Source organism: Candidatus Poriferisodalis multihospitum (assembly GCF_028283155.1).
GTDB classification, from domain to species: Bacteria; Actinomycetota; Acidimicrobiia; order Acidimicrobiales; family Poriferisodalaceae; genus Poriferisodalis; species Poriferisodalis multihospitum.
This window is the reverse complement of sequence record NZ_JAPYOK010000109.1, coordinates 57,475-115,145: the sequence shown is the minus strand read 5'-3', so window position 1 is coordinate 115,145 and position 57,671 is coordinate 57,475. Positions and strand designations below refer to the sequence as shown.

The 57,671-nt window shown below is 66.7% G+C and carries 47 protein-coding genes and 3 pseudogenes (2 of these 50 only partly in view); 23 read left to right on the top strand and 27 right to left on the bottom strand.

Annotated elements, in window-relative coordinates:
• On the top strand, positions 1 to 557 hold the 3' end of the coding sequence (locus VI480_RS12865) for a DNA topoisomerase (ATP-hydrolyzing) (protein WP_323673253.1). Its footprint begins 1,930 nt before the window's first position; only the last 557 of its 2,487 coding nucleotides appear in the window; its start codon lies off the left edge, out of view; the stop codon is at positions 555 to 557.
• Positions 554 to 2,641, top strand: coding sequence for a DNA topoisomerase IV subunit B (locus VI480_RS12860; RefSeq protein WP_323673252.1), 2,088 nt, complete (start codon positions 554 to 556; stop codon positions 2,639 to 2,641). The genes VI480_RS12865 and VI480_RS12860 overlap by 4 nt, the downstream gene beginning before the upstream one ends.
• Positions 2,642 to 2,789: 148 nt before the next feature.
• On the opposite strand, the gene VI480_RS12855 is transcribed toward VI480_RS12860, so the two are convergent.
• Complete coding sequence (locus VI480_RS12855; protein WP_323673251.1) at positions 2,790 to 3,518, bottom strand: hypothetical protein; 729 nt, start codon at positions 3,516 to 3,518, stop codon at positions 2,790 to 2,792.
• Positions 3,519 to 3,820: 302 nt separating this feature from the next.
• On the opposite strand from VI480_RS12855, the gene VI480_RS12850 reads away from it, so the two are divergent.
• The 3 genes from VI480_RS12850 to VI480_RS12840 are packed head-to-tail and all read left to right on the top strand — an operon-like array spanning position 3,821 to position 7,899.
• On the top strand, positions 3,821 to 5,557 hold the full coding sequence (locus tag VI480_RS12850) for an N-acyl-D-amino-acid deacylase family protein (protein WP_323673250.1): 1,737 nt from the start codon (positions 3,821 to 3,823) through the stop codon (positions 5,555 to 5,557).
• 11 nt (positions 5,558 to 5,568) lie between these two features.
• Complete coding sequence (locus tag VI480_RS12845; protein ID WP_323673249.1) at positions 5,569 to 6,282, top strand: DsbA family protein; 714 nt, start codon at positions 5,569 to 5,571, stop codon at positions 6,280 to 6,282.
• 3 nt (positions 6,283 to 6,285) lie between these two features.
• A complete protein-coding gene (locus VI480_RS12840; RefSeq protein WP_323673248.1) occupies positions 6,286 to 7,899 on the top strand; it encodes an NAD(P)/FAD-dependent oxidoreductase in 1,614 nt (537 codons plus the stop codon).
• Positions 7,900 to 7,954: 55 nt separating this feature from the next.
• Here VI480_RS12840 and VI480_RS12835 read toward each other — a convergent pair whose 3' ends face one another.
• Together VI480_RS12835 and VI480_RS12830 are read right to left on the bottom strand one after the other, a co-directional pair.
• Positions 7,955 to 8,368 carry a hypothetical protein gene (locus VI480_RS12835; protein ID WP_323673247.1) on the bottom strand — a complete coding sequence of 138 codons (414 nt, stop codon included), beginning with the start codon at positions 8,366 to 8,368 and terminating at the stop codon, positions 7,955 to 7,957.
• Complete coding sequence (locus tag VI480_RS12830; protein ID WP_323673246.1) at positions 8,365 to 11,973, bottom strand: DEAD/DEAH box helicase; 3,609 nt, start codon at positions 11,971 to 11,973, stop codon at positions 8,365 to 8,367. Before VI480_RS12830 ends, VI480_RS12835 begins: the two co-directional genes overlap by 4 nt.
• Positions 11,974 to 12,220: 247 nt before the next feature.
• Here VI480_RS12830 and VI480_RS12825 point away from each other — a divergent pair, with 247 nt between their 5' ends.
• The 6 genes from VI480_RS12825 to VI480_RS12800 all read left to right on the top strand — a co-directional run bounded on the left by VI480_RS12825 (position 12,221) and on the right by VI480_RS12800 (position 20,326).
• Positions 12,221 to 13,933, top strand: a complete 1,713-nt coding sequence (locus tag VI480_RS12825) for a proline--tRNA ligase (protein ID WP_323673245.1) — start codon at positions 12,221 to 12,223, stop codon at positions 13,931 to 13,933.
• A 240-nt stretch (positions 13,934 to 14,173) separates the two neighbouring features.
• Complete coding sequence (locus tag VI480_RS12820; protein ID WP_323673244.1) at positions 14,174 to 14,896, top strand: corrinoid protein; 723 nt, start codon at positions 14,174 to 14,176, stop codon at positions 14,894 to 14,896.
• 151 nt (positions 14,897 to 15,047) lie between these two features.
• Positions 15,048 to 15,746 carry a DUF1638 domain-containing protein gene (locus tag VI480_RS12815; protein WP_323673243.1) on the top strand — a complete coding sequence of 233 codons (699 nt, stop codon included), beginning with the start codon at positions 15,048 to 15,050 and terminating at the stop codon, positions 15,744 to 15,746.
• Positions 15,743 to 16,672: a dihydropteroate synthase gene (locus VI480_RS12810; protein WP_323673242.1), complete on the top strand. Its 930-nt coding sequence runs from the start codon at positions 15,743 to 15,745 to the stop codon at positions 16,670 to 16,672. Before VI480_RS12815 ends, VI480_RS12810 begins: the two co-directional genes overlap by 4 nt.
• 10 nt (positions 16,673 to 16,682) lie before the next feature.
• A complete protein-coding gene (locus VI480_RS12805) occupies positions 16,683 to 18,797 on the top strand; it encodes an ASKHA domain-containing protein (RefSeq protein ID WP_323673241.1) in 2,115 nt (704 codons plus the stop codon).
• The gene (locus VI480_RS12800; protein ID WP_323673240.1) at positions 18,794 to 20,326 is read left to right on the top strand and encodes a trimethylamine methyltransferase family protein; all 1,533 of its coding nucleotides are present in this window, start codon (positions 18,794 to 18,796) and stop codon (positions 20,324 to 20,326) included. Before VI480_RS12805 ends, VI480_RS12800 begins: the two co-directional genes overlap by 4 nt.
• A gap of 19 nt (positions 20,327 to 20,345) precedes the next feature.
• On the opposite strand, the gene VI480_RS12795 is transcribed toward VI480_RS12800, so the two are convergent.
• From VI480_RS12795 to VI480_RS12770, 5 genes and pseudogenes are all read right to left on the bottom strand, one after another.
• Positions 20,346 to 21,170 carry an EamA family transporter gene (locus VI480_RS12795; protein WP_323673239.1) on the bottom strand — a complete coding sequence of 275 codons (825 nt, stop codon included), beginning with the start codon at positions 21,168 to 21,170 and terminating at the stop codon, positions 20,346 to 20,348.
• 22 nt (positions 21,171 to 21,192) lie between these two features.
• Positions 21,193 to 22,482 (bottom strand): MFS transporter, encoded by a 1,290-nt coding sequence (locus tag VI480_RS12790; RefSeq protein ID WP_323673238.1) that lies wholly within the window; start codon positions 22,480 to 22,482, stop codon positions 21,193 to 21,195.
• Positions 22,483 to 22,578: 96 nt separating this feature from the next.
• Complete coding sequence (locus tag VI480_RS12785) at positions 22,579 to 23,505, bottom strand: 2Fe-2S iron-sulfur cluster-binding protein (protein WP_323673237.1); 927 nt, start codon at positions 23,503 to 23,505, stop codon at positions 22,579 to 22,581.
• Positions 23,502 to 25,266, bottom strand: a pseudogene (locus tag VI480_RS12775) (NADH-ubiquinone oxidoreductase-F iron-sulfur binding region domain-containing protein). The gene VI480_RS12785 and the pseudogene VI480_RS12775 overlap by 4 nt, the downstream one beginning before the upstream one ends.
• Positions 25,259 to 27,304, bottom strand: coding sequence for a molybdopterin oxidoreductase family protein (locus VI480_RS12770; protein ID WP_416246692.1), 2,046 nt, complete (start codon positions 27,302 to 27,304; stop codon positions 25,259 to 25,261). Before VI480_RS12770 ends, VI480_RS12775 begins: the two are co-directional and overlap by 8 nt.
• A gap of 211 nt (positions 27,305 to 27,515) precedes the next feature.
• Here VI480_RS12770 and VI480_RS12765 point away from each other — a divergent pair, with 211 nt between their 5' ends.
• Entirely contained in the window at positions 27,516 to 28,271 is a 756-nt protein-coding gene (locus VI480_RS12765) for an IclR family transcriptional regulator (RefSeq protein ID WP_323673234.1), read from the top strand.
• On the opposite strand, the gene VI480_RS12760 is transcribed toward VI480_RS12765, so the two are convergent.
• Genes VI480_RS12760 through VI480_RS12750 form a run of 3 tightly spaced genes read right to left on the bottom strand, consistent with a single transcriptional unit; the run spans position 28,268 to position 32,626 of the window.
• Positions 28,268 to 29,314 (bottom strand): electron transfer flavoprotein subunit alpha/FixB family protein, encoded by a 1,047-nt coding sequence (locus VI480_RS12760; RefSeq protein WP_323673233.1) that lies wholly within the window; start codon positions 29,312 to 29,314, stop codon positions 28,268 to 28,270. The two genes, VI480_RS12765 and VI480_RS12760, sit on opposite strands and share 4 nt — an antisense overlap.
• Positions 29,311 to 30,075: an electron transfer flavoprotein subunit beta/FixA family protein gene (locus VI480_RS12755; protein ID WP_323673232.1), complete on the bottom strand. Its 765-nt coding sequence runs from the start codon at positions 30,073 to 30,075 to the stop codon at positions 29,311 to 29,313. Before VI480_RS12755 ends, VI480_RS12760 begins: the two co-directional genes overlap by 4 nt.
• A 28-nt stretch (positions 30,076 to 30,103) precedes the next feature.
• Positions 30,104 to 32,626 (bottom strand): FAD-dependent oxidoreductase, encoded by a 2,523-nt coding sequence (locus tag VI480_RS12750; RefSeq protein WP_323673231.1) that lies wholly within the window; start codon positions 32,624 to 32,626, stop codon positions 30,104 to 30,106.
• Positions 32,627 to 32,859: 233 nt separating this feature from the next.
• On the opposite strand from VI480_RS12750, the gene VI480_RS12745 reads away from it, so the two are divergent.
• From VI480_RS12745 to VI480_RS12735, 3 genes are read left to right on the top strand one after another with little or no spacing between them, the layout of a single operon-like run.
• Entirely contained in the window at positions 32,860 to 34,569 is a 1,710-nt protein-coding gene (locus tag VI480_RS12745; RefSeq protein ID WP_323673230.1) for a formate--tetrahydrofolate ligase, read from the top strand.
• A 12-nt stretch (positions 34,570 to 34,581) separates the two neighbouring features.
• The gene (locus VI480_RS12740) at positions 34,582 to 35,442 is read left to right on the top strand and encodes a methylenetetrahydrofolate reductase (RefSeq protein ID WP_323673229.1); all 861 of its coding nucleotides are present in this window, start codon (positions 34,582 to 34,584) and stop codon (positions 35,440 to 35,442) included.
• The gene (locus VI480_RS12735; protein WP_323673228.1) at positions 35,439 to 36,131 is read left to right on the top strand and encodes a hypothetical protein; all 693 of its coding nucleotides are present in this window, start codon (positions 35,439 to 35,441) and stop codon (positions 36,129 to 36,131) included. The genes VI480_RS12740 and VI480_RS12735 overlap by 4 nt, the downstream gene beginning before the upstream one ends.
• On the opposite strand, the gene VI480_RS12730 is transcribed toward VI480_RS12735, so the two are convergent.
• From VI480_RS12730 to VI480_RS12715, 4 genes are all read right to left on the bottom strand, one after another.
• Positions 36,093 to 37,367, bottom strand: a complete 1,275-nt coding sequence (locus VI480_RS12730) for an MFS transporter (RefSeq protein WP_323673227.1) — start codon at positions 37,365 to 37,367, stop codon at positions 36,093 to 36,095. The genes VI480_RS12735 and VI480_RS12730 overlap by 39 nt on opposite strands.
• Positions 37,368 to 37,400: 33 nt before the next feature.
• Entirely contained in the window at positions 37,401 to 38,615 is a 1,215-nt protein-coding gene (locus VI480_RS12725; RefSeq protein WP_323673226.1) for an NAD(P)-dependent oxidoreductase, read from the bottom strand.
• A 163-nt stretch (positions 38,616 to 38,778) separates the two neighbouring features.
• Positions 38,779 to 39,738, bottom strand: a complete 960-nt coding sequence (gene denD, locus VI480_RS12720) for a D-erythronate dehydrogenase (protein WP_323673225.1) — start codon at positions 39,736 to 39,738, stop codon at positions 38,779 to 38,781.
• A gap of 60 nt (positions 39,739 to 39,798) precedes the next feature.
• The gene (locus tag VI480_RS12715; protein ID WP_323673224.1) at positions 39,799 to 40,122 is read right to left on the bottom strand and encodes a hypothetical protein; all 324 of its coding nucleotides are present in this window, start codon (positions 40,120 to 40,122) and stop codon (positions 39,799 to 39,801) included.
• 80 nt (positions 40,123 to 40,202) lie between these two features.
• Here VI480_RS12715 and VI480_RS12710 point away from each other — a divergent pair, with 80 nt between their 5' ends.
• Entirely contained in the window at positions 40,203 to 41,393 is a 1,191-nt protein-coding gene (locus VI480_RS12710; protein WP_323673223.1) for a CoA transferase, read from the top strand.
• 42 nt (positions 41,394 to 41,435) lie between these two features.
• On the opposite strand, the gene VI480_RS12705 is transcribed toward VI480_RS12710, so the two are convergent.
• Positions 41,436 to 42,737, bottom strand: coding sequence for a dihydroorotase (locus VI480_RS12705; protein WP_323673222.1), 1,302 nt, complete (start codon positions 42,735 to 42,737; stop codon positions 41,436 to 41,438).
• Positions 42,738 to 42,838: 101 nt separating this feature from the next.
• Here VI480_RS12705 and VI480_RS12700 point away from each other — a divergent pair, with 101 nt between their 5' ends.
• Positions 42,839 to 43,744: a phytanoyl-CoA dioxygenase family protein gene (locus VI480_RS12700; protein ID WP_323673221.1), complete on the top strand. Its 906-nt coding sequence runs from the start codon at positions 42,839 to 42,841 to the stop codon at positions 43,742 to 43,744.
• Positions 43,745 to 43,789: 45 nt separating this feature from the next.
• Entirely contained in the window at positions 43,790 to 45,361 is a 1,572-nt protein-coding gene (locus VI480_RS12695; protein WP_323673220.1) for a phosphotransferase family protein, read from the top strand.
• Positions 45,362 to 45,407: 46 nt separating this feature from the next.
• Here VI480_RS12695 and VI480_RS12690 read toward each other — a convergent pair whose 3' ends face one another.
• Both VI480_RS12690 and VI480_RS12685 read right to left on the bottom strand, forming a co-directional pair.
• Positions 45,408 to 45,833: a DUF1761 domain-containing protein gene (locus VI480_RS12690; protein WP_323673219.1), complete on the bottom strand. Its 426-nt coding sequence runs from the start codon at positions 45,831 to 45,833 to the stop codon at positions 45,408 to 45,410.
• A gap of 27 nt (positions 45,834 to 45,860) precedes the next feature.
• On the bottom strand, positions 45,861 to 46,331 hold the full coding sequence (locus tag VI480_RS12685; RefSeq protein ID WP_323673218.1) for an SRPBCC family protein: 471 nt from the start codon (positions 46,329 to 46,331) through the stop codon (positions 45,861 to 45,863).
• 163 nt (positions 46,332 to 46,494) lie between these two features.
• On the opposite strand from VI480_RS12685, the gene VI480_RS12680 reads away from it, so the two are divergent.
• From VI480_RS12680 to VI480_RS12665, 4 genes are all read left to right on the top strand, one after another.
• Complete coding sequence (locus VI480_RS12680) at positions 46,495 to 47,277, top strand: SCO6745 family protein (RefSeq protein ID WP_323673217.1); 783 nt, start codon at positions 46,495 to 46,497, stop codon at positions 47,275 to 47,277.
• A 6-nt stretch (positions 47,278 to 47,283) separates the two neighbouring features.
• Positions 47,284 to 49,059 (top strand): glutamine--tRNA ligase/YqeY domain fusion protein, encoded by a 1,776-nt coding sequence (locus VI480_RS12675; protein ID WP_323673216.1) that lies wholly within the window; start codon positions 47,284 to 47,286, stop codon positions 49,057 to 49,059.
• Positions 49,056 to 49,799, top strand: a complete 744-nt coding sequence (locus VI480_RS12670) for an SDR family oxidoreductase (protein ID WP_323673215.1) — start codon at positions 49,056 to 49,058, stop codon at positions 49,797 to 49,799. The genes VI480_RS12675 and VI480_RS12670 overlap by 4 nt, the downstream gene beginning before the upstream one ends.
• Before the next feature lie 114 nt (positions 49,800 to 49,913).
• Positions 49,914 to 50,801: a TIGR03619 family F420-dependent LLM class oxidoreductase gene (locus VI480_RS12665; protein ID WP_323673214.1), complete on the top strand. Its 888-nt coding sequence runs from the start codon at positions 49,914 to 49,916 to the stop codon at positions 50,799 to 50,801.
• 7 nt (positions 50,802 to 50,808) lie between these two features.
• Here the strand turns inward: VI480_RS12665 and VI480_RS15695 are convergent.
• From VI480_RS15695 to VI480_RS12630, 6 genes and pseudogenes are all read right to left on the bottom strand, one after another.
• Positions 50,809 to 51,863: pseudogene (locus tag VI480_RS15695) on the bottom strand (thiolase family protein).
• A gap of 122 nt (positions 51,864 to 51,985) precedes the next feature.
• The gene (locus VI480_RS12650) at positions 51,986 to 52,375 is read right to left on the bottom strand and encodes a Zn-ribbon domain-containing OB-fold protein (RefSeq protein ID WP_416246695.1); all 390 of its coding nucleotides are present in this window, start codon (positions 52,373 to 52,375) and stop codon (positions 51,986 to 51,988) included.
• A 51-nt stretch (positions 52,376 to 52,426) separates the two neighbouring features.
• Entirely contained in the window at positions 52,427 to 53,089 is a 663-nt protein-coding gene (locus VI480_RS12645) for a nitroreductase family protein (protein WP_323673210.1), read from the bottom strand.
• Between the two features lie 46 nt (positions 53,090 to 53,135).
• A complete protein-coding gene (locus VI480_RS12640; RefSeq protein WP_323673209.1) occupies positions 53,136 to 53,801 on the bottom strand; it encodes a hypothetical protein in 666 nt (221 codons plus the stop codon).
• Between the two features lie 84 nt (positions 53,802 to 53,885).
• Positions 53,886 to 54,380, bottom strand: coding sequence for a proteasome activator (locus tag VI480_RS12635; RefSeq protein ID WP_323673208.1), 495 nt, complete (start codon positions 54,378 to 54,380; stop codon positions 53,886 to 53,888).
• A gap of 33 nt (positions 54,381 to 54,413) precedes the next feature.
• Complete coding sequence (locus VI480_RS12630) at positions 54,414 to 55,550, bottom strand: alkaline phosphatase family protein (RefSeq protein WP_323673207.1); 1,137 nt, start codon at positions 55,548 to 55,550, stop codon at positions 54,414 to 54,416.
• On the opposite strand from VI480_RS12630, the pseudogene VI480_RS15690 reads away from it, so the two are divergent.
• Positions 55,462 to 55,950: pseudogene (locus tag VI480_RS15690) on the top strand (RrF2 family transcriptional regulator); the annotation flags it as partial. The gene VI480_RS12630 and the pseudogene VI480_RS15690 sit on opposite strands and share 89 nt — an antisense overlap.
• Here the strand turns inward: VI480_RS15690 and VI480_RS15685 are convergent.
• The 3 genes in view from VI480_RS15685 to VI480_RS12610 are tightly spaced (at most 49 nt apart) and all read right to left on the bottom strand, a layout consistent with a single transcriptional unit that may run on beyond the window.
• The gene (locus VI480_RS15685; RefSeq protein ID WP_416246691.1) at positions 55,847 to 56,863 is read right to left on the bottom strand and encodes an RluA family pseudouridine synthase; all 1,017 of its coding nucleotides are present in this window, start codon (positions 56,861 to 56,863) and stop codon (positions 55,847 to 55,849) included. The pseudogene VI480_RS15690 and the gene VI480_RS15685 overlap by 104 nt on opposite strands.
• Positions 56,860 to 57,345: a signal peptidase II gene (gene lspA / locus VI480_RS12615; protein WP_323673204.1), complete on the bottom strand. Its 486-nt coding sequence runs from the start codon at positions 57,343 to 57,345 to the stop codon at positions 56,860 to 56,862. Before lspA ends, VI480_RS15685 begins: the two co-directional genes overlap by 4 nt.
• Positions 57,346 to 57,394: 49 nt before the next feature.
• A protein-coding gene (locus VI480_RS12610) for a TraR/DksA family transcriptional regulator (protein WP_323673203.1) crosses the window boundary here: on the bottom strand, positions 57,395 to 57,671 show its 3' portion. It continues 65 nt past the right edge of the window; 277 of the gene's 342 nt are visible here — the last part of the coding sequence; its start codon lies off the right edge, out of view; the stop codon is at positions 57,395 to 57,397.

The following is a 57,671-nucleotide window of genomic DNA, read 5'->3' as shown; positions in this document are numbered from 1 at the left end:
AGCGCGTCGATGCAGCCGAGCTGCTGGCGCGCCGCGACGGAGCTTCAGCCATGACGCTGCGCGACCGCGACCGGCTCGTGGCCGCGTTCGAGGCACCTGACGGGTCCGAGCTGGCGGTGGTGTCCTCCACCGGTCACGTGCTGCGCACGGCGTGCGACGCGTTCGCTCCCAAGGGACCGAACGCCGGGGGAGTGAACGCCATGAAGCTCGCTGCAGGAGCCACGGTGCTGACCGCGGCGCAGGTCGCGTTCGGTTCGCTGGTGGCTGCGGTCACTGATGAAGGCACGCTCAAAGTGACCGACATGTCCGAGGTGCCCGCTCAGGGCCGAGGCACGGCAGGTTCGCCAACCGTGCGCTTCGGCGGTTTCGAGACATGCGTTGCCTACGCGTGGGTCGGCGTGGATCGCCAGATCGCCGCCATCGTGGCTGCCGACGGCGATCCGAAGCGGCCCGACCCCACGCCAGTGCGCCCAGAGTTGGTGCCCACCAAGCGGAACCTGCGGGCCCGGCGGGCAGGCCCCAGAATCGTCGCTCTCGGTCAGGATCGGTTCGCATGAGCATGACCACCATCGATCCCACAGCCGACGACGGGCCCAGCCGACCGAGAGCGCCGTCCGCAGCGGCGGGAACGGGCGTGTACGACGCAGACGCCATCGAGGTGCTGGAAGGTCTCGAAGCGGTCCGCAAGCGACCCGGCATGTACATCGGCGGTACCGGTTCTGGCGGGCTCACCCATCTGCTGTGGGAGATCATCGACAACGCCGTGGACGAGGCGGCTGCGGGGCACGGCAAGCTGATCGAGGTCACCTTCCACGGTGATGGTTCCTACGAGGTCGCCGACCGGGGCCGCGGCATTCCCGTCGACGTCAAAGAAGGCGACGTGACGGCGCTGGAAGTGGTGTTCACCGAGCTGCATGCCGGGGGCAAGTTCGGCAACGGCGCGTACGGCGCGTCGGGAGGCTTGCACGGCGTGGGCGCTTCGGTGGTCAACGCGCTGTCATCGCGCATGGAGGTCGAAGTCGACCGCAATGGCCGCACCCACCGGCTGGAGTTTCGGGATCGTGAGGCAGGCAACACCGACGCTGCTCGGCGCTTCCGGCGAGGTCACTCGCTCAAGGTCGTGGGCAAGGTGTCACCGAAGCGAACCGGCACGAGAGTGCGCTTCTGGCCCGATGCCAATGTGTTCGACGCTGACGCATCGATCAGCTACGCCGAGGTGCGCGAGCGCGTGAAGCAGACGTGCTTTCTCGTGCCCAAGGTCAAGTTCTCCCTGACCGACCGCCGTCAGGAGCCGATCGAGTCCGAGGAGTTGATGTCGTCGGGTGGCTTGGCCGATTTCGTCGAGCAGTTGCGGGACGATGCCGAGCCGGTTGGCGGCCTCATCGATTTACGCGGCACCGACGAGTTCACCGAGCAGGTGCCGGTGGACGGTCAGCTCACCGAGGTCACCCGTCATTGCGAGGTGGATGTGGCGATGCGCTGGTGTGCTTCGTTCGACGCCCGCATCGTGAGCTTCGTCAACACCATTCCCACGCCCGACGGAGGTACTCATGTGGCGGGTTTCGAACGGGCGCTCACGACTGCTGTGAACGGGGCGCTCGCTGACGCCGATCTGCGCAAACTGCGGCGCCTGCGAGATGACGCCCGCGCCCAGCGCGAGGATGCGCAGGAGGGCCTCGTGGCGGTGGTCCGGGTGACGTTCCCCGAACCCCAGTTTCGGGGTCAGACCAAGCGCGAGCTCGGGACGCCCCCGGTGCAGCGCATCGTCAACAACATCGTTCGCGACGGCTTGCGCGACTGGTTCTCCGGCACTTCGGCATCGAGCAAGCGGATCCACGTGAAGGCGGTGCTCGACAAGATCTCCAACGCCGTGGTGAACCGGGTGACCACTCGCCGCGCTCTTGACGAACGGCGCAAGGCAGCAGCGCTGGGATCGGGAGGCATGCCGGCCAAGCTGGCCGATTGCCGGCTGCATCCTGGGGGCGAATTGCTGATCGTGGAGGGCGATTCCGCGGCCGGGCCGGCCAAGCGGGCGCGTGACAGCGCATGGCAGGCGGTGCTGCCATTGCGCGGCAAGGTGGTCAACGCGGGCAAGGGAACAGCGAAGGCGGTGCTGGACAACGCTGAGGCAGCGGCGCTGTTCACTGCAGTGGGCGGCGGCTCCGGGCTCGAGTTCGATGCGGACCAGATCCGCTACAGCCGCGTCGTGATGCTGGCCGACGCCGATGTCGACGGCAGCCACATTCGCTGCTTGGTGCTCACGCTCGTGTACCACTACATGCGCCCGCTGCTCGATGCAGGACGAGTGTTCGCAGCCCAGCCGCCGACACACGCCTTCACGATCGGGCAGGAGAAGCGATTCGTGTACTCAGAGGCAGAGCGGGACGCGCTCATCGCCGAGTTGGACAGCGCCGGCCGGCGTTACCGGCTGACTCGATTCAAGGGCCTCGGCGAGATGGACGACGACGAGCTGTTCGAGACCACGCTCAACCCCGAGACGCGAGTGCTGCGCCAGATCACCGTCGGTGATGCGCGAGCAGCGCAGGAGGCATTCGAAGTGATGATGGGCGCGGCGGTCGACCCACGCAGGACCTTCATCGTCGCACACAGCAGCAGCTACGGCCACGCCCTCGACATCTAAAGCACCCTGCCGTGGCCGTCGCCGAAGGCTGAATCATTATCGGCGCCAAGAACGCCGATAATAGAGATTATGTCAAGTCGAATCGATTCGACGGTATTGCGTACCGTGCGGCCCGGCTCCGACCCCGTTGTCTGGATGCCTGCTGCGGCTAGCCCGTGACCGGTGGCGGACCAGGTGCATCGGCGGCGGCTTCGCAGGCTGGTGAAGCCCGGCTCCTGTCATCGAAGCACCAGGGCTGCCATCCTCGGATGAGCCATATGTCGTACGCGACCTGGAGGTTGGTGTCCGGTTGCAGCCATGGATCGCATGGAGAAGACGGTCGACGTCCTGTGCGTCTTCCTTCTTCCTTGGCATGAAAGCACCATTGTGCCGCCGGGGTGGCTGTTGTGATCCCGTCGCAGCGCAGTTCTGGCGCAGTGATGTTGTCGGGCAAACGGCCGATGTCGGGAAGCCGGTCGATGCCCTTGCCCGCCCAGCAGGTTGCGTTGAGTTGCAGGAGCCCCCAGTCGTTGGTCACCGACACCAGGTGTTCAGTACAGCGTGACTCTCGCCACATCAACGCGAGGACGACGTCGGGATCCCAGTCCCCTACCTTCTGCACCTGAGATCTGTAGCGATCGCAGGCCAATGACACTCCCGGAGCCACCGTGCGACGGAACTGCTGACCCGGTTCGACGAGTTTGTCGGCAGTCGCAACGGGCGAGGCCGGCAGGTTGGGATGCTCGCCGACCACATTGGTTTCGACTCCCTCCCTGCGAGGTGACGCCGGCTCGGTTCCGGTGGTGATGATGACCGGCGGCGCTGTCAGCGGGCTGCGGAGAGCAGTCGGGCTTCCGGTCGTCGACGACTGGGCGGCGGCGGGCGCGGATGGGCTCACCTGGGGCGACCAGGTGCCGGTGTCCGGCGCGCGGCCGACGCCCAGCATCAGCGCGAGAAGGAGACCCGTGACGGCGCACGCCGTGACGAGAGTGACGAGCTTGAGATGTCTGGAGAGAAGTCGCATTGCCTTGGGGGGGTCGGCAAACGAGGCGGGAGCCTATGGCTTGGCACACGCTGAGAGCTGTCAGCGTCCCGGCAGGCCTGGAGCGGGACGGGTAGCGTGAAGAGACGGTTGCACGGGCGCTGGGCTCAGTTGCAACCGGCGCGGTCAGATCACGCCGAGCAGTACGGGGGCATGCCATGAGCGCTGAGTTCGACATTCACATCAAGGACGGGACGGTCGTCGACGGCACCCGGGTGCCTCGCTACAAGGGCGACGTCTGGATCCGCGACGGCAAGGTGGCCCAGCTCGGCGGCCGGCCGCAGGGAGCCTCGAAACGGGTGATCGACGCCGCCGGCAAGATCGTGGCACCCGGCTTTGTCGACCTGCACACCCACTACGACGCCCAGATTCGCTGGGATCCGTGGTGCACCATCTCGGGCTACCACGGGGTGACCTCGGTGGTGCTCGGCAATTGCGGGTTCGGCTTCGCCCCGGTCAAGCCCGAGTTTCGCGACCGTTCCATGCTCACCATGACTCGTACCGAGGCGATCCCCTATGAGTCGATGAGACTGGGTATGGACTGGGACTGGGAGACCATCCCCGAGTACTTGGACTCGCTGGACCGTGCCCCCAAAGGCGTCAACGTCATCCAGTACATGCCCACGGCATCGCTGATGACCTACGTCATGGGCCTCGACAAGGCCAAGGCGGGCGAGCCGGCTTCCGAAGCCGAGCGCAAGGAGATGGCCCGCCTCCTGCACGAGGGCATGGATGCGGGGCTCTGCGGCTTCTCCATCCAGCGCCTCGGCCCAGACAGCGTGCAGGCCGACTTCGACGGCTCCCCCATGGTCACCGACATCATGTGCGACGAGGACATCCTGAACCTGGCGCGCGTGCTGGCCGAGCGGGACGAGGGCTTCATCCAGATCACCCAGGGCACCGGCGATATCCGGGCCGACATCAAGTTCCTCGAGGTGCTCGCGGGCGCCGCCCAGCGGCCGATCCTGCACAACGTGGTAGCGCCCGCCCGCAAGGATCCCGAGGTGCATCGCCGGCCGCTGCGCTGGATCGACAAGTGCTGGAACCAAGACCTGCCGATCTACGCACAGTGCGGCACCGGGCGCGCAGGTTTCGCCTTCACGCTCGAGCACTGGAACCTCTACGACGCCTCCCCCGCCTGGCGAGCGGTCACCACGGGCTCCAAGGAGGAGAAGATCGAAAAGATGTCCGATCCGGAGCTGCGCAAGGCGCTGGTGGACGAGGCTGAGGAAGCCGACCGCCGGCTGCAGGTGATCCAGGCAGGCGTGGGCGGCAACCCCAAGGGCCTAGTCGTCCAGGGCGTCAATCGCCAGGCTGATATGCAGCAGTACGTGGGCCGCTCCGTCGGTGATCTCGCCGAAGAACAAGGCAAGCACCCCGTCGAGGTCATGCTGGACCTGTCCCTGCAGGGCGATCTCAACGTGGAGTTCCTGGGGCCCGACAAGGGCTCGAACGCTGAGTTCATGGGCGAGATGATGCAGTCGCCGTATGCCATCCCCGGTGTCTCCGATGGCGGCGCGCACACCAAGTTCTTCAGCGGCGGCTCCTATACCACCGACTTCCTGACGTGGCTGGTGCGCGACGAAGGCACCGTGACACTGGAGGAAGCGCACTACCGTCTCTCGGCGCTGGCCGCCCATGCTGCCGGCTTCAAGGATCGGGGCACGCTGCGCGAGGGCGCCGCCGCCGACGTGGTGGTCTACGACATGGAAGAGCTCGAGATCGACCCGCCGTGGATCGGCAACGTCGAGCACGACCTGCCGGGCGGCGAATGGCGCCGGGTGCAGCGTGCCAAGGGCTACGACCAGATCATCGTCAACGGCGAGGTCACCTTCGAATCCGGCGAATGCACCGGCGCAACCCCGGGCCGCCTGCTGCGCCACGGCCGCGGCTGAGCGGTGATCTCATGACCATCACTCCTGAGACCTACGACGGCCCCACCGAGGTTGACTTTCACTTCGACGTGATGTGCCCGTGGGCGTACCAGACCTCCATCTGGATGCGTGACGTGCGCGACCAGCTCGGGCTGACCGTGAACTGGAAGTTCTTCAGTCTCGAAGAGGTGAACCTGCGCGAGGGCAAGAAACATCCCTGGGAGCGCGACTGGAGCTACGGCTGGTCGATGATGCGCATCGGCGCGATCCTGCGGCGCGAATCGATGGACCTGCTCGACCAGTGGTACGCGGTGTCGGGCGAGGCCCTCCATGTGGACGGCAACCGTCCCCACAATCCCGACGTGGCCCGGCACCTGCTCGAACAGATCGGTGCCGATCCTGGCATCGTCGAGCTTTCCATCGACGACCAGAGCACCCACGACGAGATCAAGGCCGAGCACCAACGGGTCATCGATTCGGGCGGCTTCGGCGTGCCCACCCTGTACTTCGGCGACACGGCGATCTTCGGACCCGTGCTGCTCGACCCGCCAGCTGGCGAAGCAGCGCTGCGCATGTGGGAACTCGTCATCGGCTGGCTGGAATTCCCGCACCTGTACGAGATCCAGCACATGCCGCGCGACGAGAAGAAGATCTTCGACACCTTCAGGCCGTACCTCGAGGCACGCGATTGGGTGAGCATCAACCGCGGCAAGGAAGTCGGCTTCGAGCCTGCGGCAGCGGACTGATCAATGAACCGTGCGCGGCACAGCGATGTCGTGGTGCTGGGCGCCGGCGTGTCCGGCATCTACCAGATCAAGCGGCTGGTCGATCTCGGCATCGACGCTGTCGTCATCGAGGGCGAAGATGACCTCGGCGGCACGTGGTACCGCAATCGCTACCCGGGCTGCCGGTTCGACTCCGAGAGCTACACGTACGGGTACTCCTTCTCGAAGGAGGTGCTCGACGAGTGGCACTGGAAGGAGCGCTTCTCGTCTCAGCCGGAGAATCTGCGCTATCTGAATTTCGTGGTCGACAAGTTCGACCTTCGTCGCCATATGCGCTTCGGTTCGAGGGTCGAGCGGATGGCGTGGGACGACAGCGCCCGGCACTGGCATCTGCGGCTCAGCGACGGCAGTTCGCATACGGCGCGCTTCGTCATCACCAGCCTCGGCCCCCTGTCGGCACCGACGCTGCCGAGCTACGAAGGCATGGACGCATTCGAGGGCGACGCATTCCACACCTTCTTCTGGCCTGCCGAGCCGGTCGCGCTGGAGGGGCGGCGGGTCGGCGTCATCGGCACCGGGGCGACGGGCATCCAGGTGATCGCCGAGATCGCTGAGGTGGTTGCGGAGCTCAAGGTGTTCCAGCGCCGGCCCAACTGGAGCACCCCGCTCAACAACTCGCCGATCAACGACGACGAGATGGACGAGATCCGGGGGCGCTACGACGAGATCTTCGCCAACTGCGCGGCCTCGCCCGGCGGCTTCGAGCATGTGCCACGGTGGGGATTCTGGGACATGAGCGCGGCCGAGCGCCGCGCCTTCTGGGATGAGCTCTACTCGCAGTCTGGCTTCGCCATCCTGGCCGCGAACTTCGCGGAGATCTTCTTCGATGAGTCTGCAAATCGGGAATTGTCCGACTACATCGCCGACCGTGTTCGCGGCCGGGTCGACGATCCCGCCGTGGCTGAGAAGCTGATCCCGACAGACCATGGCTTCGGGCTCCAGCGCCTGCCGTTGGAAACCCACTACTTCGAGGCCTACAACCGTCCCAACGTGGAGTTGGTCGATCTGCGCGAGACGCCGATCGAGCACTTCACACGGTCTGGCATCCAGACCAGCGGCGCTCACTACGACCTCGATCTGATCGTCTATGCCACCGGGTTCGACGCCATCACCGGAGCGTATGACCGCGTGGAGATTCTCGGGGTCGACGGTGCCTCGCTCGGCGAGCGCTGGCGGGACGGACCCAGCACGTACCTCGGCGTGCTGTCGCACGGGTTCCCCAACCTGTTCATGGTGGCCGGACCCCAGAGCGTGTCCGGGTCGACGAACTTCCCCAGGGCGATCGAGACCGGAGTGGATTGGGTCACCGACTTGGTGACCTATGCACTCGAGAACGGCTACAGCAGGGTCGAGGCGAAACTCGAGGCCGAGCAGGAGTGGGTGAACGAGGTCATCCGTGCCCATGAGCGAATGCTGTTCCGACGCAGCAAGGGCTGGTTCACCGGCTACAACTCCAACGTTGCCGGCCACCAAGAGGGCAGCGTGCGCTACCAGGCCTATTTCGGCGGAGCGCCCCGCTACCGGGCCAAGGTCGACGCGATCGCCGCTGGCGGCTACGAGGGCATCAAGCTCGGGTGACGTCGACTGGGTCCGTGCATGTCGAGGCACAGCGGACCGGCTGTCTGAACAGCGCTCAGGACGTTGTGAACTCCTCGTCGACTGAAGCGAACAGATCCCCTGCTGCCGCCAGTGCGCCGGCCATTGCGACGGCACGCTGGTAGACGGCTTCGAAGTAGTGCTCGGCGGCTGCCTCGCGTCCCGCCAGAGGCGGTTTGCCGAGCGAGCGCACGGTCGACGTCGGATCGGTCGTGACCGAGATGCGGCGCGCCTCAGTGAGAATGTCGGGCAGTTGTCCCGGTCCAGCGTCGGCGATCGCCGATCCGTCTGCCGTTCCATTGGCGGCGGCATCAGGTTGTTCTGGCGACGGCGTCACGCCAGCGGCTCCATGCCAGAACGCTGCACTCGCCTCAGCGGCCTGCCGTTGCTGGACCTCGGCACCGTCGATGCGGCGGGTACGCGACGTCTTGCGTCGACGGCGATTGCTCATGACCCACCTGCGCTTGTCGGAACCGGCTCTGCCACCGGGGGCGTGCTGGTGTCAATCCCGTTGGAATCGTCGGCGAGGAGGGCATCAGGATCGATGCCCAAGGCGTGCCGGAGTTGCTCAGTGTCGAGATCGCCGATCGAGCTGGACTTCGGCAGCACCATGTCGGCGATGCGCCGTTTGCCGGCCACGACCTCCTCCACCCGCTCGTCCACCGTGCCTGGACAGACCAGGCGGTGGCAGATGACCGTGCGTGTCTGACCGATGCGCCATGCCCGGTCGCGAGCCTGGTCCTCGACAGCGGGGTTCCACCAGCGGTCGTAGAGCACCACATGACTCGCCGCGGTCAGGTTCAAGCCCGTGCCGCCTGCCTTGAGCGAGAGCACCATCGCCCCGGGCCCGTCCTCGGACTGGAAGCGTCGCACCATGCGATCGCGGGCAGAGCGACCGAGCCCGCCGTGGTAGCAGTCGATTTGCAGGCCGGTCCGCCGTGTCAGATGAGCGGCCAGCCGCTCGCCCCAGGTGGCGAAGTGCGTGAACACCAGCGCCCGCTCCCCCGCTGCGAATACCGCCTCGAGAATCTCGTGCAGCCGGTCGAGTTTGCCGCTGCGCCCCTCGATCTGCTCGTCGATGTCGTCGGGCCGGTAGTTGAGCGGATGGTTACAGATCTGCTTGAGGGCCGTAATGGCGGCCAGCACCGCCCCCTTGCGCCTCTCGCCCGCTTGCTCGCTCTCCGCCGTGTCGACGATCAGCTGGTCGAGCACTGCTTGGTACAGGCCGATCTGCTCTGGTGTCATTGCGCAGTGCGCGAGCTCGTCAATGCGGTCGGGCAGCTCGGCCGCGATCTGCGGCTCTGCCTTGGTCCGACGGAAAACCAGCACGCCATTGAGCGCATGCAAGGCCGATTCGGCGGCGCCGCGTGCGTCGCCGGGACGCTGCAACTGTGCGATGAAGGGTGTTCTGGAGCCGACCAGGCCTGGATTGCAGAAGTCCATGATCGCCCAGAGGTCGCCGAGGCCGTTCTCGATGGGGGTACCGGTCAAGGCAAGGCGGATCCGGGCTGACAGCCGGCGCAGCTGCTTGGCGGTCTCGCTGGTGTGGTTCTTGATGACCTGCGCCTCATCAACCACGATCCGGTCCCAGTGCACCTCCTGGAGGGCGTCGATATCGCGCACGGCAGTGCCATAGGTGGTGATCACCACATCGATCTGCCCGTTCTCGGCCGCATCATGGTCATCAGCGCCGGCGCTCTCGCGCAGCGCCTCGACCAGCTCTGCGGGCTCACGCCGGGCGGGGCCGTGATGAATGATCGTCGACAGCCCCGGTGTGAAGCGCGCCGCTTCGGCTGCCCAGTTGCTGACGACGGCTGGCGGCGCGATGACCAGAGCCGGGCCCTGTTGCTGGTCTGCAGCAATACGAGCGAGCACCGTGGGGGTTTTCCCCAGACCCATGTCCAAGGCGAGACAGCCCCCGAGGCCGGCTCCGTCCAGGAATTCCAGCCAGGCAACCGCCTCGGCCTGGTAGTTGCGCAGCTCGCCTACGAAACCCTCGGGGCTGGCCCGGGGCGCGGACGAGATCTCCGACGCGGAGCGCAGCAGATCGGCCGCCCAGCCGCTGCCGGAGATGGTGATGCCGCCGCGCACCGACGGGCCCTCGAGGCCCAGTACCTGGCGCAGCATCTGCGATCCGGTGAGGGCAGTGACCTCTGCGCGCTCGGCGAGCGCGGCGGCCGCCTCGGCGAGGTCGGCGTGATCCAGCGCGATCCACTGGCCCCGGTCGCGTACAAGCGGCCGTGCTTGGGAGGCCAGTTCATGAATCTGATCTGCGGTCAGCTCCACGTCTCCGAAGACCGCTGTCCAGCTCACGGCGGTGAGCTGCTGTGCCCCCAGGGCGCTGTCGGCGTCCTCGGCGGCGGTGAGTCGGAGCGAGGGGGCCGGGCGCTCGCGGGAGAGGTTCGGCACCTCGACCTTGAAGCCCGCGGACTGCAGCGCCGGCCCCGTCACCGACATCAGCTCCCATGCCTCGTCCTGACTGAGGATCACTTCGCCGCGCCGTTTGCCGCCGGGCCGCATCAGCACCGGCAGCAGCCGTTCGAGGCGGGTGAGCTGATCGCGCACTTCGGTGCGATGCGAGCTGACGCCGCTCACCATCGCGACCTCGACGGGCTCGGTCACTCCTTCTGGGCTGGTGGCGAGCACCTCCATGTGCCACGCCCCGACGTCGTCAGGCTCGTCCAACCGGACGACCAGCGATTGCCGGGCGGCACCAGTCACCGGCCTGGCCCACAGCTCGATGCGCCGGGCCAGATCGGAACCCTGAGTTGCCGAGCCGACAAAGCGGGTGCCGTCGAGATACGCCAGGAAGGCCTCGGCCATCTCCGCCCGGCTCCGAGGCTCGGGCGATGCCGCAGGAACATCGAGCCGCTTCGCGGCACTTGTCACAATCGCGTCGACCATGCCGGACAGGGCCGACTGCACCGTGGTGCGCGCCTCTGACTTGGGTTCGGGTGCGGCCACTGCACCTGGCAGGCAGTCGATGAGCGCCGCCAGTCGATCTGCTGGCGGCGAGGCCGGCTGCCACTGCACTGAGAATTCCGCGGTGTCGGGCCGCTTGCGGTTGCGGCGCTTGCGGACTCGGTGGAGCCGGGGCACCGTTCGCCCTCCCGCCACCAGTTCCACCGCCGTCCTGGCCGCGGTTCGCAGCCAGAGTGCGCTGGCACCGAGCAGAAGGTCGCCGTTCGGGCTGCTCTCGGCAGCATCGATCTGCTCGTTGCCGTGCAGGGATTCGTCGTCGCTGGCTGGATCGCTGCCGGCCAGCTCAGCGGGAGAGCTCCCGGATGTGGGCGATGAGCCGGCCGAGCTGCTGGCCGCCGGACCGTTGAGGCCGACCAGCCAGCCCAGGACGTCGCCGACATCAGCCACCAGTGCCTCGGCGCTCATCCCGCCCGGCAGCTTGATGTTCGGATGGGGGCGCCAGACGCTGTCTGGGGCTCCGGTGGCCACCAGGCGGTCCATGATCCGATCTGTGGGGTCGGGCTCGGTGCCGGCGCCTGCGGCCCACGCAACGATCCGGCCCGGTTGCCACGACAGCTGCAGTGCGGCCGGTTCGGGCAGCGGACCTGCTGCGGCATCGCCGGTGCCTGGATCCGAGGCTGCGTCATCGGGCGACTCGGTGGCATCGAGGCCCGTCAGGCGCTCGTAGGCGGCGGCAAGCTCGGAGAAATCGGTTTCGAAGTCTCGCACGACTTGCCGGCGGATCGGCCGGGGCAGCCGTCGGGCCCCCGACAGCGAGGATTCCGTCTGGTCGAGCAGATCCAGAAGAACTCGTTCCCAGCGCAGCCGGTCGGTCTCCAGCGCGGCGACGTCGTCGTTCCCGGCGATGCCTTGCGCCTCGGCCCAGACAAGACGCGCTATCTGGGACCAGCGCATCGTTGCGAGCGCAGAGACCCCTGTGCCGATGAGCCCGGGGCCATTGCGCCCTGTGCCGTTGGACCCTGTGGCGGAATCCGAGATGTCGCCGTTGCGAGCGATGTCATCGGCAGGCGCGAGCTGCTGAAGCGCCGGCGCGCCCCGGTTCGGAGTATGGGTCGGTGAGTCTTCGTCGCTCATCGCGTCATGCAGGGGCACGGGCAGGTGCGCTGCAGCGCCTGTCCGGACTGCGCTTGGGGCATGGCCCGAACTGTTGATGCAGGACCTGTTGCGGACACAGTCACCGTGGTCGGCACTGTGGCCCTGGTCCGCTGCCGAGACCGCACGACCGATGCATGGTCGCCGGTGCGCAGTCGCCGGCTACGCAGATTGAGGGTACTGGACACGCATTGCATCGCAACGCGGTTGCTCGCTTACGCTGCGTCGGATGCGATGGTCTGATTCGTTCATCCCGACGCTGCGTGATGCGCCTGGCGACGCCACCGCCGTGAGTCATCAGCTGCTCGTGCGGGCTGGGTTCATCCGGCAGCTGCATTCGGGGCACTACAGCTTGCTGCCGCTCGGGCTGCGGGTGCACAACAAAGTGGCCGATGTCGTCAGAGCGGAAATGGATGCCATCGGCGCGCAGGAGTTCCTGCTGCCTGCGATGCACCCGGCTGATCTGTGGCATCGCAGCGGTCGGTGGAACGTGATGGGTTCAGAGATGTTCCGCCTGCGCGACCGCAACGATGCAGACGTCGTGCTGGGCATGACGCACGAAGAGGTCTTCGCGGCGCTGGCGGCGGAGATGAGTTCGTACCGGGAGCTGCCTCAAACCTGGTACCAGATCCAGACCAAATTCCGTGACGAGCCCCGCCCGCGCAGCGGCCTGCTGAGGGTGCGCGAGTTCATGATGAAGGACTCGTACAGCTTCGACATGGACGAAGCAGGTCTCGATGTGTCCTTCGAGGCGCACCGCGAGGCATACGAGAAGATCTTCAAGCGGCTCGACCTCGATGCCATGGCCGTACAGGCTTCTTCGGGCGCCATGGGCGGCGATGCCAGCGTCGAGTTCATGGTGGAGTCGCCGGCAGGTGAGGACGACGTGGCGCGGTGTGCGGGCTGCGGGTACCGGGCCAACATCGAGCGGGCCCGTGCGTCAGTGCCACCCATCGATGATCCGTCCTCCGGCGACGCACCTGAGCGCTTCGCGACACCAGGCGTCCGCACCATCGATGCGCTCGCTTCCTTCGAAGGCGGCGCACCGGCCGACCGGCAGCTCAAGACGATGGTCATGGTTCTCGACGATCAGCTCACGTTGGTGGTTCTGCGAGGCGACCACCAGCTCAACCTGCAGAAGTTGGCCGATTTCAGCGGCGCGACCGATGTGCGTCCTGCCACCGAGTCCGAGACGGTGGCTCAGCTCGGAGCCAGTCCCGGAAGCCTGGGGGCGGTCGGCGTCGAGGGCCTGCCGATCTGCATAGATGAGGCCTTGCGGGGCCGCAGATCTATGACCACCGGCGCCAATGAGGACGACTGGCACCTGCGTCACGTGGACGTGGAGCGCGACATCATCGATCCGCAGTGGGCTGATCTGCGCGAGGTCACAGCAGGCGAGGCCTGCATCGTGTGCGGCAAGCCGCTGGAGATCGTGCGCTGCATTGAGGCGGGCCACATCTTCAAGCTGGGCCGCAAGTACTGCGAGGCGATGGGCGTGTCGGTGCTGGATGCGGACGGCATTGCCCAGACTCCGATCATGGGCAGCTACGGCATCGGCATCGGGCGGGCGATGGCTGCGGTGGCCGAGACCCATTACGACGAGCGGGGCCTGTGCTGGCCGGTCGGTGTCGCGCCGTTCGAGGCGGTCATCACCGTGCTCGATCCTGCCGATGAAGACCAATCGGCAGCAGGCGAGAGGCTCGAGCGCGAACTGGCTGCGCTCGGTGTCGACTGCCTCTACGACGATCGTCCGCTGCGGCCCGGTGTAAAGCTGGCAGATGCGGAGCTCGTCGGCGTGCCTTACCGGCTCACGGTCGGCGCGCGCAGCCTGGCGGAGGGCAACGTGGAGCTGACCGAACGCTCAACCCGCGAGACGCGCCTGCTCACAGTGGCCGAGGCGGCGGCCGTGACAGCCGGAGAGATCGACGCGCATCGCCGCTGAAACACGCCGGCAGGCGCCGGCATGTCGCCTTGAATTCACGTGCTCCTATGTCGCTGTTCCGGAAGGGTTCGTGGTACCGTACTGCTGTACCGTTCTGCGGCACAGTTCCACTATGCGGAACAGCAAGATGCTGAACAGCACAGCGGAACGACTTGGCCGCAGGACCCATGCTGAATCTTGGACAGTTGACCGGGACGGGGGTGCCCGGCACACGTCATGACCATGGCGAGGGGGCAAAGCATGGCCGATGCGGCAACCGTCGACAGCGCCGATGCTGATGAGGACATCGACCTCTCAGCCCTCGACGATGACGATCTCATCGCTCAGATGCATGACGATCTCTATGACGGGCTCGGCCCCGAGATCGTCGAAGGCACCGAGCTGTTGCTCGGGCGCGGCTGGGGGGCCGACAAGGTCCTCAATGAGGCGCTGGTCGAGGCCATGCGCATCGTCGGGATCGATTTTCGCGACGGGATCCTGTTCGTTCCCGAAGTGCTGCTCGCGGCCAACGCCATGAAGGCCGGCATGGCGGTGCTGCGGCCACTGCTTGCGGAGACCGGCGCGGAACCGATCGGCAAGATCGTGATCGGCACCGTCAAGGGCGACATCCATGACATCGGCAAGAACCTGGTGGGAATGATGCTCGAGGGTGCGGGCTTCGAGGTAGTGGACTTGGGGATCAACACTGACGTCGATGAGTTCCTCGGCGCCCTGGCTGAGCATCGGCCCGACATCTTGGGCATGTCAGCGCTGCTGACCACGACCATGCCGTACATGAAGGTGGTGGTCGACACGCTGATCGAGCAGGGCCTGCGCGACGACTACCTCGTCATCGTCGGCGGCGCCCCGCTGAACCAGGAGTTCGGCGAAGCTGTGGGCGCCGATGCCTACTGCCGCGATGCTGCCGTCGCGGCGGAGACCGCCACAGACCTCATCAAAGCCCGGCGCGCAGCCGCTGCATGAGATGACGGCCACCTCGTCCCCGGAATCGACCGCTCGCCGCCGGCGGCGCTCGCGTGCGCGCCGGACAGCCGAGGCTGCAGCGAAACCGGCGGCCGCACGGCGCGCACCGCGGCCGTCTGCCCGGGCCTCAGCCGAAGGCCCGTCGCGCCGCGTGCTGGTGCTCGGCTGCGGCGCACTCGCCAACGAGCTGCAGGCGATCGTCGGCACCGGAGGCCTGGAGCACATCGACGTGGAGTGCCTGCCGGCGAAGCTGCACAACCGTCCTGCGCTCATCGCGCCGGAAGTGCGCGCGCGGCTGGACCGGCTCGCGCGGCAGGGTCGAACCTACGAACAGATACTCCTCGGCTATGGAGACTGCGGCAGTGCCGGCGCCATCGACGACCTGTGCGCCGAGTTCGAGCGCGCTCATGCGGCGGGCAACGGGCCCTCGATGACTCGGGTGCCGGGAGCTCACTGCTACGAGTTCTTCGCCACCGCCCCGCGATTCGACGAGATGTCCGAGGCCGAACCGGCGACCTTCTACCTGACCGACTATCTCGCCCGTCACTTCGATCTGCTGGTCTGGAAAGGCCTCGGCATTGCCGATCATCCCGAGCTTGCAGAGCTCTATTTCGGCAACTACCGCCGCGTGGTGCTGCTGACCCAGACGCCGGATGGCTCGCAGCGCGCACGCGTCGAGGCCTGTGCACGCGCCGGGGCCGAACGCCTCGGCCTGCCACTAGAGATCGTCGAGACGGGCTACGGCGATCTCGAGACCACGCTGACCAGCGTCGCTGCGCCGAGGCGCAGCACAGTGCATTCCGAGCTCGCTGCGCCAAGACACAACGACGAGCACCAGGTGCCCGCGTGACCGACACCGTTGTCAGCTCCGCCACGCGTGAGGTGGTGATCGGCTTCGGCCGGCCGTTCGTGATGATCGGCGAGCGCATCAATCCCACCGGTCGCAAGCTGCTTGCTGAGGAGATGAAGGAGGGCGACTTCAGCCGGGTCGAAGCAGACGCGCTCGCCCAGGTGACGGCCGGCGCCCACATGCTCGATGTCAATGCCGGCGTACCGCTCGCCGACGAGCCTGCACTGCTCGCTTCGGCGGTGAAGCTGGTGCAGTCGGTCACCGATGTTCCGCTCAGTATCGATTCGTCGATCATCGAGGCGCTCGAAGCCGGCGTGGACGCCTACGTGGGCAAGCCCCTCATCAACTCGGTGACCGGAGAACCGGAGGTGATGGAGCGGGTGCTCCCGCTGGTGGCGCGGGCCGGAGCGGCAGTGGTCGCCATCTCCAACGACGAGACCGGCATCAGCGAGGACCCTGATGTCCGCTTCGACGTGGCGAAACGGATTGTGAGTGCCGCAGCCGACTACGGCATTCCCACCGCAGACGTGGTGGTGGACCCATTGGTCATGCCGATAGGCGCCATGGCCACGGCAGGACGGCAGGTATTCCATCTGGTACGCCGGCTGCGTGACGAACTGGGCGTGAACACGACGTGTGGGGCATCCAATGTGAGCTTCGGCCTGCCCAACCGCCACATCATCACCGGCACCTTCCTGGCTATGGCGATCGGGGCCGGGATGACATCGGCCATTATGAACCCGCTGCATGCCGATGTGAAGGCCGCAGTCATGGCAGGCGACGTCTTGGCGGGCAACGACGAGAACTGCGCGGCGTGGATCTCCGAGCACCGCGACCGCAGCGCAATGGGGGCTGACAGTGCTCCTGGCGCAGGGTCCGGCGATCGTCCCCGCCGACGGGGCGGACGTCGCGCACGCACCGGCTGACGGAGCCCTGGTGCCGACGGCCTCGGTCAGGGTGGTGTTCACCCCCAGCGGACGGGCGGGAGCGGTGAATGCCGGTACCACTGTGCTGGATGCCGCTCGGGAAATGGGCGTCGATCTCGACAGCGTGTGCGGCGGGCGCGGCATCTGCGGCCGCTGCCAGGTCGTGCCGTCGGTGGGTTCCTTTCCCAAGTGGGCCATCACTGCTGGCCCCGAAGCGCTGAGCTCGCTGGGTGCCGCCGAAGCCGCATACGAAGGCCGACGCCCGCTGGGTCCCTCCGCACGACTGGGTTGCCAGGCGCGTGTGCAGGCCGATGTGGTGGTGGATGTGCCGCCGGAAAGCCAGCTGCACGGGCCGGTGGTACGCAAGACCGTCGACGTAGGCGACATCGCCCTCGACCCACTGGCGACGCTGCATGCGGTGACAGTGCCGCCGCCGACGCTGGACGAGCGCCGCGGACTCGCCGAAGTCGTCATCGACTGCGTGGCCGATGAATGGGGCGTTCACCTGGCTGGCATCTTGCCGGGGGCACTAGCGGCGCTCCACGCGTCGGTCGCCGCCGGCTCCCCCGACGACGCTGGCGGTCGGCTGGTGACGGTCGCCGTTCGCTGGAGCGGCCCCGAGCGGAGCAAACGCACCGGCATGGTGACGGCTGTATGGCCTGGCGTCGCGACAGCGGCACTCGGCGTTGCGATCGACGTCGGCTCGACCACGATTGCGGGCCACCTGACCGACCTTCACAGTGGTGACGTGCTGGCCTCCGCCGGCCGCATGAACCCGCAGATCCGCCTCGGCGAGGACCTGATGAGCCGGGTGTCCTACGTGATGATGAACCCCGGCGGCGCCCAAGAACTCACCGCTCTCGTCCGAGACTCGCTTGCAGCGCTGATCACCGAGCTGTGCTCCGAAGCCGGTGCCGAGCCAGACGCTGTGCTCGAGGTGGTGCTGGTCGGCAACCCGATCATGATGCACATCGCGCTCGGCATCGACCCGACCCCGCTCGGACAGGCGCCGTTCACTCTGGCGACCGATGCCAGTGTCGAGGTGGATGGGCCGGAGATGGATCTGCCGTGCCCGGCGGCTCGCGTCTACGTTGCGCCCGCGATCGCCGGTCATGTGGGCGCGGACACTGCGGCGGCAGTGCTTGCCGGAGGACCGCATCGCGACGACGCCGTCACCCTCCTGGTGGACGTGGGCACCAATGCCGAGATCGTGCTGGGCAGCTCCGAGGGGTTGTGGGCAGCGTCCAGCCCGACCGGGCCCGCATTCGAGGGCGCGCAGATCAGCTGCGGTCAACGGGCGACACCCGGAGCGATCGAGCGGGTGCGCATCGATCCGGTGACGTGGGCTCCCAGAGTGCGTGTCATCGGCTGCGATCTGTGGTCCGACGAACCTGGCTTCGCGGAGGCAGTCGAGCGGCGCGTCGCCGCTGGTGTTCGCAGCACTGCAGCAGGCGTCACGGGGATCTGCGGTTCCGGGATCATCGAGGTCATCGCCGAGATGTACCTCGCCGGGGTGCTGTCGTCTGATGGGGTCATCGCGGCGCAGCCCGGGGAGGGCGAGCGGGCGTCCCGTGTGGCCTCCGATGGCCGGACATCGTCGTTCGTACTGTACGAGCCTCCCGAAGGTGCCGACGGGCCGACCATCACCGTCACCCAGAACGATGTGCGAGCCATCCAACTGGCGAAGGCGGCGCTGCGCGCCGGCATCGACCTGCTGCGCGGGCAGGCTGGCATCGAGGCTCCCGACCGAGTGCTGCTCGCCGGAGCCTTCGGGGCGCACATCGATCCGGTACGGGCGATGGTGCTCGGGCTCATCGGCGACTGCGACCCGGACGGGGTGCGGTCGGTCGGCAACGCAGCAGGCACCGGCGCTGTACGTGCGCTGCTGTCAGGGAGCCAGCGGGCCGAGATGGAGCGGGTGGTCCGCAGCATCCGCAAGATCGAGACTGCCACCGAGCCGAGGTTTCAGGAGCTCTTCGTGGCAGCCATGGCACTCCCTCATGCCACCGCACCCACTCCGCTGCTCGCGACGGCGGTGGACCTGCCCCGCCCATCCCGTAGAACTTCGAGTCCCCACAACCGCACCCGACGACGGCGAGCAGTCCCGATGAGCGAGGAATCATGAGCGAGCGACGACGGCGAGGAGGCGGCCGCGCGGCTCGTCAAGCGCAGCGGGCAACGGCCGACGTGGCGTTCAACACCCACGTACAGCGGAGGCTGCCGCCGGTGAACGTGCTCGACACCGAGGGCCTGGCCCAGATCGAGGAGAACGCCGAGACGATCCTGTCCGAGGTGGGGGTCGCCTTCCAGGACTTCCCCCGGGCGCTTGAGCTCTGGCGTGACGCCGGCGCAGAGGTCGACGGCGAGATGGTCCGGTTCCCGCGCGGCATGTGCCGCGAGATCGTCCAGGCCACCGCGCCGGCCAACTATGTCCAACACGCCCGTAACCCGGCTCGGTCGGTGCCGATCGGCGGTGACGCCACCGTGTTCGCCCCCAACTACGGCTCGCCGTTCGTTACTGACCTCGATGCTGGACGCCGGTATGCCACCCTCGGCGACTTCGAGAGGGTGGTGAAGCTGACCTGGATGCTCCCCCACCTTCACCACAGCGGCGGCACGGTCTGCGAGCCGGTGGACGTCCCGGTCAACAAGCGCCACCTCGACATGGTGTACGCGCACCTGCGTTATAGCGACAAGCCGCTGATGGGCTCGGTGACGGCGGCCCAGCGTGCAGCCGATTCGGTGGAACTCTGCCGCATCGCCTTCGGCGGCGATCTGAGCGATCGCACCGTACTGACGAGCCTCATCAACGCGTCGTCGCCGCTGCGCTGGGACGCCACCATGCTGGGCGCAGCCGAGGTGTATGCGCAGCACAACCAGGCATGTGTGATCTCGCCGTTCATCCTGGCTGGCGCCATGTCGCCGGTCACGGTGGCGGCGCTGGCCGCCCAGGCGCTGGCTGAAGCGCTGTCGGGCATGGCGTTCTGCCAACTGGTGCGCCCCGGGGCGCCGGTGATCTTCGGCACCTTCGCATCGTCAATGTCGATGGCCACCGGTGCGCCGACGTTCGGCACGCCTGAGGCAGGTCTGGCGATCTACGTCATGGCCGAGCTGGCGCGACGGGTCGGCGTGCCGTTCCGCTCGGGTGGGCAGTTCACCTCGTCCAAGGCACCCGATGCTCAAGCGGCCTACGAATCGGCATCCACGCTGCTGCCGACGATCGCCGCGGGGGTGAACTTCGTGCTGCACGCAGCGGGCTGGCTGGAAGGCGGCCTGACGCTGAGCTACGAGAAGCTGCTGATGGATGCGGACCAACTGGGGATGATGGAGGTGTACGCCCGGGGCGTGGACATGTCTGATAACGGCCAGGCGGTCGAGGCGTTCACGACGAACCCCCACGGCGACCATTTCCTGGGCCATCCGCACACGCTGGCCAACTTCGAGACGGCCTTCTACCAATCGTCGATTGCGGACAACAACAGCTTTGAGCAGTGGTCTGACGAGGGTTCGCTCGATGCGGCCCAGCGAGCCAACCGGCTGATGAAGCAGATGCTCGCCGCCTACGAGCCGCCGCCCATCGACGACGCGATCGACGCCGAGTTGCGCGACTACATCGCCCGGCGCAAAGCCGAAGAGCCAGACGCCATCGTCTAGCGCCAATGCGCTCAGTCACTCAGGCGGCGACGACGGCAGCGACGCCGGCAACAGCGGCCACGATGCCGATGGACTGGCGTGCATTGAGGGAATCCTGGTAGGCGACCCTGCCGACGATGACGCTCATCACCGGGAACATGGACGCCCCTACCACGGTCGTAGGCGGGTCGAACCAGATGCCGACGATGTAGAAGATCGTCGCGGCAGCACTCGCCACACCCGTCAGGAATGCGAAGCCCAGCACGTCGGGCGGCGGCAGCGCCGGGAGACCCCGTGCCGCGACCACGGCAGCCATGAGCCCGACCGAAGTCAGCCGTTGGCCGAATCCCGGCCAGGCGCCCGAGCTCTCAGACAGATCGACGAGGACGCTGAGCCCGATGCCGTAGCCGAGCCCCGAGAGCGTCGCCCAGACCGTTCCGGCCCCGACGTGTTTGCCGCGAGTGCCTCCTGCAGTCACTAGGCCGAGCCCTCCGAAGGCGGCGGCGGCGCCGATGATGCCGATGAGCGGCGGATCGTGGCCTCGCAGTGCCGTGTAGGCAAACGGGATGACGGCCGACAGCGTCGCCACGATCGGCGCGGCAACCGCAGAGCCGGCCCGGTCCAGCGAGGTGTAGTACAGCGCCAGGCCAGCACCGAGCCCGAAGCCCGACACCAATCCGCGCGTGAAGTCGTCTCCGGCGAATGAACCCGGAATGAATGGCAGCACTGCGAGCGCCACCAACGCAGCAGCACCCTGGAACACGATCATCGCCGACAGCACGTGACAACGGGTCACCACCCGGCGCCCGAACAGGTCGCTGGTGCCGATGCTCAATGACGTGAGCAGACCGAACAGCGCTCCCACGGCTCCTGCCTCCTCGGCCCGCCTACCGCCGCCGACGGAGCAGCGCTGCCACCGCGGTCGAGGCCCGGGCGGGAATCGGATGGAAGCGGCCCTGCTCGGACACCGTCGGCCCGGCCACGAGCAGCATCCGCCCTGCCACGAAAACGGCCACCGCCACGTGTGACACTGCCATGACGAAGTAGAACGCGTTGAGGGTCAGCGACATCCCGATAGCGGCGCAGATCGGCCCCACCGTGGCGCCGACCCCGTTCATGCGCACCAGCACGGCGCTGGCGCCTGCCCGCTGGGAATCACGCAGCCAGTCATTCGTCTGAGCTACTGCCAGCGAGTAGATGGGATAGGCGAACGCACCCATCACGCCCATCACAGCGATGCCCGCGATGCTCCGTTCGTCGAGCGCCAGCATCATCAAGCAGGCGGCCGCAGCAATCGACGCGGCCAGCACCATGACGATGCGTCGAGGCACGCGGTCTGACAGACGGCCGAGCGGGAGCTGCCCGAACAGGCTGCCGATCATCGGGGCTGCGACGAACGCCGCTACCTGAATTGGCGACAGCCCCCGTGACGCGGCGTACACCGCTCCGATGCCCGATATCGAGCCCAGCGCGCCACCCACCAGAAACGCGACCACAACACCGGTCGGCGCGGTGTGCAGGAGCGTGCGGAGCCCGACGCGCTCGGGGACGACCACAGGAGGGTTGGCCGAAGCAGACAGAGACATCGGTACCAGCGCAAGCGACACCAGGACGGACACCACGGCGAACAGCGTGAAGCCGTTGGTATCGGCGAGGGCCACCATGAACTGGCCTGTGGCGATTGCACCCATGGTGATGACCATGTAGCGAGCCAGCATCCGGCCGCGGTTCTCATTGGTCGCCAGTTCGTTCAGCCAAGTCTCGGCTACCACGATCAGCGCAGCGAAGCACATCCCCCACAGGAATCGCCCAGCACCCCAGACCAGCGGGTTGACCCACACCGCCTGCACGAGCACCACGCTGCTGCCGGCAGACGCCAGCGCAGCGAAGACACGCACATGGCCGACCTGGCGCAGAAAGTGAGGAGCCACCGCGGAGCCCGCCAGGAACCCCACGAAGTTCATTGCCATGACCAGGCCCGCGACCGTCGAGCCGAAGCCCTCGGATTCGGCCCGCACACCGAGCAGCGTGTTCTGCAGACCGTTGCCCGCCATCAACAGCGCGATGCCAACGAACAGGGCAGTGCTGCGGGCGGCGCGTGACGCAAGTGCAGGGCCGCCTGCGTGCGGTTCGGGAGCCGCGGTGCGGCCGATTCTCGGCACATGGTCCGCGGCCATGTCACGAGCACGCTCCAGCGCGCGCACGCGGCGAGTTGCCCGGACTGTGCTGGTCGGGGTCGGTTCAGGTGCTGGCGTCTGCGCCGACACCTGCGACTAGTGCTCCGCTGCCGATGTTGTGGGCGGCTCGAACGCTGGCGCATGCACGTACTGCCATCCGAACCGGCCCTTGATGCACAGATGGCCGCTGGTCACCGAGTGATCGGCGGGCGACGTTACTTTCACGATGCGCTCGTCCTGGACATGCAGCTCGAGATTGCACCCCACACCGCAGTAGGAGCACACCGTGCGGGTGACGGCTTGATCGTCGGGGCGCCACTCCCCTACAGCTCGCAGGTCGAACTCGGTGCGGAACTGCAAGGCGCCGGTAGGGCACACCGCCACGCAGTTGCCGCAGTACACGCAGGCGCTGTCGGGGAGCTCGGCGTCGTATTCGGTGCGGATGCGGGCATCGAATCCGCGTCCTGCCACTGCGATGGCGAAGGTGTGCTGGGCATCGTCGCCGCAGGCCTCGACGCACTTGTAGCACAGCACACAGCGGTCGTACGCACGGATGTACAGATCATCCTGGATGCGTACAGGTTCATCGACGCGCTCGGGTTCAGGGCGCAAGGACAGGCCGCCGCCGTCGTCCGCCGAGCCCTCGTAGCGGGCCGGATCGGCGCCATAGATTCGTGACCAGTCGGCAATCTCTGACGCCTGTGAGAGGTCATTCGCCGAGCCGAGGAACTCCAGCACCATGCGCCGGCTGTGGCGCACTCGCTCGGAATCGGTGCTGATCTGCATCCCCGCCTCAACCGGTCGTGAGCACGCCGGCACGAGCGTGCGAGACCCTTCGAGCTCCACGACACAGACACGGCAGACGTTCACCGGCGTGAGGTTGGGCGCCCAGCAGATGGTCGGCGTGTCGACGTCGGCTGCCGTGCAGGCCGCCAAGATCGTCTCCCCCTCGGGCACCGTCACCTCGCGCCCGTCGATGCTCAGCGTCACCTGCCGGTCACTGCTGCCATTGCCAGAACTCATAGTTGCCCGTCTCCTAGCAGACCCAGCCGCATGGCGGAGAGCACCGCTGAGGCTGCCGTATGGCCGAGCCCGCAGATGGACGCGTCGCCCATGGCGTCTGCGATGTCTCCGAGCAGCTCACGCTGAGGTTCCGTCGACCGTCCTGTGCGACGGATCTGCGTCACCAGCTCGTGCTGGCGGACAGTGCCCACGCGGCAGGGAACGCACTGGCCGCACGACTCGTCGCGGAAGAACTTGGCCAGTCGCTCGACCACGGCGCTCATGTCAGCCGTGTCGTTGAAGACCATCACCGGGCCTGAGCCGAGCGTTGTGCCCGCAGCCCGTGTGTCCTCCAGGGAGAGCTGCAGCCCTCCGGCGTCGGGTCCGACGAAGCTGCCCGCAGCACCGCCCAGCAGCACTGCGGCCAGTGTGCCCTGCACTCCCCCGGCCAGCCATCCCGAAGGGAGCTTCGTACAGCCCTGGCCGGCCGACGTGACCGGAGAGGCAGAACAGCTTCGTGCCCGGCGAGCCGTCGGTTCCCACGCTGCGGTACGCCTCAGGACCGATGCGCAGGATCTCATTCACGTTGAGCAGAGTCTCAGGGTTGTTCACCACCGTGGGGCGGCCGAACAGCCCATGGGTCGTGGGGAATGGCGGCTTGTTGCGGGGCTCTCCCCGGAAGCCCTCGAGCGAGTTGAACAGGGCCGTCTCTTCACCGCAGATATAGGCGCCCGCTCCCCTGCGCAGCTCGATGTCGAACGGTTGCCCGGACCCGGCTGCGTCATCGCCGAGCCAGCCGGCGCTGTGGGCCTGCGCGATGGCGTGCCGGAGGCGTTGCGTGGCCAGTGGGTATTCACCGCGTATGTAGATCCAGCCGTGTTCAGCGCCCACGGTCAGGCCGGCAACAGCGATGGACTCGATGATGGCCAAGGGTTCCAGCTCGCAGAGCAGCCGGTCTTTGAATGTTCCGGGCTCGGATTCGTCGATGTTGGCGACGACGTGCTTGGGACCTTCGCCATCGGCCACCGCTCGCCACTTGATGCCGGTGGGAAAAGCAGCCCCGCCGCGCCCCGACAGCCCCGCTGTGGTCACCTGGGCGATGACTTCGTCGGTTCCGAGGCGCAGCGCAGTGTCAAGGGCTGTTCCCCCACCTCGTTCCCGGTACGCCTCCATCGACATGCTCTCGTTGTGGCCGGGATCCCGTCCGATCATGTGTCGCAGCAGGCTGGGCGCCTCAGGCGCTGGCGCCGTGACGCTGACGAGCAGTGAATCCGGACCGCTGCCGTCTGCGGGGACGCGGTCGGGCTCGCGGCGACCCTGGATGAATACCGCCGGCGCCCGTTCGCACTGCCCGAGGCAGGGACCCTCGTGCACGGCATGGCCCTGTGAGCGCAGGTGCTCCGCCAGCGGTGCCGCACCGGCCAGCGCGCAGATGGGATCGACGCAGACATGACGAACGCTGAGCTCGTGGGCGGGAGCCTCGGTGCGGAACATCTCGTAGAACGTGGCGACGCCGTAGGCCTCCGCCGGTGGCACGCCCAGCGTCCGGCCGACGAAGTTGAGGCCGCCCGGCGAGATCCAGCCGGCCTCGCGCTGGAGAGCGTGCAGCGCGGGCAGTAACAGGTGCCGCATCTGCTTGCGCCGCTGCATCCCTGCGCGCACAACACGCGGATGCGAGACCACAACGGCGCCGTCGCTAGCCTCGTCGACGCTGAGTGCAGCCAGCACCGCTCGTCGCTCCGATGCGGTGGGCTCCGCATCGGAGAAGTGCAGGTCAGCCACCAGCGCCACCTGCCGCTGCGGTGCCAGATGCGCGGCCGGCGACGGCTGTGCCGGATACGCCGCCTGCGGCGGCCGTGGCAGGGGGCAGCGGGTCGATGCGAACGGACGCGGCTTTGAACTCCGCCGTGCCGCTGCGGATATCCCAGGCGTCGTTCGTCAGCAGGTTCGCATCCACCAACTCCGGAAAATGGAACGTCGTGAAAACCAGGCCTGTGGGAAGGCGATCGGTGACATGCACGCGCATATCGACCGAGCCCCGTGGCGAGCTCACACGCACAATGTCGCCTTCGACAACTCCGAAGTCTGCTGCATCGGCAGGATTGATCTCGATGGCGTCACCGGAGCGGATCGGCGAGGAGTAGCCGGCGGACTGCGCGCCCGTGTTGTAGGAGTCGAGCACCCGGCCGGTGGTCAGGCGCAACGGGAACTGTTCGCTCAGTGCCTCCGCAGGAGGACGATGGACGACGGTCGAGAACGGTGCCGGAGCGTGACCGTCGAGGCCGGGCTCCCAGAGCCAGCCGTGCAGGAACTCGGTGCCGGGATGGTCGTCGTGGGGACAGGGCCACTGCAGGCCGCCGCTCGCCTCGAGACGCTCCCAGCTCATGCCGCCATGCAGCGGCGACAGCGACCGCATCTCGTCCCACAACTCCTGCGCGGATGTGGCCGTCCACTGCGCGCCCATGTGCGATGCCAAATCGCTGATGATGTGCACATCGTCGCGTGCGTCACCCTGGGGAGGCACTGCGGCACGCACCCGCTGGACACGTCGTTCGGAGGAGGTGACTGTTCCCTCGCTGGACGACCAACCCGCAGCCGCGGGCAACACCACGTCGGCCATCCGTGCGGTACGCGTCAGCGAGATGTCCTGAACGACCAGCAGATCCAGCCCGTCGAGCAGCTTGCGTGCGTGCGCCACATTGGCTTCGGAATCGGCCGGATTCTCCCCGATGACGTAGAGGGCCCGCAGCTCGCCATCTTCCATGGCGTCGAACATCGCGGTGAGGTGCTTGCCCGGCACGGGATTCAGCTCACAACCCCAGGTGCTCTCGTAGCGAGCCCGGACCTCGGGGTCAGTGAGGAGCTGGAACCCGGGCAGCCGATCAGGCAGAGCACCCATGTCGCCGCCGCCCTGCACGTTGTTCTGGCCTCGCAGGGGCACCAGGCCCGAGCCGCGCCGACCGACATGGCCGGTCAGCAGCGCCAAGTTGCACAGCGAGAGCACGTTCTCGACCGCCGTGTGGTGCTCGGTGATGCCCAGCGTCCACAAGATCTGCGCTCGGTCGGCCGTGGCATAACGGTGGGCCATCTCCGCGATGGCCTCTGCCGGCACGCCGGTGAGCCGCTCGCCCTCCTCGAGCGTGAACGGCTCTACCGATGCTGCGTAGGCATCGAACCCCGTCGTCGCATGATCGATGAAGGACTGGTTGTGCATTCCCTGAGCGATGATCTCGCGAGCCACCGTGTTGGACAGCGCGATGTCTGTGCCCACGTCGAGGCCGAGCCACACGTCGGCAAACTCGGCCGAGGAGGTTCGGCGGGGATCCACTGCGTACATGACAGCGCCGCTGTCGAGGCCGCGCAGCAGGTGATGGAAGAAGATCGGGTGGGCCTCACGGGCATTCGATCCCCAGAGCAGGATGACATCAGTCTCGGTGATTTCCTGGTACGAGCACGTTCCGCCCCCGAGTCCGAACACTGTCGCCAGACCGACGACCGACGGAGCGTGTCAGGTGCGGTTACAGGAATCGATGTTGTTGGACTTCAGCACCGTCCGCATGAACTTCTGGGCTGCGTAGTTCATCTCATTCGTGCTCTTCGAGCACGAGAACATGCCGACGCCGCCGGCGCCGTGTTGCTGGGTGGCCGCCCGCAGCCCTGATGCAGCACGGTCGAGCGCATCGTCCCAGCTCGCAGGGCGCAGGACGCCGCCGTCGCGTACGAGCGGCGTGTCGAGCCGCGCGAGAGGTGCTTGGCGCCCCCCCGATCGTGCCCCATTTCGTCGGGCTGTGCCTCTTTGAGCACTGGTCCCCCGCGGCATCGCCCCTCCCCGATACGCCTGAGTGCCGTGGTCCAGAATTCTACGCTGTCCCCGAGCCCTTTACCGTGACTACAACAGTTTTACCCTGACTACAGATCTGCTGCCCCGTATCGGCAGTGTGGCGTTCCGTAGAGCAGAACAGTTCCACAATACGGCACAAAAATACCGTCAACCGACAGGTCCATGCTGCCCGCGGGCTACCGTGGAGCCGGTGCAGTCGATCTCTCGCGCGTTCGCTGTCCTGCGGGCATTGGCCGTGGGTCCGCAGGGTGTCACCGACGTTGCCGATCACGTCGGGCTGCCCAAGAGCACGGTGGCCCGGCTGCTGACATCGCTCGAAGCAGTCGACGCCGTCGTCCAGGACGACGCGGGTGGCGACTACCGGCTCGGACAGGGACTCATCGACATCATCGGAGCTGCTGGTGCAGATCGGAGTCTGCTGGCCGCGGCACGCCCGCACCTGCACAGCCTGGTCAACCAGGTCGGCGAGACAGCCGGCGTGAGCGTTCGTGCTGATCGGACGGTGTACTACCTCGACCAGGTCGAGCCCGAATCGGAAGTGCAAGTGCGCTCGTGGACCGGCGAGTACTGCCCGATGCACTTGGTGCCTTCAGGGCTCGTGTACTTGGCCCATCTCAGCCCCGCAGCACTCGACGAATACATGCGCGCTGGTCTCGAGGCGACGACCGCGAACAGCATGGTCGATGCCGATGCGATGAAGACTCGGCTGAGCCAGGTTGCCAACGCCGGATACGTCTGGGTGTACGAAGAGTTCGCCATCGGGATCAACTCTGTGGCTGCGCCGGTATTGAACGAAGAAGGGGCGGTGGTGGCGGCACTGCATGTTCACGGGCCGGCATACCGTTTTCCCGATCCGAATAGCACTCACGACATCGGCCTTGTGCTCATCGAGGCCGCGTCAAACCTGGCAGAGCACCTGGCCGGACGAGCGCCGCTGCCGGTCTAGCTGGGCGGACGGTCGCGGCGGCGCCGGATCTCGTCGCAGATCGCGGGCACGACCTCGTGCAGGTCGGCAATGACTGCGTAGCCCGCCTTGGTGACCATGTTGGCTTCCGGGTCGATGTTGATCGCCAGAATGTTCTTCGAACCCATGGCGCCGACCCAATGCTGGATCGCGCCCGAAATGCCGCAGGCAATGTAGATCTCCGGGGCAATCCGGGTGCCGGTCTGACCGACTTGGTCTGCGTGCGAGCGCCAGCCATTGTTCGTCACCGCTCGCGAGCAGCCGACGCGGCCGCCGAGCAGCTCCGCAAGCTCTTCGAGCGGGGCGAACCCGTCTGCTGAGCCGACGCCTCGGCCCCCCGACACCACGACTGGCGCGGTGGACAGCGTGATGCCCTCGGTGAGCGTCACCCGATCGCGGACCAGGGTCTGCTGCACTTCAGGCCCTAGGTCGGGCTTGAAATCGGCAACGGTCGTATGGACGGAACCGCCTTCGCATGGCTCCGCCTCGATGGAGTGCTGCGCAATGGTGAGCAGCGGCAGGGTCGAGGTGAGAGTCACGTCCTCGAGCAGCGAGCCGCCCCACTGGATGCGGGTGATACGCCACGCCTCGCCGCCTGCGGGGTCGGACGGCGCATCGGTCAGAGAGCCCGCTGGAGACACGTTCACGCAGTTGGCCACGAGCGGTAGGTCTCTGCGGGCGGCGAGCTGTGCCATGGCCTCGGCACCTCGATCGGTGCCCGCCGCCATGACGGCCACGGGCCCCGCAGCCTCGACGAACATTGCGAGCGCAGCACCCCAGGCGTCGGGTCCATAGTCGGCCAGGAACGAATGGCGTCCGCAATGCACCGCAGCGGCGCCGTAGGCGGCACAGGTGGCAACGAGGTCTGCGCCATGCGCATCGAACAGGTCGCCGTCGCCCAGGATGACGGCATCGAGCTCCGCGTTCAGGTCCGCGGCGAGCGAGCGGGCCGCAGTCAGGGCTTCCAGGGCCCCTCCGGAGGGGACACCACGGTCGTGGTCGATCAGGACGGCGACGCTGCTCACAGCACCCCCAACTCGTCCAGCAGGTCCACCACGGCGGGTGCCGCCGCGGCACTGGCACCGAGCTGCACCGTGGTGCTGGCACGCTCGGGCGGCCGGTGCAGCCGGACCCGCGACTGCCCGCCGGCGTCAGCATCGGCGGCACAGTCGAGCAGCTGGATCTGGGCCTTGCGCGAGGCGAGGCGCCCTTTCATGGTCGGGTAGCGGGGCAGGTTGATGCCTTCCTTGACACCGAGCGCGCAGGGCGCCTCGAGCTCGTACACCTCGTAGCCGGCATCGGTCTCGCGGCGAGCCGTGAACCCTCGCTCGTGGGGGTCGATGCCCTTGATGCCGTTCACAATCGGCCTCCCGAGTGCGTGTGCGACCCGGATACCGACCTGGAAGTTGCCCCCGTCGGCAGATTCGTTGCCGAACAGGATCAGGTCGAACTGCCCCCCGGCGGCCTCGAGTTCCCGCACAGCGGAGGTGATGGCGGCGGCGGTGCGCTGGGGATCCCAGTCGAGGCCACTGTCTGCGAGCACCAGCGCGAATTCGGTGCCGCCCACGCTGGCTGCATATCGCAGCTGCTCGGTGGATTCTTCGGGACCGAGCGTGAGCACCACCACGGTGTGGTCGTCGCCGTCGAGCCGCTCCGCGATCTGGGCGGCTTCCTCCACGGCGCATTCCTCATGCGGGCTGGTGGTGAAGCCCAGGTGCGCAGTGTCGACCTGCTGAGCGTCGGCGGTCACGTTGATACGCGATCCCACGGCGGGGACCCGCTTCACGCAGACCAGGATGCGCACCGGCGCGCCCTCAGGCCTTCATGCGGCTGTCGTCGGGATCGAACAGCGCGAGATTCGCACCTGTCGCCGCCACCGTGACCGGGTACTGCTCATGTTGGTACATGACCGACAGCTCAGCGCCCACAGCGGCCAGTTCGGGCGGCAGGTAGGCCATTGCCAGGTAGGCGCCGAGCGATGGGGCATTGCCCGCGGTGGTGACTCGGCTCACCCTGCCGTGCGAGTCGACGATCCGCTCCCCCGCCGGTGTCAGCACAGGTTCGTTGCCTGCGCCCATCGGGAAGCGGTCGTAGCCCTCGGCACAGCGCAGGCTGTCGAAGCGCAGCATGGCGAGCTGGGCTGCCGGCGGCGCCTCCCGGGCTGCCAGATAGGCCTCCTTGCCGATGAAATCGGCAGCTTTCACCCGTGGTCGGGCCAGGCCCGCTTCGACCGGGTTGTAATCGCTCTCGAGCTCGGCACCCATGAGCCGGTAGCCCTTCTCGAGCCGCCCTGTGGTGCCGTACACCCCGGCACCGACCGGCCTCAGGCTGTATTCCCGCCCGGCCTGTGTGATGGCATCCCACAGGGCCAGCCCTGCGCTCGTGGGGCAGTAGATCTCGAAGCCGGCATCGCCGACGTAGGAGATGCGGAACATCTGCACCGGGATTCCCGACAGCAGCGCATCGCGTACCTGGCCGTAGCCGAAAGCCTCCTGCGACAGGTCGGTTTCGGTCAGCGTCTGCAGCAGCGCGATCGCGTTGGGACCCCACACGCCATAGGTGGCCAAAGCCTCAGTGCGGTTCTCGAAGTGCACTCCGTCGGCGGGGAGGTTGTGGCGGAACCAGTACTCGTCACGGCCGCCGTCGAATGCGCCGGTAGCAATGCGGAATCGGTCCTCGGACAGGCGCACGATCGTGAGGTCCGAGCGGAAGCCGCCGTCGGCGGTGAGCACCGGGGTGTAGATCGAGCGCCCAACCGGCAGGTCGCACTTGTTGACCACCATCTTCTCGATGTAGGGCACCACGCCTGGGCCCGACACCTCGAACACCTGGAACGGCGAGATGTCCACCAACCCGCAGTGCTCGCGCAGGTGCAGGTGCTCTGCATCGGTGATGGGGCTCCACCAGCGAGCGTCCCACTCGTGGGTACGGCCCTCGACGCCGTACTGCTCGACGAGATCGGCATTCGTTTCGTACCAATGCGGTCGCTCCCAGCCGCCGGCCTCGAAGTAGTAGGCGCCGAGGTCGTCGGTGCGGGCCTTGGCGGGGCCGCAGGTCAGGTTGCGGCGCGTCGCCCACTGTTCGCGAGGGTGCACGATGCCGTAGGTCTTGTTGAAGTGCTCGTCGGCCCGGGTCTCGATGTGGATGACGTTGCGGTCCTGGGGGTAGAAGCGCGTGACGTCCGAGCCATGGGGATCGGTCATGCGGGGATAGCCGTAGGTCATCCACTCGGCCATCAAGCGCCCGACACCAGGTCCTTCTTTGACCCACACCGCTGCCACCGACCACAGGTTCTCGACCTCTGGTGTCGGACCCAAGACCGGGGAAGCATCGGGCGTCAGCGAGAGCAGGCCATTGATGGCGTACTTGATCTCGCCGTCGCCCAGGAACTCCATCAGCTCAATGGCCTGCTCAAGCTGTTCGTCGAAATCATCGGGCGTGAACGGCATCTCGGTGGGGCTGAGCGCTGCTTCGTCGTTGGAAGGGATGTCCTCCACACGGTGCAGGATCGGCCGGTGGGCGTAGCTGCCGACCTCCATGGAGCCAGCGGACTGGCGCTCGTAACAGAAGGTGTCCATGTCGCGCACGATCGGGTAGGCCAGCTCTTGATTCGTCTCGACGAGCACGTCGAATGGGCCGACATCGACCATCTGGTGGACCGCAGGCGTGAGCGGGATAGTGGCCCCGGCCAACTGCGCGAGCTTGGGGCTCCACACGCCGCAGGCGATCGCCACCGTGTCGCACTCGATGCGGCCCCGGTCGGTCACCACTGCTGAGATGCGGGGGCGGTTCGGTCCGGTCACGGTCTCGATGTCGAGCACTTCGGTGTTGGCGAAGGTCTGCAAGTGGCCGGCCTCGGTGGCCCAGCGGCGCATCTGCGTTCCCGTCTCCAGCGAATCCACGGCCGAGACGCTGGGGGTGTAGAAGCCGCCCAAGATGACATCGGAGTCGATGAACGGCACCATTTCGACGACCTCGTCGACCGTGAGCAGTTTCGACTCGATGCCCCAGCACGTCGCCGAGGTCATGCGGCGGCGGAACTCCTCCATGCGCTCGGGGCTGCGCGCCACTTCGATACCGCCGCAGGTGTTCTGCAGACCCAGTGCCTCGTACTGACGCTGGCTGTCGACCGTGAGATCGACGATCTCCTTCGAGTGATCAACGGGGAAGATGAAGTTCGACGCGTGGCCGGTAGATCCGCCCGGATTGGGCAGCGGACCCTTGTCGAGCAGCACGATGTCGGTCCAGCCGAGATCGCTGAGATGGCCGACCAGGCAGTTGCCGACGATGCCCGCACCAATGACGACACAATCTGCCCGCGCCGGAAAGTCACTCATAGCTCTCATCCCCCGCCATTGCTGGTCAACAGCATGCCGCAGCACTGCTGCCACATATCGCTGCTATGGATCAATGCTGTTCTGTATGATGGAACAGTTCCACTCAGCGGAACAGCAACTAGGGGAACAGTAGCCGAACGACCCGGCAATTGACGACATCGAACCAGTGGCGCAGCGAGGCCGCAGGGTTCTGGCAGGGTGTAGAGGGCTCAATTCGTGTGGGGGTGCACGGCATGGCGACAACAGGCGGATTTCCAAGCGATCTCGAGATTGCATCGGCTGCACAGATCCGGCCGCTGACCGAGATCGCGGACGAGGCGGGCATCCCGCGGGACTACTTGGAGCTGTACGGCACCGGTGTGGCCAAGGTCAAGCTGGAAGCCGTCGAAGCGATGGCTGACCGGTCCCGGGGGCGCTACGTGGTGGTGACGGCCATCACCCCGACGCCGCTCGGTGAGGGCAAGACGACCACCACGGTGGGACTCGGGCAGGCGTTCGGGCACATCGGCCGAACCGCCACCATCGCCATCCGGCAGCCGTCGATGGGTCCGACCTTCGGCATCAAAGGCGGAGCGGCCGGCGGGGGCTACAGCCAGGTGGTGCCGATGGATCTGTTCAACCTGCATCTCACCGGCGATATGCACGCCGTCACCGCAGCGCACAATCTCTGCGCTGCGATGCTGGACGCGCATCTGTACCACGGCAACGAGGCCGGGTTCGACATCCACAACATCACGTGGCGGCGAGTGCTCGACGTCAACGACCGGGCCTTGCGCAACATCACGATCGGATTGGGCGGCCGCCTTGACGGCATCCCGCGCGAGTCGGGTTTCGACATCACCGCTGCCTCGGAGGTGATGGCGACGCTCGCGCTGTGCACCTCCATGTCAGACCTGCGTGCCCGGCTCGGCCGCATTGTGCTGGGCTACACCTCCGGCGGCGAACCGGTGACCGCCGAGGAGATCGGCGCCGCCGGCTCGATGGCAGTGCTTCTGCGCGAAGCCATCAAACCGAACCTCATGCAAACCTTGGAGGGTTCCCCGGCGCTCGTGCACACGGGTCCCTTCGGCAACATCGCAACCGGGAATTCCTCGATCGTTGCCGACCAGATCGGCATCGGCACGTCCGACTTCCTGCTCACCGAGGCGGGCTTCGGTGCCGACATGGGCGCGGAGCGGTTCTTCAACATCAAGTGCCGGTACTCGGGGGTCTCGCCCGACGCTGCAGTGATCGTGGCGACCGTGCGTGGCCTCAAAGCTCATTCGGGCAAGCACCGGATCGTGGCCGGCCGCCCGCTGCCGCCGGCACTGCTCGAGGCCAACCCCGAGGAGGTGCACGCCGGCGGCGACAACCTCCGCAAACAACTCGAGAACGTGCGCATGCACGGTGTCTCGCCGGTGGTGGCGATCAACCAATTCCCCGGCGATCACGAGGCCGACCTCGCCGCCATCGCCGACATCGCTGCCGAATACGGTGCCCGCTCGGCGCGCTGCACCCAATTCGCCTACGGCGGCGCCGGCGCGGCCGACCTTGCCGAAGCCGTGGCCGAAGCTGCGGAGGAGCCGACGGATTTCTCGGTGCTGTACCCCGATGACATGTCGCTGCGCGACAAGATCCGCGCCGTCGCGACCAACGTGTACGGCGCAGACGATGTGAGCTACACGGCCCGAGCGAACCGTGAGATCGACGGCTATGAGCGCAACGGCTTTGGGAACCTGCCGGTGTGCATTGCCAAGACCCACCTGTCCATCTCGTCGGATGCCTCGCTCAAGGGTGCCCCGACCGGCTGGACACTGCCGGTGCGTGAAGTGCGGGCATCGGTTGGTGCCGGGTTTGTGTACCCGATCTGCGGCGACATGCGCACGATGCCTGGTCTCGGCCGTGACCCGGCGGCGCGCCATATCGATCTGGATGCCGACGGCGACATCGTTGGCCTGAGCTGAACGGAGCTGTTGTTGCTGAAAGATGCTTCTGGGCGCCGTCGACTGCTGCAGCACGCCCAGTGGGAGCTGATCCCGCTGCGCAATCTGGCCGAGCAGCTCCCGCACCTGCCTCCCCAGTCGCCGGTGTCGGTGACGGCGTCGGCGTCCAAGACGCTCGAGGACACCCTGGACCTCACTGCCGAGCTGTGTGCACTGGGCCACCACCCTGTGCCCCATGTCGCAGCTCGCATGGTCACCAGCCGTGATCATCTGGAGGAGCTGCTGGGTCGCATCGAATCGATGGGTCTCAGCGAGATCTTCTTGGTCGGCGGCGACGTCGCCTCCCCTGCCGGGCCATTCGACAGCGCGGTCGGGCTGCTCGAAGCGCTGCGCGAGATCAGCCACTCGCTTGTTCACATCGGCGTCACGTCCTACCCCGAGGGGCATGCGCTCATCACCGACGCCGTGCTGCATGAAGCGCTGCACGTCAAGCAGGTGCTGCTCGCCGAGGCAGGTATCGAGGGCCACGCCGCCACCCAGATGTGCTTTCACCCCAAGGCGATCCTGGAATGGCTGGCCGCCGAGCGCGACAGCGGATTGAACCTTCCCGTGCATCTCGGCATTCCCGGTGCAGTCGATCCGGCACGGCTGCTGCGGATCGGCACGCGGCTGGGAGTCGGCGCATCTCTGCGCTACCTGCGCAAGAACACCGGTGCCGTGGCTCGCATGCTGCGCCCCGGAGGCTACGACCCGAGTGGGCTGGTCGACCGGGTCGCCCCCCACGCGGAGCGACTCGACATAGCCGGCCTGCACGTCTTCACCTTCAACGCGATCGCCGACACAGTCGCCTGGCGCGAGTCGGCGCTCGCCGAGACGTCCTCACGCCACAGGTGAGTACCAGCCGTCTGACGTTGCCGGCGTGGCTGCTCGCCGCGTCCGAGATTGCCTTGCTCGCAGCCTTGGGCATTGGGCATCGCGTGTACTGGCACGGGGGCGTCGACCTCACGTACGTGGTCTTTGCCCTGTTCCTCTCGACCAATCTCGTGATCTGCTTCTGGGAGATTTGCCTCTTCTTCCGGCGCGATTACATCGAGTCTCGGTCTGCCCATTGGCAACAACAACGTCTGCGCACTGGCAGGAGCCCAGCACTCGCATTCCTTGCGACCAAGGTTCCGCTGCGGTCGGCGTTCTCCCCGACCGTTTGGGCCGACGTGTGGGCCGCCTATTCCGTGTACGACGGCTCGTATGCCGATCGCCGCACCTATGGGTTCAACGTGGACGTGGGCAATGGCTTCATCACGGCGATACCCACGCTGATCCTGTACGCAGCGTTCACCACGGAGTTCCTTTCGCCGCTTGCGGCAGGAATCCTCGGGGTCATGTTCTTCTGGCAGTGGACGTATGCGACGTCTGTCTACTTGTGGAGCTTCTTCATTGCCAAGCGCCACCGAGACATCAGCAGAGGCGAGGTGTACGGCATGATCCTGGGGTTCAACGCTCCCTGGATCGTGGTCCCGCTGCTGGGGCTGTACGTCTCCATCCGCCTAGCCGTCGACGGCAGCTACAGCGTCCTGGGCGGTTGAAGGCGAAGTTCTGCGTCGATGCTCCAGCAGCGGCGGAGCAGGCTCTTCGGAGATGCTGAAGTGGATTGCTGCTGCCGCGACACCGAGCGCGGCCGCCAGCCACCACCACAGGTCGTATGAGCCGGTGAGCTCGCGGATCTCGCCACCGCCCCAAGAGCCGAGGAATGCCCCTACCTGGTGGGACAGGAAGACGAACCCGAACAGCGTTCCGGCCCTGCGCACACCGAATTGTCCCAGCACGATGCCCGAGGTCAATGGCACGCTGGCCAGCCACACGATCCCGATCACGACGCCGAACCCGAGGGCCACCACGGGGGTCGCCGGCAGCAGCACCAAGCCGGCGAAAGCAAGCGCCCGGGTGCTGTACATGATGCTCAGCAGCCGGCTCTTTGCGAACCGCATGCCCAGCGCGCCGGCGGCAAACGCTCCCACGATGTTGAACAGGCCCACGAGCGACCACGACATGTTGGCGACCGCAGTCTCGAGGCCGGCGTCGGTGAGCGTCTTGGGCAGGTGCACTCCGATGAACGTGACGTGGAAGCCGCAGACGAAGAACGTGCAGTTCACCAGCAGGTAATCGCGATGGCGAGCCGCCCTCGCCAACGTCGTCAGGAGCGATTCGTCGTCGTCCGGCACCGCTTCGGTGGCTTCGGCGGGCCCGGACTGGGTGCGCAGCGGCCGGACGAACAACCCGATGGACACTGTGACGACGGCCAGGACGGTCAACGCGCTGCGCCAGCCGAATGCGCTGATGACAGCGCCGGTCAACGGCACCAGCACGAAGTGCCCGAGCGAGCCGCACGCCGTGGCCACCCCCAGCGCCATCGAGCGCCGCTGGGGGTCCACGAGCCGGCTCATCGACGAGAGCACGACCGCGAAGGACGCGGCTGACATGCCAAGCCCGACGATCACCCCTCCGCCGAGATGCAAACCGGCGGGTCCGTTGGCTGTTGCCATCACGAGCAGGCCGCCTGCATAGGCGACGGCACCCACGAGCAGAGTCCGTGCCGCGCCGAATCGGTCGGCGACAGCACCTGCAAGGGGCTGGCCTAGGCCCCACACGAGGTTCTGCAGGGCAACGGTCAATCCGACCGTGCCGATACCCACGTCGAGCGCCCGATCGATTGCGTCGGGGAACAGCCCCATCGTGGCTCGCACGCCCAGGGTCAGCGCTGTGATGATGCTCCCCGTGACCAGGATCGGCGCGATCGAATTCTGGCCGGTCCCGGGGCGCACCGAATCAGGGTATGGCTGGGACCCGGTGCACACTCAGCGGGGGTTGATCAGGCGGACCCCGTACACCGCTTCCATCTCGCCCAGCTCACCCAGCACCTTGCGTGACGGCCGGCGAGACACCCGGATGGTGGCAACAGCTGCGTGGTGCTTGGGCCCAGCCAGGATCTCATTGCGCATCTGCAGCACGTTGATGCCGCTGGCACGCAAGGCCATGAGGATCCCCGCCAGCACGCCTACCTGATCGCGGTGACGGACGACAATCGTGCTGCGACCCAGCGGCCGCTCCGCCCGATTGACGCAGTTGACCACGTCGCCTGCAGTGAAGGCTTCGAGCACCTCGACGACGCCGTCAGCAATGTCTTCGGAGGCCTGCACTGTGGATGCGCCGACGTGATGCGTGCCGGTCACACGCGGGTGCGATGCAAGCGGCGAATGCCAGTCCGGGTCGGCGCCGGGCGGTTCCCCGCAGAACACATCGAGTCCGGCCCGCATCCCTCGCTCGTCCAGCGCGCGCAGCAATGCCCCCTCGTCCACGATCTCTCCACGAGACGTGTTGAGCAGGATCGCCCCGTCCGGCATCTTCGCCAGGAAGTCGGCATCGACGAGGCCGCACGTCTCGGGCGTGGCGGGCAGGTGCACCGAGACGATGTCGGCGCTTGCGAGCAGGCTGTCCCAGTCGGGATGGATCACGATCTCGAGTTGCTTCATGTCAGCCAGCAAGGCGGCAGAGCGATCTGAGCGGTACAGCGCCGAGAGCTCGATGCCGAATGCCGCCGCGCGATGAGCAACCTCGATGCCGATAGCGCCCATGCCCACGATCGCCATCCGGCGGCCCTTGAGACCTGTGGCGCCCATGTACTGCGACTTGTTCCAGCGGCCCTCATGCAGGTCTGACGTGGCATCGGGGATCTGCCGGTCGACCGCCAGCAGCAAGCCCATGGTCAATTCGGCGACGGCCACGGCGTTTCGGCCCGGCACATTGCAGACGTAGATGCCGTACTTGCTGGCTCCGTCACAGTCGATCGTGTCGGTTCCGGCACCGGCTCGCAGCACCATGCTGAGCCGATCGGCGGACTTGAATACCCTGCGCTTCACTTCGGTGCTGCGCACCACGAGCACCTCGATGCCTTCGATGTGTTCGGCAAGATCGTCCGCCGTCAGTTCGGGCTTGACGATGCATTCATGGCCTGCAGCTTCGAGCCGGCCCAAGCGTCCGGTGTCGATCTTGTCGGCAAACAGAATGCGCATCGGCGTCACCGCTAGGACAGGGTGTGCGGTCACAGCGCCGCCGCAGCAGCCGCCGGGACATATACCCGCATGTCTAGCCAGTGTGCCAAATGCGCGACCCTGCGCGGTGCCACTGTTCACCCCGCTCTTGTTCGCTCCGCTCACGGGCCGCTGAGGCCCTGGCTCAGTCGGCCACGAAGTCGTCTTCGAGGTAGGCGCGGATGATGTCGTCGTAGCTCCGGTCCGGAATGAAGCCCAAGCTCAGGGCTCGCTGCGCGTCGAATCGCTCGGGCCATCCGGCAACGATGTCAGCGATGTCCGGCGCGGGTGATTCAACGATCAACCCTGCTGCATCGGCACCGGCCACACGAGCGAGGGCTTCGATCTGCTCACCGACGGTGACCGACACCCCAGGCATGGTGAGGTTGCGGCGTGCTCCCAAAACTGCGCTGTCCAACTCTGCGGCATGGAGCAGGTACCTGATCGCCGTGCGCGGGCTGGCATGGCTGTGGCGTACGTCCCTGGATACAGGCAGCACGGCTTGAACGCCGGCCAGCGGCTCCCGGATGATGCTGCTGAAGAAGCCGGAAGCGGCGGCATTGGGAGAGCCCGGACGAACACTGATGGTCGGCAGGCGAACGCCGATGCCATCGAGGAAACCGCGGCGGCTGTAGTCAGCGAGCAGCGCCTCGGCGACCATCTTCTGCGTGCCATAAGAGGTGAGCGGTGTCAGGTGGAAATCGTCGGGAATCGGATCGGGAAATGGCGCGCCGAAGACCGCTATCGATGACGTGAATACAACCCGTGGGGTCCCCTCGGCGAATCGCAACGCATTGAACAGCGCTCGAGTGCCGTCGATGTTGACGGCCATGCCCTTGTCGAAATTGGCCTCGGCTTCGCCCGAGACGACGCCCGCCAGGTGGAATACGACATCGGGCACTGGCCTCAGCAACTCAGCGGCGACTCCGGGTTCGCAGAGGTCGGCGATGTGTGCGAAGCAGATGCTGTCCTCGATGGGTGTCTCGACTATGTCGATGAGATCGATCCGGCGGATGGGGTTTGCACGCAGCGTGCCGACGTCAACGAGTCGCTTGGTCAGCTTGCGGCCGAGCATTCCTGCGGCCCCGGTGATCAGCACGTGCATCCGGCGAACCTCGCTTTGGACATGTCTCGGGCGCTCCCGCCGGGGCCGGACCGTGCCGTGTTACAGCAGTTGTCCGATGTCAAGAACGAGCAGGATCACCAGGAGCACGATGATCCCGACGTTGAGCACGCTGACCGGCCATTTCCAGCGGTGATCGGAGTGCCAGTGCCGCTTGATGCTGGCGAGGTTCGCCCACAGTGCGATGAGCGAGATGGGTATGCCCACTGCAGGACCCACTCCTGGCGCCAGCCCGATGAATGGCGCCACGAAGGGCAGGATCACATATGCCAGCGTGCAGCGAATGGCCGAGATCAGGATGGAGAACCGCAGCGTGCGAGCGGATGCTTCGTCGAGCTCCGGAGCTGCAGCGGCGGTGTCGGTCACGGTCGCCCATTCTCGCAGCCGCAGCCGCTCACTACCATCGTTGCCAATTGCTGCGACATCACTGTGATCAAGGGGAAACCATGGCCGGCGCACTCGATGGAGTACGAGTTCTGGATCTGTCCACACTGGTGCAGGGACCGCAAGCAGCAGCCATGCTGCACGGTCTCGGCGCCGAGGTGATCAAGATCGAACTGCCCCAAGTCGGCGACGTGGGCCGCCACGTCGACGTCCTCGAGGACTATGGCCACTCTTCTGTCTATATCGCGTGCAACCGGGGCAAGCGCTCGGTGACGCTCGACTTGCGTGTCGACGCCGGCAAGGAGGCCTTCCTGAAGCTGGTGGAGACCTCCGACGTGGTGCTCTCGAACTTCAAGCCCGGCACGCTCGACGAGTGGGGTCTGGGCTATGACGACCTCGCAGCCGTGAACCCGGGCATCATCTGGGCTGCCGGCAGCTTCCTGGGTCCCTACGGTCCCGAAGCCGACCGTGAGGGCGCCGACATCGCCGGGCAGGCTTCCGGCGGCGTGATCGCTTCGAGCGGCTTCGACGGCGGACCGCTGTCGACCTATGGAGCGCTCGTGGCCGACCACTGCGGTGCCCAAAATCTGCAAACGGGGATTCTCGCTGCGCTGTACGCCCGCGAGCGCACGGGCCGAGGGCAGCGGGTCGATGTGAGCCTCCTCGGCGGTCAGATCTGGCTGCAAGCCGTGGAATACACCCACTTGCTGCTGACCGGTGAGGAAGCAGGTCGGTCCAATGGCGGGCACCCCTTGGTGCACGCCTTGTACGGCGTGTTCCCTACTTCAGACGGCGCCATCGCCATGGCGGGCTGCCCCGAGCATCTGTGGCCAGGCATGTGCCGAGCCATTGAACGGCCCGACCTCGAGGACCATCCGCAATGGAATGCCTATTTCGTGCCTCGGGAGGTCGCGCTGGAGCTGCGGGCGTTCTTCGCGGAGGTGTTCGCCACCCGGTCCACCGAGGAATGGTCGAAGCGGCTCGAAGCCGAAGAGCAGCGCTTCTGTGCGGTGCGCAGCCATTCCGAAGTGGTGGCTAACGAGCAGCCGTACGCCAACGGTTACCTCGTCAAGGCAGACCATGACGAGTGGGGCACTCAAACCTGGGTGGGTTGCCCCATCACCATGTCAGACACACCCACGCGACCCGGCATCGATGTGGCCGAGCTGGGCCAGCACACCGAAGAGGCGCTGCTCGAGGCCGGCGTCGAATGGGACGATCTTGAGCGCTGGCGAGAAGCGGGAGCCTGGTAAGCGGTTCCTGCCTCCGCAGCCAGGGCATCTGTGGTTCGCCGCTCACGCGTTCAGTTCGTTGTCGACAACAACTGATTCGCCTGCCAGCACTGTGTGGCGAACGCGGCCCGTCAGCGTCCGGCCGGCCCAGGGCGAGTTGAGGCTGCGTGATTGCAGCGTCTCCGCTTGAACGGTCCAGTTCTGGGCTGCGTCGAAGACCGTCACGTTTGCGGGCGATCCCGCAGCGATCGGCTGGCCGTGGTCGGTGATGCCGGCGATACGGGCGGGTGCCGTCGACACAATCTCCACGAAGCGCGCTGGTGACATCTGGCCGGGAGCGACGAACTCCGACCACACCACCGATGCCATCGTCTCCACGCCGATCATTCCTGGAGGGGCGTCGGCCAGTGGCCGGTCCTTGAGCGAGGGATGGTGGGGAGCGTGGTCGGTCGCGACGGCGTCGAGCGAGCCGTTGATAATGCCCTGGCGAAGCGCCGCTACGTCATCGGCCAACCGCAGCGGCGGGTTCATCTTGCCGGTCGTCCCGAGCCGCTCGACGTCGTCTTCGGTGAGCACTAAGTGTTGCGGGGTGACCTCCGCCGTCACCGCCACACCGTCTCGTTTGGCCCGGACTACCAAGTCCATTGCTGCGGCCACCGAGAGATGCAAGACGTGATAGCGGCCTCCTGTTCGTCTGGCCAGCTCGATGTCACGGTGGACCACCGAGACCTCTGCGGTTGCAGGCCGCCCTTGCACGCCCAGCCGTTCGGCTACCGCACCGGCGTTGATGACTCCCCCGGCGACCATCGCGGGATCTTCCGCGTGCTGACTGATCACCGCGCCAGGCAGCCGCACCGTCGTCGCCAAGGCGGCCTCCATGAGCCCATCGTCGGCCACACAGTCGCCGTCGTCGGTGAACACACGCACCCCTGCGTCATACAGCGCTGACAGATCAGCCAGCCGCTCCCCCGCCCGTCCTGCGGTGATGGCCGCAGAGGTCCGGACGTCGCACGGCACACCTGCGGCCAGCGCGAGCACCTCGGTGACCATGCCGGGTGTGTCGATCGGCGGGTTCGTGTTGGGCATGATCACACACGCCGTCACGCCTCCCATCGCGGCACCTGCGGCACCGGAGGACATGTCCTCGCTGTCGGTAGCGCCTGGGGTGCGGAAGTGGACCTGGATATCGACGAATCCGGGCATGACCCACGCATCCGACGCATCCAGCGTCCGCTGCGCCGCCGGGGCATCCCCAGCGGGCACCACCGCTGCGATGCGCCCACCCTCGATAACCACATCGACAGGTGCAGCGGCATCGGCCGGGCCAACCAGTCGACCCCCTGAAATCACTAGATCTGTCGCCACCGGCTCACCCTAAGCAACCAGCCGCTGCGGCGGGTGTTCCGTCGCCAAGTGTCGTGCAGGACCCACAGAATCGGGAGGGCGTCGCCCGGTACGGTTTGGGCATGACTCTTGCCGATGTCGCTCCGCCCGCCAGAGACTCCATCTCGGACCGCCAGCGTGCCAGCTACGAGGCGAATGGCTACCTGTGCCTATCGGGCTTTGTCGGTCCGGAATGGCTCGACGAGCTTCGTGCCGTGACAGCGGAATTCATCGATGCCAGTCGCTCGGAAACCGCCTCAGGCAAGGTCTTTGATCTCGAACCCACGCACACGGCCGATGCGCCGCGGCTGCGGCGGCTCATCTCGCCGGTCGATCAGCATCCGACATACGCACGGTTCACCTTCGAAGGGCCGCCGGCACAGCTCGCCGCAGCGCTGCTAGGCGGACCGGTGCGCTACCACCACTCCAAGCTCAACTTCAAGTGGTCTGACGGCGGCGAGGAAGTGAAGTGGCACCAGGACATCCAGTTCTGGCCTCACACCGACTTCACGCCGCTGACCATCGGCGTGTATCTCGAAGATGTCGACGCCGAGATGTCCCCGATGGGCGTGCTGCCCGGCAGCCACCGCGGTCCGCTGTTCGACCAGTACGCGCCCGACGGGGCCTGGGCGGGGTCGATGGCCGATGCCGACGTCGCAGCCCTGGAGCTCGACCGGGTGGTGTACCTCGGCGGGCCGGCGGGTTCGGTCACGGTGCACAACTGCTGCATGATCCACGGCTCGCTGCCCAACAACTCGCCCCGACCCAGGCCGTTGCTGCTGCAGACCTATTCAGCAGTCGACTCCTACCCCATCAGCCATATCGGCGCCAACGGCGTGCTCGGCTCAAGCGGCGGTCGGATCTGCGGCGGAGAGGCATCCCAGATGCTCACCATCGACGGGCGAACGATGCACGGGGCACCGGACTGGTCCCGCAAGGGCCCGCCGACGATCTTCGGATCACAGCAGAGCGACCACGCCGACGGCTGATCTGCCAGATCGCACCGGACCCGATTCCCACCTCGGAAGTGCGCGATGACCGGCGAAGGCCAGCATCGGTTGCCTGACTTCTTCGACGCGCTTGATGCGGCAGTGCGCCGTGAGATATCCGATTGCACTCGTTTGGAGGACGCTGAACGCCTGAGCGGCGGCGCCAGCATGGAGACGTACCGGCTGCGCTGTCGCCGTATGTCGGATGCTGCGGTCACCTTCGACATCTGCCTGCGCCGGGGGCCTGACGGCGAAGATCGTGAGGGCGACAACGTCACGGGCGTGGCAGCTGAGGCGCTGTGCATGAGCACGGCCCGCTCGGCCGGCGTTCCCGAACCCGAGGTGCTGTACGTGCTGCAGGACGCTGACGGCATCGGCGCAGGGTTCCTCATGGAATGGCTGGACGGCGTGACCTTGGGTGCCCGCATCGCTCGAGCGCCAGAGATGGCCGGAGCGCGTTCACGGCTGGCCTTCCAGTGCGGGCAGGAAATGGCACGCATCCACGGCATCGATCTGGAGGCGACCGGCTTGGCGGAGGCGTTGCGCAGGGTCGATCCAGGTGAGTACCTGGTCGAGTCGTGGGACCGCTACAGGGAGATGCCCACTCCTCAGCCGATGATCGACTTCGCGGGTCGGTGGCTCATCGAGCAGTTGGAAGGCCGCGGGCCGGTCGAACTCACGTTGGTGCACAACGACTTCCGCAACGGCAACGTCATGGTGGATGCCGACGAGGGCCTGATCGCTGTGCTCGACTGGGAAACGGCCCACATTGGCGATCCGATGCGTGACCTGGGATGGATGTGCACCAACTCATGGCGCTTCGGGCAGCGACACTTGCCGGTCGGCGGTTTCGGGCACTACGAGGATCTGTTCGCCGGATATGAGAGCGTGGCCGGTCACCCTGTCGATCGGGACCGTGTGCAGTACTGGGAGGTGTTCGGCTCGTTCTGGTGGGCGGTGGGCTGCCTCGGCATGGCTGATCGCTACCGGATCGGCTCCGATGCCACTGTGGAGCGGCCCGGCATCGGCCGGCGCAGCTCGGAGTGCCAGCTCGACTGCGTGAACCTCATCATTCCCGGGCCTGTCGAATTCCTCCCCGCCGTGTCTGAACTTGGTCTCCTCGAACCCGACTTCGGCCGCCGGCCGAGCGAGCCGTCGGCGCTTGGGGGCAGCCACACCAGTGCTGCCGCACATGCCGCGGCAGGCGACATGCCCCGCATGGACGAGCTGCTCGAGAGCGTGCGCGACTTCCTGCACGGCGAGGTCCGCCAAGCCACCGAGGGACGCACGAACTTCCTCGCTCTCGTGGCTGGCAATTCGATCGACATCGCGCTGCGGGAACGCCTGATCGGCCCGCAGCTGCATCGTTACGAGCTCGACCGGCTCACCGCTCTGGTAGGCGACGCGGCACTGCCGGCAAACTCAGGGCGCTCGGGGGACGCTGCAGTCGCCGAGCAGGTGACTGCCTTGCGCTGGAAGCTCGTGCACGCGCTGCGGGACGGCTCGATGCCGCTGGACGAACCCGGTCTAGCGGACTACCTGCGCACCTCGGCCGCACACCAAGTGGCGATCGATCAGCCCAAGTACTCAGCCTTTCGCCACATCGCCGGTCAGTGACCACGCCGGCCTGAGCGGGTGCGGGCCCTGCAGCCCAAGAGCTGGGCTATTGCCACAGCGCCAGCAGCACACCGATGACGCTGTAGGAGACCAGCGGGTAGCCGGCGTTGATCGCGAGCAACCGGACACTGCGGCCCTCGAAGGCGTAGTTGATGCCGTTGGAGGTGACGACGAAGCCCACCGCGGCCAGCACGCCCAGTCCGAGGCCCTCGCCGAACGAATCGACATCGAGACCTTGGCCCAGCAGCGCCAGCGCCAGCGTGAAGACGAATGCCAGCACGATCGCCAGCACGTAGGGGTACCACTGGCGCGGTGTGCCCTTCATCGCCTCCATGTCCTCGTCGGTCAGCCCGACTTCGGCCATCCACGGCTTGGCCAGCGTGCTGTACCAGGCGGCACCGAGTACCTGGTTGAACACGATCGCCACGACGATCGCCCACCAGTTCAGGTTCCCCAAGCCCATCGCATCCATGTGCGTCCTCCCAAACTCCCGGACGAGCTATGACTCGGCGGCGGCCTTGATGGCGGCGAGAGTCTCGGCCATGCCGGCACGCACAACGTCCGCCCGTGCTGCGAGCTGCTCGGCACTGAGTGGCTGGAGCGTCGGCGGCAGCGAGAGCACGTCCCAGACTTCAGTCAGCGATGTGCCGCCGGCATCAGCAGGTGCCATGCGATAGGTCCAGCGCACATACGGGCCTTCAGGATCGCCCGGCCGAGTCACCCATTCGAAGCACTCCTGCGGCTGTGCCACGGTGACCGTGCAGGGCACACTCCATTCGCGTTCGCCGATTCGGTTGTGACCCTCGAACGTCGAGCCTTCGGTGCCAGGCGTTCCGCCCGTCCAGTCGGCTCCGACGTTCTCGGGGCTCCACTCCCCCATCCGGGTCACATCGGACACTAGGTCGTAGACGGCCTGCGGAGACGCAGCGATTTCCACACTCGTCTCGTGCTGCATTCCATGAACGGTCATGGCACGAACCGTAGTGCGGCCCTGTCGAATGGGTTCGGGTCGGTGTCCCACGACGAGCATCGCGTCTCGAAGTCTCGGGCCATACCATGGCGGCCACCTCGGGCGGGTCGTGTAGCCGCCCGCAGGCATCGACGCACGAGAGCCACAGGTCCGAGGAGCACACATGGGCGAGATTCCCCGCAGCGAGGACCGTCGCAGCCCGATCCGGCGGCTGGGGCGGTTTGTCGAGCCCATCCACACGGTGGCCTATTACTCACCGGAGATCTACGGATTCAACGACGACGGATTCAAGGGCTGGTGGCATGCGTACTTTGCCTACCGATCCGCCCCCATGGGCGCCGTGAGCGCTCCCACCGTGACGTCGGTCTTCTACAACTTCGCGCCGCGCATGGTTTCCCGAGCGGTGCCTGGATGCTGGGATGTCATGGAGCCCGATGCGGTGCTGGCCCGCTACCGCGAGCTCACCACCGCGTCCATGGGTCGCGCGCTGGGCGACTACCCCGAGCCTGCCGACATCGCCGGTGCTGCAGCGGCGCTGCGCAGCTTCACCGCCGACCTGCCTGCCGGTGCGCGGCCCCTCTATGGCGCCTGGGCACAGCAGCCCTGGCCCAGCGAGGACGGCGGCGACGCCACTATGGACCTGTGGCACGGCTGCACGCTGCTGCGGGAGTTCCGCTTCGATGCTCACAACCTTGCTCTGGCAGCAGGAAGCCTGGATGCGGTTGAGTGTCACGTCATGATGACCAGCGGCGGGCACGGCAATGGCGCCACCATTCAGAAGATCCGCGGCGAGACAGATCGCCTCTCGCTGGCAGCGGCCGAAGCACTCGATGCCGGCGATCTCGAAGCGCTGCTGGGTCAGCTGGAACGCGTGATGGACTACCTGGTGGCGACCGGAACCGTCTCTGGGACGTGGCCGCCGCCGCACGTCACGGTCGACGCCTGAGCCCCTGTGCCTGATCGATCCGCCGCGGGACCCTCGAACCCGGGCGAGAACAGTGGGAGTGACTTCATCCGTGACCTCGTCGCCGCGGACACGGCGTCAGGCCGGTTCGGGGGCCGTGTCCAGACGCGCTTCCCGCCGGAACCGAACGGGTATCTCCACATCGGTCATGCGAAGGCAATCTGCCTCGACTTCACCGTTGCGGCAGAGTCCGGCGGGCGCTGCTTTCTGCGATTCGACGACACGAACCCTGCCACCGAGAGTCCCGAGTACGTCGACGCCATCATCGCCGACGTGGCCTGGCTCGGATTCGAGCCGCAGGAAATCCGCTTCGCCTCCGACTACTTCGATCAGCTCTACGACTGGGCGGAGCTGCTGATCAGCCGAGGGCTCGCATACGTCGACGATCAGGATGCCGAGGCCATCTCGGCCGGGCGAGGAGGCTTCGGCCAGCCGGGAACAGACAGCCCGTTCCGGGACCGTCCTGTGGACGAGAACTTGCGTCTGTTCCGGGAGATGGCGGTCGGCCAGCACCCGCAAGGCAGCCGGGTGCTGCGGGCCCGTATCGACATGCAGCACGAGAACATGCAGATGCGAGACCCGGTGATGTACCGCATCCGTCACCAGGATCACTACCGGCAAGGCGACCGGTGGTGCATCTACCCCACTTATGACTGGGCCCACGGTCAGGGCGATGCGATCGAAGGCGTCACGCATTCGCTGTGCACGCTGGAGTTCCGCGACAACCGTGCGCTGTACGACTGGTACCTGGAGCACCTGCCGCTCGCCGAGTTGGACTATGCAGGCGACCGCCCGCATCAGACCGAATTTGCCCGCCTGGAACTGACCAACACGATCACCTCGAAACGAGTCCTCCGTCGTCTAGTGGAGGATGGTCATGTGGACGGCTGGGACGATCCTCGCTTGCCGACGCTGCGGGCGCTGCGGAGACGCGGCTATCCCCCCGCGGCCATTCGGGACTTTTGCGGCTTCATCGGCGTGGCGCGTACTAACAGCCGGCACGCACCCGAGCTGCTCGAATCGTTCGTGCGCACCGAGTTGAACGCCATCGCGCCACGACGGATGGCCGTGCTGCGACCGCTGAAGCTGGTGATCACGAACTGGCCGACCGACGATGACGGGAATCCGCTTGTCGAGTACCGGGAGGCTGTCAACAATCCCGAGGATCAGTCGGCAGGCACTAGGCAGGTGCCGTTCAGCGGCGAATTGTGGATCGAGCAGGACGATTTCCGGCTGGAGGCGCCGCCCAAGTACTTCCGGCTGGCGCCAGGACGCGAGGTGCGGCTGCGCGCGGGCTACTTCGTGCGCTGTATCGACGCCGTGACCGACGCCGGCGGAAGGGTGACCGAGGTGCGCTGCACCTATGACCCCGAGACTTCCAGCGGTCAGGCCCCAGACGGTCGCAAAGTCAAGGCCACCATCCATTGGGTCAGTGCCGCGCACGCCGTGCCCATCGAAGCGGCACTGTACGAGCGACTCTTCGACACTGAGCTCCCGGGCGAGCGCACCGGTGATCCGCTCGACGACTTGCATCCGAACTCGCGCGAGGTCTGCACCGGGGTTGCCGAACCCGCAGTCACCGATATCGCTCCCGGCCAGGTGGTGCAGTTCGAACGGCTCGGCTACTTCTGTGCCGACAATGCTGCTGCGGGCAATGCAGAGCCAGGCAGCTCCGCGCCGCGGCTCTTCCACCGCACCGTCGGCTTGCGTGACGAGTGGGCAAACATCCAGAAGCGCCGACAACAACAAGGAGCACAACGATGAGCGACCGGGTGGCGGTCATTACTGGCGGCGGCACCGGCATCGGTCGGGCGTGCGCACTGGCACTCTCGGAAGCCGGCTGGAAAACCGTCGTGTGCGGTCGCCGCCGGGAGCTGCTTGACGAGGTGGTGGATCAGTGCGCTGCCGACGCCCTTGCCGTGACCTCAGATGTGTCTGATCCTTCTGACGTGGACGCCTTGTTCGCCGCCGCCGTCGAACAGTTCGGTCGTGTGGACCTGCTGTTCAACAACGCCGGCATGGGTACCCGCCCGGTGCCGGTGGACGAGCTGCCGATCGACGACTGGATAGCCACGGTCGGGGTGAACCTGACCGGTTCGTGGCTGTGCGCCCGCGCCGCGTTCGCGCAGATGAAGCGCCAGCAGCCCTCCGGCGGACGGATCATCAACAACGGATCAGTTTCGGCACAGACTCCCCGCCCGCACTCTTCCCCGTATACGGCCACGAAACATGCCATCACCGGGCTCACCAAGGCCCTGTCGCTGGAAGGGCGGGATCACGGAATCACCGTCGGCCAGATCGACATCGGCAACGCCGAGTCGCCCTTGACGGCCCCGATGGCCACGGGCGTTCCCCAGGCCGACGGCAGCATCCGTGCCGAGCCGCTGATGGATGTCGACGACGTGGCCCGTGCTGTGCTCTACATGGCCGAACTGCCCGCCGACGCCAACGTGCTCACCATGACCGTGATGGCCAACGGCATGCCGCTCGTCGGCCGCGGCTGACAGCGGCGCAGCAGACTCGGCCGCGGGTAACCGCGGCGCAGCAGACTCGGCCGCGGATAATCGCGGCGCAGCAGACTCGGCCGCGACTGAGCTCTTTTTCGTAGGCTGCGCGCCATGAAGTTCGGGTATCTCACAGGCAATCACCACGGCGGCATCGATCCAGGCGACCTGGCGCAAGAGCTCGAAGAACGCGGTTTCGCATCCGTCTGGTACCCCGAGCACACCCACATCCCGACGTCCCGCGAAAGCCCTTATCCAAACGGCGGCCAGCTCCCCGGCACCTACTTCCACATGATGGACCCGTTCGTCTCCATCGGTGTCGCTGCTGCACGGACCAGCCAAATCACGCTCGGCACTGGCATCTGCCTCATCCTCCAGCACGACCTCATCGACCTGGCACGCACCATCGCTAGCGCCGACGTGCTCGCCAGCGGCCGTGTGGTGCTGGGCGTCGGCGTCGGCTGGAACAAGGAGGAACTGGCCGATCATCGCCCCGACATGCCCTTCAGCCGCCGCTACGGCGCCATGCGCGAGCGCATCGCAGCGATGCGCTCGATCTGGGCCGACGATCCCGTGCCTGCCTTCGAGGGCGAGTGGGACCGCTACGGCGAGTCGTGGATCTACCCAAAACCCACCAACGGCACCGTGCCCATCGCACTCGGCAACGCCGGCCCGCTGGGCATCCAGCATGCGGCGGAGTACGCCGACGAATGGGCGCCTATCGACGTGGGTGTCATGAACACCACCGGCAAGCCCGACGTGCTCGGCGGCATCGAACGATTCCGCCGCCTCGCTGACGAAGCGGGGCGCGAGAACGCCGACGACATCCCGATCACGCTCTACATCTGGGGCCGACCCCGCATGGACCGGCTGGAGTCCTACGCCGAAGCTGGCGTCAGCCAGTTCATTCTCACGCCCGTCAACTTCGACCTGCCCTCAGCTGACGAAACCCTGCAGTACCTCGACGAACTCGCCCCCACCCTCGCCGCGTTCAATAACTGAGTTCGTCTTAGAGCCCCGAACGCTCCAGGATGTGCACGCCGCAGCTCGAGCCGAGGCCGATCACGTGCGCCAGGCCGACCTTGGCGTCGGGTACCTGACGGTCGCCGGCCTCGCCGCGGACGTGGGTAGCGACCTCGAACAGGTTGGCCACGCCGGTGGCGCCTATGGGGTGCCCCTTCGACAGCAGGCCGCCCGACACGTTTACCGGGATCTCCCCGTCGCGCCACGGGCCGCCCTTGTCGATCCATTCGCCAGCGCCGCCCGGTTCGCACAGCCGCAGGTTGTCGTAGTGCCGCAGTTCGGCAGTCGCGAAGCAGTCGTGCAGTTCCACCAAGTCGAGGTCGGCAGGATCCACTCCCGAGGCCTCGTATGCCGCATCCGCGGCGTTGCGAGTCAGCGTGTTGACATCAGGCTGAACCTGGCAGCCCTCGGTCCAAGGATCTGACGTCAGCACCGAGGCCGAGAGGCGATCACCTCGGAGCTCATGACCTCGTCGAGTGTGAATGCCTTGCGGTATTGCGCCAGCGGGTTGAGGGTGGAGTGCTCGTGGTTCTTCTGGGCCACCTTGGCGAACTGCTCGAAGCCAACGCCGTCGTTCTCGTAGGCGTACTCCATGCCGGCCTGTGCGAACACGCCGGGCATCATGTTGGTGCCGAGCCGTCCCTCGACGCCGACGACAGACCCGAAGCGTCCCTTGCGCTCGAATACCTGACGGTCGGAACGGGCGGCCCGATCGGCACCGAGCATGCCCATCTTGCCCATCTGCTCGACACCGACCGCCAGGCCCATCTGTGCCTCGCCGGACTTGATCGCCATCATCACCGTGCGGACCGCTGTCGCCCCCGTTGCGCAGGCATTGGCCACGTTGTACACGGGAATGCCGGTCTGGCCGAGTTGCTTCTGGAGGCGCTGGCCGACGCCGCCGTTGGCTTCGTACAGGCAGCCCGCCGCCAGGACGTCCATGTCGGCCATGGTCGCCCCGCCGTCATCGAGTGCTCCGAGCGAGGCCTCTGCGGCCAAGTCGATGAGGTCTTTGTCGGTGTAACGGCCGAACTTGGTCATGGAGGTGCCGAGAATCCACACTGGGTCTTGGTTGCTCACGGGTGCTCCCTATTCGCTAGGCGGGTCTGTCGCTGATGTAGTCGCTTGTCGGTTCGCAGGGTCGGTCGGGTGACGGGGCAAGCTCAGGCCGCTTCGGGCTCGTAGCCGAACGCGACGGCCTCGTTGCCGTCGTCGTCGGTGGCGGTCACGTAGGTCGCGAGGCGTACACGCATGCCGAGGCTGACGTTGACGGGGGTGGGTTCGATGTTGATGATGTTGCTCTTGACGCGACCGCCACCGTCCAGATCCACGACAGCCGAGACATAGGGCGCCGGCACCCCCCGGGCGGCACGATGCACGATGGTGAACGTCCGCACCGAGCCCGTATTGGCAAGGCGCCCGGTGGAGAACTCACGTGCCCCGCATGCAGCGCAGGCATTACGCCGGTCGAAGTAGCAGGCCCCGCATGCATCGCAGACGTAGGCAACCAAGTGCGGGTCGTCGCCGAGCTTGAGGTATTCCACCATCGCCATCTGCTTTGGCCCGAACTCATCTGGCGCAGTCTGATCGCCCACGTCAGCAACTTACCAGCGACCCCAGTGCACCAACGGGCGGTCGGCAGCTGCTGCCGCCGCTTTGCCCGGCTCGTCGACGAACAGCGGGCGGTGGGGCCTGTCGTGGCTCGCCGCCGGACCGCTGGACGCCTCAGCCGCTCGATCGGGCCAGCCCAGCGCCACGACGCCGACCGGCTCGTGCGCCGGCGGCACACCGAGAGCGGCTGCCACGGCTGCAGCGTGTTCGAACATGCCGAAGAACAGCACCCCGAGGCCTTCGTCGAGCGCTGCGTACTGCAGTGCAAGCGCCGCGAATGCCGCATCCACGGTCCAATACGGCGTCGACCAGGCCTCCGTACCCGAGCCCAGCCCAGAGCGTTCCTTGTCGGGTTCGCCGTAGCGGTCGATGTACGCCTGCGGATCGGCCCACAGCGTGACGAGAACCGGGCAGGCCAGCAACCCATCCCAGCGAAAGCTCGCGCGGCGGTCTGGGGGCAGGGTGGTGTCCCAGTAATGAGCCGTCTCGCCGGGGTCCCGAAGCACAACGAAGTCGAAGCCCTGCGTATTGCCGGCCGAAGGGACACGGCGGGCGGTGTCAAGGATTCGCTCAAGCAGGCCGTCATCGATCCGATCCGGCAGGAAATGCCGGGTCATCCGGCGGCGACGGGCGAGTTCGCTGAATCCAGAGTTCACCAGCGCACACTCTTCCTGTAGAGGCTGAGCCGATGAGCAGCGAGTGCTACAGCAGCTTCGCGAGATCTTCCCGGCTGGCCCAGCCGAACGCGATCAGTGCATCGCCGTTGGCCGTATCGAAGCCGTCGAACAGGCCGGTCATCGCCGGATCAATCTTCTCAGGCCGCGGTGCCGTGTGATTCAGCACGAATGAGGGCCCGCCGTCCCCATAAACCTTGAACTCTCGCGCTTTGTACTCGCCCTGCACATCGAATCGCTTGGCCAGTCGTCGTCCCCAGGCGCGGTCCTCGCCGTTGGGCTCGTAGCCGGGGCGGGGCACTACCCGATCAAGCGGCTTGAAGGCCGTGAACGCGGCTGGGTCGGCCATCTGGCAGGCCACCAGCACGTCCTCGTCGGGGAACGCCAGCACGGCGCGTCGCAATTGGTCGGTCATCATCGCCCGCAGAGCGCTGTCGCGGCGAGCCGAACGCCGTGTGGCACCGGCGCCCATCAGCACCGTCGGATCGCCGCCGACCCGTTCAAGCGTGCAGAAGCCGTATGCAGAGAGCTTGGCACCGTCTCGCACATGGGTGATGAGCACCCATGCATCGCGTTGCTTGGAAAGGTGACCGACGTCGAAGTGAACGTTCTCGCCGGTGACCAGCTCGGCCATCTCGGAGATCTCAGCATCGCTGAGTGCCGTGCAGTCCTTTGTCTCAACCTCGAGCGCCATGTGATTCTCGCTCCCTGCGATGCTCGCTGGCCGATCCCCCGGTGCCGGCCAACCGATTCGGTAGTTATTGCCTTCAGTGATCGCTCACAGATAGACACCGCCCCGACCCGCCGCAGGCGAGCTCTGGGGTTGCCCGCCGGCTTCGAGTGCATTGCTGCGCATCGTGCGCAACTGCCGCTCTGCCATCATCTGCTGCGCTGATACCGCTGCTTGGATGCCGTGGAAGAGCCCTTCGAGCCATCCCACCAGCTGAGCCTGGGCGACCCGCAGCTCAGGACCCGACGGGATGTCTTCGTCGAACGGCTGCGCAATCCGGTTCAGCTCGTCAGCGAGCGGTTCGGAAAGTGCTGTTGCCAGTTCGTCAACCGACAGGTGATACACGTCGCGCATGCGGTCGCGACCCGCTTCGTCGAGCTCCGCGTGGCGGACTTCTTCGAGCAGCTTACGAATCATGCCGCCGATGCGCATGAGCTTCGCCGGTTCGGGAACGAAGGCCTCGTCGTCGATGTCGTCTTCCGTGAGTGGTCCGCTCTCCAGCAACTCGCCCTGTTCTGGGTCTGGAACTGGATCGCCGACCACCAGCAAAATGCTATCTGGCGGAAAATCCATCCCTTACAGCTGCGCGAACGGCACCAGCATTTCTTCGGCGGTCAAGCCCCCGTGGCGGCCGATGAGTGCGTGGTGGGGCTGGTCCTCGTCGGGCATGGTGAAGGCCTGCAGACCTCTGGGCACGAGAGCGACATCTCCGAGCCGGCCCCTGGCCGTCTCGGTGACATGACGACCCAGCCATTGTTCGTCCAGCACCTGCTCGACAGGAGCGATCTCGGCGATACCGGCATAGCGCTCGCAGGCAGATGCAAGAGCTGACTCGGCACCTGCGCAGGCGTGCAGCCACAGCAGCCTGGCCTCGCCTGACCAGCCGTCGGTGAGTGCTACGACCTCGGGATCGACCATCACCGGAGGTTCGAGCACCTCGACGACGCCGTGATCGGCAGTGACGATCACGGGCACCGCGGCAGGCAGGTCACTGCGCAAGGCCACGGCCAGGCGCTCCGTCTCGGCGAGCGCAGCGTGGTAGCGCTCGCCGAGCCCGAACTCGTGAGCGATCTTGTCGACCGTGTCGTAGTAGGCGAAGACGAACCGGAAGCCCTCGTCGACGGCAGCCCGCACCGCGGCGACGAAGCCGGGCAGGTCGTGCCATCCCCAGAATGTGCCGCCGCGCAGATGAGCACCGCTGAAACCGCTATGGCGGAATTCCGCACGTGTCACGACGGCGGCGGGCTGGCCGCAGAATGGCTCGACGGGCTGCAGCTCGTCAGGCGGCAACTCAGCTCGCGCGTCCCGGCCGCCGGCCCGCCAGCGAAGCGCGTTGAGCAGCCCGAGAGAGGTCGCTATGCGATAACCGACGAGTCCATGTTCACCGGGCGCTGCCCCGGTGGCCAGCGACGTCAGTGCCGTTGCGGTGGTGCTCGGAGCAACTGTGGTGATCGGTGGCGTCGCGGCGCTCGCCGCAGCAAGCGCCGGCGCGAGCGCGCGATGGCGGCGCAACTGGTGCCAGCCGAGGCCATCCACGACCAGCAGCACCACCGTGCGTGCAGCTGCAACCGCATCGCTGACGAGATCAGCCTCGACGCCAGCGCACAGAGCCGGAGCGACTGCGGTGACACAATGGCCGTCGTACGTCGGCAGCGTGCGGTCGAGCGCCAGCGGTTCGCTGCCCCCGTTGTGCTCGACGGCGTCGCTTTCCACGAAACCGACCCTAGGAGGCCGAGCCAGTAGGCGAGGCCGGTGCCGGGGCTACGCTGCCACCGTGGCGGTCTCGACGCGGGGAGACTACGCGAGCCGCGCGTTGCTGTCCCTAGTCCTCAACGACAATGGCCGGCCGACCTCGGTGCGCGATATTGCGGAACGCACAGGTCTGCCCCAGCCTTACCTGGAGCAGATCCTGCTGGCGCTCAAAGGGGCGGGTCTGGTGCGATCCAAACGTGGTGTCGGCGGCGGCTACGTGATGGCTCGCGACCCGGCCGAGGTCACGATCGGGATGATCATTCGAGCAGTCGACGGCCCGATCGCTCTCGGCGATTTCGGCCAGCCTCATCAAGATGGTGCGTGCGATCACGAGGGACAGTGCGTCTTGCTGGCGATCTGGGACTCGGTCGGCCATCGCATGCGTGCCGAACTGGACTCCTACAGCCTCGCTGCAGTGGCCGAGGTTGCCCGGGGCCGCGCGCCGTGGCCGCATGCAACAGCGGACGGCCGATACCGAATGGATCCGGCACGCCGTAGGTCAGGTCGCCGAGCAGTGGCAGCCCGATACTGGCCAGATGCACGCGGATCTGGTGTGTCCGCCCCGTCTCGAGCCGGCAGCGAAGCAGCGAGGCTTCCGCAGGATGCACATAGGTCTCGACGACGCTGTAGTGCGTCCGGGCGTCACGCCCCTCCGATGTCACGGCCATGAGGGTGCGATTCTCCCGATCCCGGCCGATCGGCGCGTCGATCGTGCCTGTCGGTGAGGAAGGATGTCCTCGAGCGAGCGCTGCATAGGTCCTGCGAACCTGCCGCATCGTGAGCTGCTCGACAAGCGCGTCATACGCCCGCGAACTGCGTGCGCAGACCAAGACGCCGCTGGTCCCCCGGTCGAGCCGGTGCACGATGCCGGGCCTGCCGGGCTGACCCACGCCGGCCATGTCCGGATACTGCTCGACCAATGCGTCTGCGAGCGTGCCCGCAGAGTGCCCGCTGCCCGGATGTGTGACGACTCCGGATGGCTTGTCCACGACCACGATGTCGCCATCGGCATGCAGGACATCGAAAGGGGCAATCTCACGGCGCTGCTCCGGGACTGCGGCGGGAAGCTGCATGTCTGTGACTTCTACAGTCGAGCCGGCAGCAACCCGTACCGAGCCCGCCCGAGCGATCTGGCCGTCGACCAGAACGCACCCTTGAGCAACCATCTTCGCCGTGTCTGATCGTGACCGCCCAGTCAACAGCGACAGTGCACGGTCGATGCGTTCGCCGGACAGCGACTCCGGTATCTCGAAGTGTCCCGGCAGATCGCTCACCCAGGTGCCTCCCGGGGAGCCCCGGCCCGCCGCCGCTCGCTGCGATACAGGTGGAGCAGCACGATCACTAGCCCGGCGGTGATGAATGCGTCTGCCACATTGAAGATCGGCCACCACTGCAGGTCGATGAAGTCCACGACCGCGCCACGCCCCCAGGCTGCGCCGCGAAAGACGCGGTCGGCGAGATTGCCCAGCGCCCCGCCGATGATGCCGCCGAGCCCGATTGAGGCCCATTGGCCCTGCACACGATGTCGCGACAGCCACAGCACACCGACGATCACGATGGCCACGAGCGCCAGGACCGGACCGAGTCGCTGGCCCGCTGAGAAGGCGAAGCCGGTGTTGTGCACGAGCCGCAGGCGCAGCGTCCACACGAGGTCGATGATGCGGTCGTCCAGAGCGACCACGGCCCATGCCTTGGTGAGCTGATCCAAGCAGAGAACTGCAACCGAGGCGAGGGCGATGCTGAGGCTGCGCGTCACGCGAGTCTGTGGCGCTGATGGGCGGTTTGCGAACACCTCGGCTCAGCGTCTACGGCCGACGCCATGCCGGACCGCTGCTCTTGACTTCCACGCGCATGGAGGCGTGCGGGATCGCTTCCAGGCGCTCCTTGGGGATCGGCTTGCCCGAGACGACGCAGATGCCGTAGGTGCCGTCTTCGATGCGCGCCAAAGCAGCATCGATCTCGGCGATCTCCTCGCGCTCACGAGCCGAGATCTGCAGCGCCCGATCGCGTTCCACGGCAATGGAGTCTCCCTCACCCGACTCCTCATCGAACTGGACATCTCCCGGCTCGCGTTCGCTCACG

What these genes read in the sequence shown, in the direction of transcription:
- VI480_RS12860 (WP_323673252.1), top strand. Translation starts at nt 554, where the DNA reads ATGAGCATGACCACCATCGATCCCACAGCCGACGACGGGCCCAGCCGA.
- VI480_RS12850 (WP_323673250.1), top strand. Translation starts at nt 3,821, where the DNA reads ATGAGCGCTGAGTTCGACATTCACATCAAGGACGGGACGGTCGTCGAC.
- VI480_RS12845 (WP_323673249.1), top strand. Translation starts at nt 5,569, where the DNA reads ATGACCATCACTCCTGAGACCTACGACGGCCCCACCGAGGTTGACTTT.
- VI480_RS12840 (WP_323673248.1), top strand. Translation starts at nt 6,286, where the DNA reads ATGAACCGTGCGCGGCACAGCGATGTCGTGGTGCTGGGCGCCGGCGTG.
- VI480_RS12835 (WP_323673247.1), bottom strand. Translation starts at nt 8,368, where the DNA reads ATGAGCAATCGCCGTCGACGCAAGACGTCGCGTACCCGCCGCATCGAC.
- VI480_RS12830 (WP_323673246.1), bottom strand. Translation starts at nt 11,973, where the DNA reads ATGAGCGACGAAGACTCACCGACCCATACTCCGAACCGGGGCGCGCCG.
- VI480_RS12825 (WP_323673245.1), top strand. Translation starts at nt 12,221, where the DNA reads ATGCGATGGTCTGATTCGTTCATCCCGACGCTGCGTGATGCGCCTGGC.
- VI480_RS12820 (WP_323673244.1), top strand. Translation starts at nt 14,174, where the DNA reads ATGGCCGATGCGGCAACCGTCGACAGCGCCGATGCTGATGAGGACATC.
- VI480_RS12800 (WP_323673240.1), top strand. Translation starts at nt 18,794, where the DNA reads ATGAGCGAGCGACGACGGCGAGGAGGCGGCCGCGCGGCTCGTCAAGCG.
- VI480_RS12790 (WP_323673238.1), bottom strand. Translation starts at nt 22,482, where the DNA reads ATGGCCGCGGACCATGTGCCGAGAATCGGCCGCACCGCGGCTCCCGAA.
- VI480_RS12785 (WP_323673237.1), bottom strand. Translation starts at nt 23,505, where the DNA reads ATGAGTTCTGGCAATGGCAGCAGTGACCGGCAGGTGACGCTGAGCATC.
- VI480_RS12750 (WP_323673231.1), bottom strand. Translation starts at nt 32,626, where the DNA reads ATGAGTGACTTTCCGGCGCGGGCAGATTGTGTCGTCATTGGTGCGGGC.
- VI480_RS12745 (WP_323673230.1), top strand. Translation starts at nt 32,860, where the DNA reads ATGGCGACAACAGGCGGATTTCCAAGCGATCTCGAGATTGCATCGGCT.
- VI480_RS12725 (WP_323673226.1), bottom strand. Translation starts at nt 38,615, where the DNA reads ATGCGCATTCTGTTTGCCGACAAGATCGACACCGGACGCTTGGGCCGG.
- denD (WP_323673225.1), bottom strand. Translation starts at nt 39,738, where the DNA reads ATGCACGTGCTGATCACCGGGGCCGCAGGAATGCTCGGCCGCAAGCTG.
- VI480_RS12710 (WP_323673223.1), top strand. Translation starts at nt 40,203, where the DNA reads ATGGCCGGCGCACTCGATGGAGTACGAGTTCTGGATCTGTCCACACTG.
- VI480_RS12700 (WP_323673221.1), top strand. Translation starts at nt 42,839, where the DNA reads ATGACTCTTGCCGATGTCGCTCCGCCCGCCAGAGACTCCATCTCGGAC.
- VI480_RS12695 (WP_323673220.1), top strand. Translation starts at nt 43,790, where the DNA reads ATGACCGGCGAAGGCCAGCATCGGTTGCCTGACTTCTTCGACGCGCTT.
- VI480_RS12690 (WP_323673219.1), bottom strand. Translation starts at nt 45,833, where the DNA reads ATGGATGCGATGGGCTTGGGGAACCTGAACTGGTGGGCGATCGTCGTG.
- VI480_RS12685 (WP_323673218.1), bottom strand. Translation starts at nt 46,331, where the DNA reads ATGACCGTTCATGGAATGCAGCACGAGACGAGTGTGGAAATCGCTGCG.
- VI480_RS12680 (WP_323673217.1), top strand. Translation starts at nt 46,495, where the DNA reads ATGGGCGAGATTCCCCGCAGCGAGGACCGTCGCAGCCCGATCCGGCGG.
- VI480_RS12670 (WP_323673215.1), top strand. Translation starts at nt 49,056, where the DNA reads ATGAGCGACCGGGTGGCGGTCATTACTGGCGGCGGCACCGGCATCGGT.
- VI480_RS12665 (WP_323673214.1), top strand. Translation starts at nt 49,914, where the DNA reads ATGAAGTTCGGGTATCTCACAGGCAATCACCACGGCGGCATCGATCCA.
- VI480_RS12650 (WP_416246695.1), bottom strand. Translation starts at nt 52,375, where the DNA reads ATGGCGATGGTGGAATACCTCAAGCTCGGCGACGACCCGCACTTGGTT.
- VI480_RS12640 (WP_323673209.1), bottom strand. Translation starts at nt 53,801, where the DNA reads ATGGCGCTCGAGGTTGAGACAAAGGACTGCACGGCACTCAGCGATGCT.